Origin of the sequence: Streptomyces sp. C1-1 (assembly GCF_050214755.1) — a bacterium.
In the GTDB taxonomy this organism is placed as follows: domain Bacteria; phylum Actinomycetota; class Actinomycetes; order Streptomycetales; family Streptomycetaceae; genus Streptomyces.
In genome coordinates, this window is record NZ_CP189826.1 from 6346149 (window position 1) to 6403819 (window position 57671).

Annotated in this window: 48 protein-coding genes, 1 tRNA gene and 1 pseudogene (2 of these 50 cut by a window edge); 23 read left to right on the forward strand and 27 right to left on the reverse strand. The window is 73.0% G+C overall.

All coding sequences use genetic code 11. The features are described 5' to 3' along the window. From ACQF4J_RS28950 to ACQF4J_RS28960, 3 genes and pseudogenes are all read left to right on the forward strand, one after another. A pseudogene (locus ACQF4J_RS28950) lies at positions 1–160 on the forward strand (hypothetical protein); it begins 383 nt to the left of the window's first position. Between the two features lie 122 nt (positions 161–282). Next, positions 283–756: a tyrosinase family oxidase copper chaperone gene (locus tag ACQF4J_RS28955; RefSeq protein ID WP_351565904.1), complete on the forward strand. Its 474-nt coding sequence runs from the start codon at positions 283–285 to the stop codon at positions 754–756. After that, positions 740–1606: a tyrosinase family protein gene (locus tag ACQF4J_RS28960; RefSeq protein WP_351800419.1), complete on the forward strand. Its 867-nt coding sequence runs from the start codon at positions 740–742 to the stop codon at positions 1604–1606. Before ACQF4J_RS28955 ends, ACQF4J_RS28960 begins: the two co-directional genes overlap by 17 nt. Positions 1607–1674: 68 nt before the next feature. On the opposite strand, the gene ACQF4J_RS28965 is transcribed toward ACQF4J_RS28960, so the two are convergent. Both ACQF4J_RS28965 and ACQF4J_RS28970 read right to left on the reverse strand, forming a co-directional pair. Continuing rightward, on the reverse strand, positions 1675–1953 hold the full coding sequence (locus tag ACQF4J_RS28965) for a chaplin (protein WP_351565910.1): 279 nt from the start codon (positions 1951–1953) through the stop codon (positions 1675–1677). Between the two features lie 153 nt (positions 1954–2106). Continuing rightward, a complete protein-coding gene (locus ACQF4J_RS28970) occupies positions 2107–3066 on the reverse strand; it encodes a D-2-hydroxyacid dehydrogenase family protein (protein ID WP_351566043.1) in 960 nt (319 codons plus the stop codon). A 138-nt stretch (positions 3067–3204) separates the two neighbouring features. On the opposite strand from ACQF4J_RS28970, the gene ACQF4J_RS28975 reads away from it, so the two are divergent. Then, complete coding sequence (locus tag ACQF4J_RS28975; protein ID WP_427167136.1) at positions 3205–3462, forward strand: hypothetical protein; 258 nt, start codon at positions 3205–3207, stop codon at positions 3460–3462. A 501-nt stretch (positions 3463–3963) separates the two neighbouring features. Here ACQF4J_RS28975 and ACQF4J_RS28980 read toward each other — a convergent pair. Next, positions 3964–4036: transfer RNA gene (locus tag ACQF4J_RS28980), tRNA-Arg, on the reverse strand. A 321-nt stretch (positions 4037–4357) separates the two neighbouring features. Between ACQF4J_RS28980 and ACQF4J_RS28985 the strand changes: the two genes are divergently transcribed. The 9 genes from ACQF4J_RS28985 (at position 4358) to ACQF4J_RS29025 (ending at position 13767) form a co-directional block, all read left to right on the forward strand. Further along, entirely contained in the window at positions 4358–5965 is a 1608-nt protein-coding gene (locus ACQF4J_RS28985; RefSeq protein ID WP_427167137.1) for a dynamin family protein, read from the forward strand. Positions 5966–6130: 165 nt separating this feature from the next. Further along, the gene (locus ACQF4J_RS28990) at positions 6131–7879 is read left to right on the forward strand and encodes a GTPase (RefSeq protein ID WP_427168632.1); all 1749 of its coding nucleotides are present in this window, start codon (positions 6131–6133) and stop codon (positions 7877–7879) included. A gap of 190 nt (positions 7880–8069) precedes the next feature. Next, positions 8070–8534, forward strand: a complete 465-nt coding sequence (locus ACQF4J_RS28995) for a single-stranded DNA-binding protein (protein ID WP_351800427.1) — start codon at positions 8070–8072, stop codon at positions 8532–8534. A gap of 268 nt (positions 8535–8802) precedes the next feature. Further along, positions 8803–10221 carry a Cys-Gln thioester bond-forming surface protein gene (locus ACQF4J_RS29000; protein ID WP_351800430.1) on the forward strand — a complete coding sequence of 473 codons (1419 nt, stop codon included), beginning with the start codon at positions 8803–8805 and terminating at the stop codon, positions 10219–10221. Between the two features lie 75 nt (positions 10222–10296). Then, positions 10297–10668, forward strand: a complete 372-nt coding sequence (locus ACQF4J_RS29005; protein WP_351565926.1) for a hypothetical protein — start codon at positions 10297–10299, stop codon at positions 10666–10668. After that, positions 10665–10889 (forward strand): hypothetical protein, encoded by a 225-nt coding sequence (locus tag ACQF4J_RS29010; RefSeq protein WP_351565929.1) that lies wholly within the window; start codon positions 10665–10667, stop codon positions 10887–10889. The genes ACQF4J_RS29005 and ACQF4J_RS29010 overlap by 4 nt, the downstream gene beginning before the upstream one ends. 123 nt (positions 10890–11012) lie before the next feature. Further along, on the forward strand, positions 11013–12677 hold the full coding sequence (gene ettA, locus ACQF4J_RS29015; RefSeq protein ID WP_351565947.1) for an energy-dependent translational throttle protein EttA: 1665 nt from the start codon (positions 11013–11015) through the stop codon (positions 12675–12677). Between the two features lie 2 nt (positions 12678–12679). Then, entirely contained in the window at positions 12680–13093 is a 414-nt protein-coding gene (locus tag ACQF4J_RS29020) for an acyl-CoA thioesterase (RefSeq protein ID WP_200701271.1), read from the forward strand. Further along, the gene (locus ACQF4J_RS29025; RefSeq protein ID WP_427167138.1) at positions 13090–13767 is read left to right on the forward strand and encodes a hypothetical protein; all 678 of its coding nucleotides are present in this window, start codon (positions 13090–13092) and stop codon (positions 13765–13767) included. The genes ACQF4J_RS29020 and ACQF4J_RS29025 overlap by 4 nt, the downstream gene beginning before the upstream one ends. Before the next feature lie 21 nt (positions 13768–13788). Here ACQF4J_RS29025 and ACQF4J_RS29030 read toward each other — a convergent pair whose 3' ends face one another. The 4 genes from ACQF4J_RS29030 to ACQF4J_RS29045 form a co-directional block, all read right to left on the reverse strand. Then, positions 13789–14757 carry an ATP-binding cassette domain-containing protein gene (locus ACQF4J_RS29030; protein WP_427167139.1) on the reverse strand — a complete coding sequence of 323 codons (969 nt, stop codon included), beginning with the start codon at positions 14755–14757 and terminating at the stop codon, positions 13789–13791. Between the two features lie 382 nt (positions 14758–15139). Continuing rightward, entirely contained in the window at positions 15140–17854 is a 2715-nt protein-coding gene (locus ACQF4J_RS29035) for an FtsX-like permease family protein (RefSeq protein ID WP_427168633.1), read from the reverse strand. 1 nt (position 17855) lies between these two features. Further along, complete coding sequence (locus ACQF4J_RS29040; RefSeq protein ID WP_427167140.1) at positions 17856–21101, reverse strand: FtsX-like permease family protein; 3246 nt, start codon at positions 21099–21101, stop codon at positions 17856–17858. 113 nt (positions 21102–21214) lie between these two features. Beyond that, positions 21215–21628 (reverse strand): globin, encoded by a 414-nt coding sequence (locus tag ACQF4J_RS29045; protein WP_351565974.1) that lies wholly within the window; start codon positions 21626–21628, stop codon positions 21215–21217. Between the two features lie 68 nt (positions 21629–21696). On the opposite strand from ACQF4J_RS29045, the gene ACQF4J_RS29050 reads away from it, so the two are divergent. Next, positions 21697–22686: a methyltransferase domain-containing protein gene (locus tag ACQF4J_RS29050; RefSeq protein ID WP_351565976.1), complete on the forward strand. Its 990-nt coding sequence runs from the start codon at positions 21697–21699 to the stop codon at positions 22684–22686. Between the two features lie 4 nt (positions 22687–22690). On the opposite strand, the gene ACQF4J_RS29055 is transcribed toward ACQF4J_RS29050, so the two are convergent. From ACQF4J_RS29055 to ACQF4J_RS29120, 14 genes are all read right to left on the reverse strand, one after another. Beyond that, positions 22691–24037: an FHA domain-containing protein gene (locus ACQF4J_RS29055; RefSeq protein WP_427167141.1), complete on the reverse strand. Its 1347-nt coding sequence runs from the start codon at positions 24035–24037 to the stop codon at positions 22691–22693. 31 nt (positions 24038–24068) lie between these two features. Next, positions 24069–25415, reverse strand: coding sequence for a vWA domain-containing protein (locus ACQF4J_RS29060; protein WP_351565982.1), 1347 nt, complete (start codon positions 25413–25415; stop codon positions 24069–24071). A 97-nt stretch (positions 25416–25512) separates the two neighbouring features. Beyond that, a complete protein-coding gene (locus ACQF4J_RS29065) occupies positions 25513–26832 on the reverse strand; it encodes a PP2C family serine/threonine-protein phosphatase (protein ID WP_427167142.1) in 1320 nt (439 codons plus the stop codon). Further along, complete coding sequence (locus ACQF4J_RS29070; RefSeq protein WP_427167143.1) at positions 26833–29331, reverse strand: tetratricopeptide repeat protein; 2499 nt, start codon at positions 29329–29331, stop codon at positions 26833–26835. After that, positions 29328–30656: a hypothetical protein gene (locus tag ACQF4J_RS29075; protein ID WP_427167144.1), complete on the reverse strand. Its 1329-nt coding sequence runs from the start codon at positions 30654–30656 to the stop codon at positions 29328–29330. Before ACQF4J_RS29075 ends, ACQF4J_RS29070 begins: the two co-directional genes overlap by 4 nt. 55 nt (positions 30657–30711) lie before the next feature. After that, positions 30712–31755, reverse strand: a complete 1044-nt coding sequence (locus ACQF4J_RS29080; protein ID WP_351565994.1) for a glutamate ABC transporter substrate-binding protein — start codon at positions 31753–31755, stop codon at positions 30712–30714. A gap of 14 nt (positions 31756–31769) precedes the next feature. Further along, on the reverse strand, positions 31770–33215 hold the full coding sequence (locus ACQF4J_RS29085; protein ID WP_427167145.1) for a hypothetical protein: 1446 nt from the start codon (positions 33213–33215) through the stop codon (positions 31770–31772). 216 nt (positions 33216–33431) lie between these two features. After that, positions 33432–34403 (reverse strand): N-acetylglucosamine kinase, encoded by a 972-nt coding sequence (locus ACQF4J_RS29090; RefSeq protein WP_427167146.1) that lies wholly within the window; start codon positions 34401–34403, stop codon positions 33432–33434. Next, on the reverse strand, positions 34394–35659 hold the full coding sequence (locus ACQF4J_RS29095; RefSeq protein WP_351800445.1) for a 6-phospho-beta-glucosidase: 1266 nt from the start codon (positions 35657–35659) through the stop codon (positions 34394–34396). Before ACQF4J_RS29095 ends, ACQF4J_RS29090 begins: the two co-directional genes overlap by 10 nt. Before the next feature lie 6 nt (positions 35660–35665). Continuing rightward, positions 35666–36559 carry a carbohydrate ABC transporter permease gene (locus tag ACQF4J_RS29100; RefSeq protein WP_351566003.1) on the reverse strand — a complete coding sequence of 298 codons (894 nt, stop codon included), beginning with the start codon at positions 36557–36559 and terminating at the stop codon, positions 35666–35668. Between the two features lie 2 nt (positions 36560–36561). Further along, entirely contained in the window at positions 36562–37503 is a 942-nt protein-coding gene (locus tag ACQF4J_RS29105) for a carbohydrate ABC transporter permease (protein WP_351566006.1), read from the reverse strand. After that, positions 37503–38864: an ABC transporter substrate-binding protein gene (locus ACQF4J_RS29110; protein WP_427167147.1), complete on the reverse strand. Its 1362-nt coding sequence runs from the start codon at positions 38862–38864 to the stop codon at positions 37503–37505. Before ACQF4J_RS29110 ends, ACQF4J_RS29105 begins: the two co-directional genes overlap by 1 nt. A gap of 59 nt (positions 38865–38923) precedes the next feature. After that, positions 38924–40135 carry an ROK family transcriptional regulator gene (locus ACQF4J_RS29115; protein WP_351566011.1) on the reverse strand — a complete coding sequence of 404 codons (1212 nt, stop codon included), beginning with the start codon at positions 40133–40135 and terminating at the stop codon, positions 38924–38926. Positions 40136–40364: 229 nt separating this feature from the next. Next, on the reverse strand, positions 40365–41468 hold the full coding sequence (locus ACQF4J_RS29120) for a mechanosensitive ion channel family protein (RefSeq protein WP_351566014.1): 1104 nt from the start codon (positions 41466–41468) through the stop codon (positions 40365–40367). A gap of 322 nt (positions 41469–41790) precedes the next feature. Between ACQF4J_RS29120 and ACQF4J_RS29125 the strand changes: the two genes are divergently transcribed. Continuing rightward, on the forward strand, positions 41791–42327 hold the full coding sequence (locus ACQF4J_RS29125) for an HNH endonuclease (RefSeq protein ID WP_142152015.1): 537 nt from the start codon (positions 41791–41793) through the stop codon (positions 42325–42327). A gap of 89 nt (positions 42328–42416) precedes the next feature. Here the strand turns inward: ACQF4J_RS29125 and ACQF4J_RS29130 are convergent, their stop codons facing one another. From ACQF4J_RS29130 to ACQF4J_RS29140, 3 genes are read right to left on the reverse strand one after another with little or no spacing between them, the layout of a single operon-like run. Further along, a complete protein-coding gene (locus ACQF4J_RS29130) occupies positions 42417–43775 on the reverse strand; it encodes an FtsX-like permease family protein (protein ID WP_351800448.1) in 1359 nt (452 codons plus the stop codon). Continuing rightward, positions 43772–44467 (reverse strand): ABC transporter ATP-binding protein, encoded by a 696-nt coding sequence (locus ACQF4J_RS29135; protein ID WP_351566020.1) that lies wholly within the window; start codon positions 44465–44467, stop codon positions 43772–43774. Before ACQF4J_RS29135 ends, ACQF4J_RS29130 begins: the two co-directional genes overlap by 4 nt. After that, complete coding sequence (locus ACQF4J_RS29140) at positions 44464–44997, reverse strand: PadR family transcriptional regulator (protein ID WP_351566023.1); 534 nt, start codon at positions 44995–44997, stop codon at positions 44464–44466. Before ACQF4J_RS29140 ends, ACQF4J_RS29135 begins: the two co-directional genes overlap by 4 nt. A gap of 202 nt (positions 44998–45199) precedes the next feature. On the opposite strand from ACQF4J_RS29140, the gene ACQF4J_RS29145 reads away from it, so the two are divergent. The 3 genes from ACQF4J_RS29145 to ACQF4J_RS29155 all read left to right on the forward strand — a co-directional run bounded on the left by ACQF4J_RS29145 (position 45200) and on the right by ACQF4J_RS29155 (position 47879). After that, positions 45200–45430 (forward strand): hypothetical protein, encoded by a 231-nt coding sequence (locus tag ACQF4J_RS29145; RefSeq protein ID WP_351566026.1) that lies wholly within the window; start codon positions 45200–45202, stop codon positions 45428–45430. Next, positions 45431–47542, forward strand: a complete 2112-nt coding sequence (malQ, locus tag ACQF4J_RS29150; protein WP_351566029.1) for a 4-alpha-glucanotransferase — start codon at positions 45431–45433, stop codon at positions 47540–47542. It begins immediately after the preceding gene. 73 nt (positions 47543–47615) lie between these two features. Beyond that, positions 47616–47879, forward strand: a complete 264-nt coding sequence (locus tag ACQF4J_RS29155) for a hypothetical protein (protein WP_351800451.1) — start codon at positions 47616–47618, stop codon at positions 47877–47879. Between the two features lie 427 nt (positions 47880–48306). Here ACQF4J_RS29155 and ACQF4J_RS29160 read toward each other — a convergent pair whose 3' ends face one another. Further along, positions 48307–48816 (reverse strand): MarR family winged helix-turn-helix transcriptional regulator, encoded by a 510-nt coding sequence (locus ACQF4J_RS29160; protein ID WP_351579205.1) that lies wholly within the window; start codon positions 48814–48816, stop codon positions 48307–48309. Between the two features lie 106 nt (positions 48817–48922). Here ACQF4J_RS29160 and ACQF4J_RS29165 point away from each other — a divergent pair, with 106 nt between their 5' ends. Both ACQF4J_RS29165 and ACQF4J_RS29170 read left to right on the forward strand, forming a co-directional pair. Next, positions 48923–50254: an MFS transporter gene (locus tag ACQF4J_RS29165; RefSeq protein WP_427167148.1), complete on the forward strand. Its 1332-nt coding sequence runs from the start codon at positions 48923–48925 to the stop codon at positions 50252–50254. Beyond that, positions 50251–51210 carry an EamA family transporter gene (locus ACQF4J_RS29170; RefSeq protein ID WP_351579199.1) on the forward strand — a complete coding sequence of 320 codons (960 nt, stop codon included), beginning with the start codon at positions 50251–50253 and terminating at the stop codon, positions 51208–51210. The genes ACQF4J_RS29165 and ACQF4J_RS29170 overlap by 4 nt, the downstream gene beginning before the upstream one ends. Here the strand turns inward: ACQF4J_RS29170 and ACQF4J_RS29175 are convergent. Then, positions 51194–52105, reverse strand: coding sequence for an SDR family oxidoreductase (locus ACQF4J_RS29175; RefSeq protein ID WP_351801902.1), 912 nt, complete (start codon positions 52103–52105; stop codon positions 51194–51196). The genes ACQF4J_RS29170 and ACQF4J_RS29175 overlap by 17 nt on opposite strands. 131 nt (positions 52106–52236) lie before the next feature. On the opposite strand from ACQF4J_RS29175, the gene ACQF4J_RS29180 reads away from it, so the two are divergent. The 3 genes from ACQF4J_RS29180 (at position 52237) to ACQF4J_RS29190 (ending at position 55424) form a co-directional block, all read left to right on the forward strand. Then, a complete protein-coding gene (locus tag ACQF4J_RS29180; RefSeq protein ID WP_351801900.1) occupies positions 52237–53124 on the forward strand; it encodes a LysR family transcriptional regulator in 888 nt (295 codons plus the stop codon). An 82-nt stretch (positions 53125–53206) separates the two neighbouring features. Continuing rightward, complete coding sequence (locus tag ACQF4J_RS29185; RefSeq protein ID WP_351579185.1) at positions 53207–54583, forward strand: sigma-70 family RNA polymerase sigma factor; 1377 nt, start codon at positions 53207–53209, stop codon at positions 54581–54583. Positions 54584–54665: 82 nt separating this feature from the next. Then, positions 54666–55424, forward strand: a complete 759-nt coding sequence (locus ACQF4J_RS29190) for an SDR family NAD(P)-dependent oxidoreductase (protein ID WP_351579182.1) — start codon at positions 54666–54668, stop codon at positions 55422–55424. Positions 55425–55480: 56 nt separating this feature from the next. Here ACQF4J_RS29190 and pepN read toward each other — a convergent pair whose 3' ends face one another. Next, positions 55481–57671, reverse strand: the 3' portion of a protein-coding gene (gene pepN / locus ACQF4J_RS29195) for an aminopeptidase N (RefSeq protein WP_351579179.1). It continues 380 nt past the right edge of the window; only the last 2191 of its 2571 coding nucleotides appear in the window; its start codon lies off the right edge, out of view — the gene reads right to left on this strand; it ends in the stop codon at positions 55481–55483.

Here is a 57671-nt window from a genome sequence, read left to right on the forward strand (position 1 = left end):
CCTGACCCCGCCCAACCCGCGGAACGCCGGCCCGCCCGACCTGAAGCTCCCCGAGGCGGGCGTGCTGCCCCCGGTCCTGCAGACGGTTCCCGGCGCCGACCTGGGGCTCGGTCCCGGCCTGTGGTCGGACGGCGTATCCGCCGGGCCTGGACCGTCGTGACCGGTCCGGGTCCGTTCGAGTTCCCCCGTCCACCTCTTGGCCCCTCGACGGTGACCGCACGGGCCGTCGGCCGGTTAGCGCGTCGGAGAACCGAGCGAACCGGATCGGACGAGGAGCGAGCCATGGTGGTCAGTGCAGGCGGAGTGCCGGTAGGTGCGGAGGGGGAGCCGACGGGAGCCGGGACGCGGCGGGAGATGCTACGGGCGCTGCTGGCGCCGGCCATGGCGCTGGCGCTCGCCCCGGTCGTCGCCGCCTCGCGGCCCCCGGGCGGGAGCGGCGAGTACGCCTTCGACGAGACGTACCACAGCCGCCGCATCCAGGGCTTCAGAACCGCCTCCACCGCGGTGGCGGCGCACGGTGCCGTCGGCGAACACTGGCAGGTCACCGTCGACGGACGCCCGCTGCACCTGATGCGCCGGGCCGACGGCACCTGGCTGAGCATGGTCGACCACTACCGCTCGTACCCGACGCCGCTGGAGGCCGCCCGCGCCGCCGTCGACGAGATGGGGCCCGGGGAGCGCCTGCGGGCCATGGCGCCGGGCCCGATGGGCGGAGAACAGACGGACATGAGGGGAGACCATGGCGTACACGCGTAAGGACGTCAGCACCCTGACGAGCGCCGAGAAACGGCGGTTCGTGAACGCGATGCTGGAGGTCAAACGGCGGGGGGAGTACGACGAGTTCGTGCGAACGCACGTCGAGTACTACACCTCCGACGGGGAGAAGGGGCTGCGTACGGCCCACATGACACCCTCCTTCCTGCCCTGGCACCGCCGCTTCCTGCTGGAGCTGGAGAAGGCGCTGCGCAGGGTCGACTCCTCGGTGGCCGTGCCGTACTGGGACTGGACCCGCGACCGCACCGCGGCCTCGGCGCCCTGGACCGCCGACCTGCTCGGCGGGAACGGCCGCGGCGCGGACCATCGCGTGACGACGGGGCCGTTCGCCTACGTGGCCGGCCACTGGAGCATCAAGGTCGGCTTCACCGACGAGAAGTTCCTGACCCGGGACCTCGGGCGGGCCCGTGACCCGATCGCGCTGCCGACTCGCCGCGAACTGGAGTCGGCGCTCGCCGATCCGGTCTACGACGTCTCGCCCTGGGACTCCACCGTCACCAGAGGGTTCCGCAACAAGCTGGAGGGGTGGGGGACCGGGCGGGGCAGTGTCGCCTGGCGCAACCACAACCGCGTGCACCGCTGGGTCGGCGGCGCGATGCTGGGCGGCGCCTCCGTCAACGACCCGGTGTTCTGGCTCCACCACGCCTTCGTCGATCTGCAGTGGACCCGCTGGCAGGCCCGGCACAAGGGCGCGCGTTACCTGCCGGCCAAGCCGCCCGGCGTCGGTGACAAGCAGCACGAGCGGATCGTCGCCCGGCACGAGAAGATGCCGCCCTGGGACGTGACGCCGGACCAGATGGAGGACGTCAGCCGGATCTACCGGTACGTCTGAGCGGCCCCGGGTACGGGAAGAGCCCCGGCGCTCGAGGCGCCGGGGCTCTTCCGCGGGTGCGGAGGGCGTCAGTTGCCGTACCCGTGGTCACCACCCTTGTCATGGTGGCTGAGGTTGACGCAGGTGTTGCCGAACGCCGGGCTCAGCAGCCCGGTCACGTCGGCGGTGTTCCCGCACACGTTGACGGGATTGTGGATCGGGCGCTGGACGAGGTTGCCCGACAGCAGGCCCGGCGAACCCACGGCCGCGCCCTGGGCATCGGCATCGGCCATGGCCAGGCCGGCGCCGCTGACGACGACGGCACCGGTGCTGAGCGCGACGGCGGCCACCTTCGCGATGCGAGACATCACATTCTCCTTCTGGATAGGGGAGTGCGCCGGCAGCGCTCGCCGCCGCACTCCCCCTTCAACGCCGAGTCTCGCGCGGGGTCACGGCGTTCATCGGCGCATCACCCTTCTCGAACCCGCTCGCACGCGCTCCCACCCGCTCGCCCCCGGCTCTCAGCCCAGCCGCCGCACCGGCTGCCCGTCCAGGAAGGCCCGGATGTCCTCGACGGCCTGTCCGTAGTACGTCTCGTAGTTCGCCCGCGACACATAGCCGAGGTGGGGCGTGGCCAGCAGACGGGGCGCGGTGCGGAGCGGGTGGTCGGCGGGGAGGGGCTCGACGTCGAAGACGTCCACGCCCGCGCCGGCGATACGGCCTTCGCGCAGGGCGGCGAGCAGGGCGTCCTGGTCGACGATGGCGGCGCGGGAGGTGTTGACCAGGTAGGCGGTCGGCTTCAGCAGGGCGAGCTCGGCGGGGCCGAGCAGCCCGCGGGTGCGGCCGCCGAGGGCCAGATGGATGGAGACGAAGTCGCTGCCGGCGAGCAACTCCTCCTTGGACTGCGCGAGTTCCACGCCCACCTCGTCGGCGTACTCCTTGGTGAGGTTCTGGCTCCAGGCGCTGACGTGCATGCCGAAGGCGAGGCCCACGTGCGCGACCCGGCTGCCGATCTTCCCGAGGCCCAGCAGACCGAGCCGGCGGCCGTGCAGATCGGCGCCCACCGTCTGCTGCCAGGGGCCGCCGGAGCGCAGGGCGCTGCTCTCCTCGACGATCCCGCGGGCCAGACCCAGCAGCAGCGCCCAGGTCAGCTCGACGGGCGGGGTCGAGGAGCTCGCCGTACCGCACACGGTGACGCCGTTCGCCTCGGCGGCGGCGTAGTCGATGACGCTGTTGCGCATGCCGGAGGCGACGAGCAGCTTCAGGCGGGGGAGGCGGGTGAGAAGGGAGGCCGGGAAGGGGACGCGCTCGCGCAGGGTCACGACGATGTCGAACTCGGCGAGCGCGGCGGCCAGTTCGTCCTCGGAGGCGAAGTGCTCCGGGAAGGAGACGGTCTCCACCTGGTCGGCCACGGACGACCAGTCGGCGATCTCGGTCGCCACCTGCTGGAAGTCGTCGAGCACGGCGCAGCGCAGGCGCACGGGGAATCCCTTCGTCGACATGCCGGATACGGGTAAGGATGTCAAGTGCAAGTAGTTTTCATGATTGCGCAAACCGAGGACGGTTACACTCGTCGGCCCGTACAGCCCATCCATCGAGACATCCAACCGGGGAGAGACATGACGGGTCGGTTCCTGTCCGTACGGGCGCTGCTCGTGCCCGGTGTCCCGGCCGCATTCGCGGTCGTGCTGCTGTCCCTCGGGGTCGCCCTGTCCTTCTTCGGCGGACGTCCGTATGTCGGCGGGGGACTGATCACGGGAGGTCTGATCGCCGGGGCGGCGGCGGTCGGAGCGGCGGTCGGCGATGTCGCCTGGTGTCTGCTCACGGGGGACGCGGAACTGCCCCGCCCCCAGGAGGAGTGGGACACCACGGCGTGATGCCGCCCGCGGAGTTCGTCGAGCGGATGCGGGGGTTCGGCTGGAAGCCACCTGTGGGGGCCGTCGACGCGTCGCTGGCGCGCCTGCGACATCGGGGCGGCCGGGCGCAACCGTCCGACGGCGACGCTGGGCGGTCAGGCTGCCTCGAGACAGATGAAGCAGCTTCCGGAAGAGATCAAGAAGATCGAAGGCCGGCAGGAGCGGCTCCTCGGCCGGCTTGCCGAGGGCGAAGACGGTGATCCGGACAGCAGCAGGGCCTTCCGGCGTGGCATCCGGGACCGGTACGACCGTCTCGACCGAGAACGCGCGCGATCTCCTCGCCGAGTTCCACGAGCATCAGCAGCAAGCGGTGTCGGGCCCCCGCCCAGAACGCCGCACTGATCAAGCTGCTACCGCAACTCGGTTCCCGGCTTGTCGAGCTGCCACCGAGCCGGTGGAGCGGACGGCGCAGACGGTGATCCCGTTGGCCGCCCGTGCGGTGTTTACCAGCCATCTTTTGGGCGCCCCCGGCAGGACTCGAACCTGCGGCCAAGCGCTTAGAAGGCGCCTGCTCTATCCACTGAGCTACGGGGGCCGGGTGTGTGGCCTCTGTCGTGGGTGCCCGGGTGTGGGCCGATCCGTGACGTTGCCGGGGACAAGGATAGGGCTCCCGCATCCTTGTCCCTGTTGCTTCGCCTCCGTGGCTCGATGTGGAGGTTCGGTGAAGCGGTCCTGATAATCGCAGGCAGGTACGAATCGTGCATCGCTTTTGGGTCCTCGCGCACCGGGTGTTGTGCACTCGTTATGCCTGGACTATGCCTGCGTCCCAGTCATCCCTTCCGTCCCTTGTGTCCTGTCGGCGCGCAGACATACTCATATGCTTCAGAATTCCCCTAAAATTGGGCATTCTTCACATGTGGTGACCTTGGACGTACGGCCTCAGCTGCTCGATGCACTTTCCGCCCTGCGCGACCGTGTCGCCGCCGCACGCTTCCCGCTGCCCCTGGCGGGGGCGCCACGCGCGCGTGCCAACCGCGACGAACTCCTTGCGCAGCTCGACGACTACTTGGTGCCCCGCCTGAGAGACCCTCAAGCGCCCTTGCTGGCGGTGGTGGGCGGATCGACCGGCGCCGGCAAGTCGACCCTCGTCAACTCCCTTGTCGGGCGACGGGTGAGCGAGGCGGGCGTGCTGCGGCCCACCACGCGGACGCCGGTCCTGGTGTGCCATCCGGAGGACCATCACTGGTTCAGCGGTATGCGCGTGCTGCCCGACCTCACGCGCGTGTGGGCGCCGCACCGCGAGGGCACGGACGACCTGTTGCTGCCCGGCGAGGATCCCGCGCGCGTGCTGCGTGTGGAGACCGCCGAGACGGTGCCGCCGGGCCTCGCCCTCCTCGACGCCCCCGATGTCGACTCCCTGGTGGCCGACAACCGCGTCCTCGCCGCCGAACTCATCTGCGCGGCCGACATCTGGGTCATGGTCACCACCGCCGCCCGGTACGCCGACGCCGTCCCCTGGCATCTGCTGCGCACCGCCAAGGGGTACGACGCCACCCTGGTGACGGTGCTCGACCGGGTGCCGCACCAGGTGGTCTCCGAGGTGTCCCGGCAGTACGGGGCGCTCCTCACCAAGGCCGGCCTCGGCGACGTGCCCCGCTTCACCGTGCCCGAACTGCCCGAGTCCGCCTGGGGCGGTGGGCTGCTGCCGGCCAGCGCCGTGGCGCCGCTGCGGACCTGGCTCGTCCACGTGGCACAGGACCCGGCTGCCCGGCAGCACGTCATGGCCCGCACCGCGCGCGGAGTGCTCGACTCGCTGAAGGCCCGGATGCCCGAACTCGCCGGCGCCGCAGCCGCGCAGTACGCGGCCGCGCTCCGTCTCACCTCGGCCGTCGAGGCGGCGTACGACAGCGAACACGCGCGCGTGCGCGGGCGGCTGCAGGCCGGCGCCGTCCTCGCCGGGGACGCACTGAAACGGTGGCGGGCCTTTCCGCTCGACTGTTCGGCGGGTGAGCTGCTGGACGCGCTCGTGGAGAGCCTGGGCGCGCTGCTGGTGTGCGCCGTCACCGCCGCCGACGAGCGCGTCGACGAGGTCTGGCGGCGCGAACCCGCGGCACGCGCCCCGGAACTCGACGCACCCGACCCGTCCCTGGAGAGCGCCGAGCACCGCATCGGGATGGCGGTACGGCGGTGGCGGCGGGAGCTGGAGGAGATCGCCGAGGAGGAGGTGCGCGACCTCGACCGCGGAGTCGCCCCCGACATCGACACGGTCGCCGCGCTCGTCGCCACCACGCTGCTCGGCGGACGCCGAGCCCGCTCGGCGGGCGAGGGGCTCGCCGAGCGGATCGGCGCACACGGGGCCCTGCGCCTGCGCGACCGGGGCGGACGGCTGCTCGCCGAGCATCTCGACCGGGTGCTGTTCACCGAGCGCGAACGCCGGCTCGCGCCGCTGGACGCGCTCGACGTGCACGCCGAACCCCAGGCCGAGCTCATCGCCGCGCTGTCCGTACTGCAGAAGGAGAGGTGACCGGTGACCGCCGTCACTGACCAGGACCACACCGAGCACGCCGATCACGCGGGGGACACGGTGACCGACAAGGACCAGCACGACAACGGCCGCCACGGCGAGGGCGCTTCGGAGGAGGGCCGCGCCGACAAGCGCACCGACGCGAAGGGCGGGACCCGCGCGCGCGTGGAGAGCGACGACGCTCCCGGCCGTACCGACTCCACGGAGGCCGCCGACAGCTGGGACGACGGGCTCATCGCGCGCCGCGTCGCCGAGGGGGAGGCCGCCGAGCAGGCGGCAGCCCTGGAGACCCGCTCGCACAGCGCACAGCCCGCGACCCCGCTCGCCTACGACGGCGTACTGCGCTCCCGGCTGGAAGCGCTCAGGGAACTGATCGGCCTCTCCCGCACCCGGCTCGACAGCCGCACCCTCGCCGAGGCGGGCCGCGTCCTGGACGAGGCGTCCACACGGCGCAGACTGTCCGGACAGCACACCGTGGTCGCCATCGCGGGCGCCACCGGCAGCGGCAAGTCGCAGCTGTTCAACGCCCTCGCCGGAGTGCCCATCTCGGAGTCGGGCGTACGACGGCCCACCACCGCCGCGCCCATCGCCTGCAGTTGGAGCGACGGGGCGGCCACTCTCATCGAACGGCTCGGCATCCCGCCCCGGCTGCGGCGGCGCCCGCTGCAGAACGGCGACGCCGACACCGAGCTGCGCGGACTCGTCCTGGTCGATCTGCCCGACCACGACTCCGCCGCCGTACAGCATCGCGAGCACGTGGACCGCATCCTGGCACTCGTCGACGCGGTCATCTGGGTGGTCGACCCCGAGAAGTACGCCGACGCCGTGCTGCACGAGCGCTATCTGCGGCCCATGGCGGGACACGCGGAGGTCATGTTCGTCGTCCTCAACCAGACCGACCGGCTGCCCGGCGAGGCCACCGAGCAGGTCCTCGACGACCTGCGGCGGCTGCTCGACGAGGACGGGATCGCGCTCGGCGAGTACGGCGAACCGGGCGCCACCGTGCTCTCCCTGTCGGCGCTCACCGGGGACGGCGTCCCTGAACTGCGCGAGCTGCTCGGCCAGTTCGTGACGGAGCGCGGCGCCCCGGCGCGCCGCATCTCGGCCGACGTGGACGCCGCCGCGGTCGGGCTGCGGCCCGTGTACGCCACGCGGCGGCGGACCGGCCTGAGCGAGGAGGCCCGCGACGAGTTCGCCGCCCGGCTCGCGGACGCCGTGGGCGCCAGGGCGGCGGGCGAGGCCGCCGAACGGGCCTGGGCGCGCAACGCCAACCGCGCCTGCGGGACGCCGTGGCTGCGGCTGTGGCGGTGGTACCAGGACCGGACCGAACCGGCCACCGGGCGGCTGCCGTTGCGCGCCCAGGCCGACGAGGAGGCCACGGCGCGCCAGCGCGTGGAGCAGGCGGTGCGGACGCTGGCCGACCGGGCCTCGGCCGGGCTGCCCGCGCCGTGGGCGCAGGCGGTGCGCGAGGCGGCCGTACGGGGCTCGCAGGGGTTGCCCGAGGCGCTGGACGAACTGGCGGCGCGCGCGGGACGGCCACCGGGGCGGCCGCCCCGGCCGGGCTGGTGGCCGGCCGCCGTGCTCGCCCAGGCGGCCATGACCCTCCTCCAAGTGGTCGGCGGGCTGTGGCTGTTGGGGCAGATCATCGGGTTCATGGCGCCCAACCTCGGAGTGCCGGTGCTGCTGATGGTGACCGGCATCGTCGGCGGCCCGCTGATCGAGTGGAGTTGCCGGATGGCGGCCAGGGGACCCGCGCGGCGGTACGGCACGGAGGCCGAACGGCGGCTCAGGGAGGCGGCCGCCGGGTGCGGTCGGGCCCGGGTCCTGGACCCGGTGGCGGCCGAACTGCTGCGCTACCGGGAGGTGCGGGAGCAGTACGGGAAGGTCGCGGGGGTGGGTGCTACGGCCAGGTGAGGCTCGTGCTTGAGGGGGGGCGCTCGTCCGGGTGACGGAGTTGTCCACAGGCGGGTGACGGTCCACAGGGCTCTGCGGGCCCGGTCCGACGGAGGCAGTCTGGCGGTGCGGCGATCGCGAAAGGCGTGGTCGCGGCGGCAGACGCAGCCGTACGGGACGGGCCCGTAGGCGTGTCAGGGAGGGATACGCGATGAACGAGACGATCATCTGCGCCGTGGGCAACGTGGCGACCCGGCCGGTGTACCGGGAGCTGGCCTCGGGACCGTCGGCCCGGTTCCGGCTCGCGGTGACCGCGCGGTACCTGGACCGGGAGAACAACACCTGGACCGACGGCCACACCAACTTCTTCACGGTGTGGGCCAACCGGCAGCTCGCCACGAACGCGGCGGCCTCCCTCAACGTGGGCGACCCCGTCGTCGTACAGGGCAGGCTCAAGGTGCGCACCGATGTGCGCGAGGGACAGAACTGGACCTCGGCGGACCTCGACGCGATCGCGATCGGCCACGATCTCGCGCGCGGTACCTCGGCCTTCCGCCGAGCGGTCAGGACGGACCCGTCCGCCTCGGCACCGCAGCCGGAGCCCAACTGGGAGACCCCGCCCGGTGATTCCGGCGACGCCGCCCAACAGGAGCCTGAGCCGGCGGCCGTGACGTGATGTCAGGAGCCGTGCCGAGCTGACCGGACTGCGGCTTATCGGCGAATGCTCCCGAACAACCCGGTGGATTTGTCGATAAGCCCCGTTCGTGAACCGTCCCGGCGATAACGATTCCGAGTCGGATCGGCCGTCCGATCATCGGACTTGTCAAGGGTGGTGCGTCGGATCCCTAGGATGCCGGGCAAGGCTCCCGGGGCGCTCGGGGCCGCTGATTCTGCTGGTGGGACCGTTCCCCCCACACTGACGGGTCCTGCTCGAAGGGGAATTCGTGTTTGCTTCGTTCTCTGCGCTGTGCGCGCGCAGGCGAGGGGCCACGGCCCGGCTGGCCTCCGCACTGGTGGTGTCCGGACTCGTCGCGGCCGGCGCGCTGACCGGTGCGGGCGCGGCCGCGGCCGCGGAGACCCCACAGACCCAGGGCGGGGCGACCGCGACCATAGGCGGGCTCAAGACGTACGGCTCCGCGGTGATCCACGACAAGGTCGCCGGCGACCAGCAGGTCTCGGCGGGCCTGTTCGAGATGTCCGTCGACGGCGGTGGCACCCTGCAGACGTACTGCGTCGACCTGCACAACCCCACCCAGCGCGACGCCCGCTACCACGAGACCTCCTGGAGCGGGACCTCGCTCGGCGCCAACCGGGACGCGGGCAGGATCCGCTGGATCCTGGAGAACTCCTACCCGCAGGTCAACGATCTCGCGGCGCTCGCCGCCAAGGCGGGTGTGCGGGGCGGCCTGAGCGAGCAGGACGCGGCGGCCGGTACACAGGTGGCCATCTGGCGCTACTCGGACGGGGCCGACGTCGACGCCGTCGACCCGCAGGCCGAGAAGCTCGCGGACTACCTGCACAAGAGCGCCGTCGACGTGGCGGAGCCCAAGGCCTCGCTGACCCTCGACCCGCCCGCGGTCTCCGGGCACCCCGGCGGGCTCCTCGGCCCGGTGACCGTGCACACCGACGCCGCCGGGGTGACGGTGACCCCGCCGGCGGACGCGGCCATGACGGGCGTACGGATCGTCGGCAAGGACGGCAAGCCGCTCACCACCGCGGCCGACGGCAGCCAGGTCTTCTTCGACGTGCCCGCGGACGCGGCGGCCGGCTCCGCCGAGCTGACCGTGCAGGGCTCCACCACCGTCCCGGTCGGCCGTGCCTTCACCTCCGACAGCCGCAGCCAGACGCAGATCCTGGCCGGCTCCAGCGAGTCCACGGTCTCGGCGACCGCGAGCGCGAGCTGGGCGAAGCAGGGGGCCGTACCGGCACTCTCCGCGGCGCGGGACTGCGCCAAGGGCGGTGTCGACCTCACCGCGGCCAACCAGGGCGACGAGACGTACACGTTCTCGCTGATGGGCGCCGAGTACAGCGTTCCGGCCGGCGCGTCGCGCACGGTGACGATCCCGCTGCAGGAGGACCAGCCGTACGACTTCGCCATCAAGGGGGCGGGCGGTCTCGAACAGCGCTTCACCGGGATCCTCGACTGCAAGACACAGGGCAGCGCGAGCGGCGACGCGGTCCAGACGCTCAGCGAGCCGAGCCCGGCGACCGTGGGCGGCACCGCCGACGACACCAACCTCGCCGCGACCGGCGGCACCGGCACGACCCCGCTGATCGCGGGCGTCGCGATCGGCTTCGTGGTGATCGGCGGGGCGGCGCTGGTCGTGGTCCGCAAGAAGGAGGAGGCGCGGTCGCGGGGCTGACGCGGCGGTCGGGGACTTCGGCGAGTGGACCGGGATTCCGTGCGAAGCGGTCGCACCGGCGGGCAGGACGACCCCATGACCAAGTCATCGGCGTCATCGGCGTCACCGGAACAGTGCACCTCCTCGGGCTCCGTGCTGTCCCTGTGGTCGCAGGACTCGATCCTGTCGATCGGCTCGGTGGGCTCGGTCCTGTCCATCGGCTCGGTCGGCTCCGCCCTGTCCGTAGCCTCGGTCGGCAGCACGCTGTCCGTCGGCTCCCTCGGGTCGGCACTGTCGCTGATCTCGGCGGGATCATGGCTGAGCCTGGGTTCGGTGCTGTCCGCACAGTCCCGCTGGTCCGTCCTGTCCTGGCGCTCCACCCGAGCCTTCCGCGCGGCCGGAGCCGTGGGCACGGTGGCGGTGGCCGCGGCGGCCGTGACCGCCCTGTCGTCGGGGCGCCGGGGATGACGGCGGTACGCGGGGTGGCGGCGGTGCTGGCCACATGGCTCGCCCTGACCTTGCTCTTCGTCGCACCCGCGCCTTTGCCGGAACGGTGGCTCTACGTCATCTACTCACCGGCCAGCGTGGGCCTGTGGATGCTGACGATGCTCGTCGCCCCCTTCGTGGTCTGCACCCTCGCCTGGCCCTGGATCAGATCGGGCAGCGGCCGCCCCGCCGACAACGACTGACCCCGAACCCAAAGCCCCAGGTCAGAGCCGGCGACCACAACGCGTTTCCGCCCAGGGGTAGCCGTACGGCAAGATGGGGTGTATCTGCCCACTGCCAGATTTCAAGCTGCCGGACGGTTTCTCTTGGCTGAGTTCATTTACACCATGCGCAAGACGCGCAAGGCGCACGGCGACAAGGTGATCCTCGATGATGTCACCCTGAACTTCCTGCCGGGAGCGAAGATCGGCGTTGTCGGCCCGAACGGCGCCGGTAAGTCGACCGTTCTGAAGATCATGGCGGGGCTGGAGCAGCCGTCCAACGGCGACGCCTTCATCTCGCCCGGTTACAGCGTCGGCATCCTGATGCAGGAACCCACGCTGAACGAGGAGAAGACCGTCCTGGAGAACGTCCAGGAGGGTGTCTCCGAGATCAAGGGCAAGCTCGACCGGTTCAACGAGATCGCCGAGCTGATGGCCACCGACTACAGCGACGCGCTGCTCGACGAGATGGGCAAGCTGCAGGAGGACCTCGACCACGCCAACGCGTGGGACCTCGACGCCCAGCTGGAGCAGGCCATGGACGCCCTCGGGTGCCCGCCCGGCGACTGGCCCGTCACCACCCTCTCCGGTGGTGAGAAGCGGCGTGTGGCGCTGTGCAAGCTGCTGCTGGAAGCGCCTGACCTGCTGCTTCTCGACGAGCCCACCAACCACCTCGACGCCGAGTCCGTGAACTGGCTGGAGCAGCACCTCGCCAAGTACGCGGGCACCGTCGTGGCCATCACCCACGACCGGTACTTCCTCGACAACGTCGCCGAGTGGATCCTCGAGCTCGACCGCGGTCGCGCGTACCCGTACGAGGGCAACTACTCCACCTACCTGGAGACCAAGCAGACCCGTCTCAAGGTCGAGGGGCAGAAGGACGCCAAGCGGGCGAAGCGCCTGAAGGAAGAGCTCGAGTGGGTCCGCTCCAACGCCAAGGGGCGGCAGGCCAAGTCCAAGGCGCGTCTGGCCCGGTACGAGGAGATGGCCGCCGAGGCGGAGAAGATGCGGAAGCTGGACTTCGAGGAGATCCAGATCCCGCCGGGCCCGCGGCTCGGCAGCATCGTCGTCGAGGTCAACAACCTCAACAAGGCCTTCGGGGAGAAGGTCCTCATCGAGGATCTCTCCTTCACGCTGCCGCGTAACGGCATCGTCGGCGTCATCGGCCCGAACGGCGCCGGCAAGACCACCCTCTTCAAGATGATCCAGGGTCTGGAGACCCCGGACTCCGGCAGCATCAAGGTCGGCGAGACCGTCAAGATCTCCTACGTCGACCAGAGCCGCGAGAACATCGACCCGAAGAAGACCCTGTGGGCGGTCGTCTCCGACGAGCTCGACTACATCAACGTCGGACAGGTGGAGATGCCCAGCCGGGCGTACGTCTCCGCGTTCGGCTTCAAGGGTCCCGACCAGCAGAAGCCGGCCGGTGTCCTCTCCGGTGGTGAGCGCAACCGGCTGAACCTGGCCCTGACCCTCAAGCAGGGCGGCAACCTGCTGCTCCTCGACGAGCCGACCAACGACCTCGACGTCGAGACGCTCTCCAGCCTGGAGAACGCGCTGCTGGAGTTCCCCGGCTGCGCCGTGGTCGTCTCCCACGACCGGTGGTTCCTCGACCGGGTCGCCACGCACATCCTCGCCTACGAGGGTGACTCCAAGTGGTTCTGGTTCGAGGGCAACTTCGAGTCGTACGAGAAGAACAAGATCGAGCGGCTGGGCGCGGACGCCGCGCGTCCGCACCGTGCCACCTACAAGAAGCTGACCCGGGGCTGATCTTGCGCCATCTCTACCGCTGTCCCCTGCGCTGGTCGGACATGGACGCCTACGGCCATGTCAACAACGCGGTCTTCGTCCGCTACCTGGAGGAGGCCCGTATCGACTTCCTCTTCCGTCCGGAGAAGGACTTCAAGCAGGGGTCCGTGGTGGCCCGCCACGAGATCGACTACAAGCGGCAGCTCGTCCACCGGCACCACCCGGTGGACATCGAGCTGTGGGTCAGTCAGATACGGGCGGCGTCCTTCACCATCACCTACGAGGTGAAGGACGACGACGTGGTCTACGTGCGTGCCTCGACGGTCGTCGTGCCGTTCGACTTCGAGGCCCAGCGGCCGCGCCGGATCACCGCCGAGGAACGGGAGTTCCTGGAGGAGTACCGGGACGACTCCGAGGAGGAGGCCGTCGCGGCATGACGGTGCTCCATCTCGCCGACGAGGGGGAGGCGGCGGACCTCGCGGCCTTCCTCTCCCGGCTGATCCACTACGACCGTTCGGCGGCCGTGCGGCTGCAGGGTGTCGGTACCGCTCTCGCCGTCTTCGGGCGACCACCGTCCTTCGAGGTGCTGGCGATCCGCGCGGTGCGGCTCGCCAAGCCGTACGAGAACGGTCTCGACGTCACGCTCGACGTGACCGTCTCCGCCGGTGAACTCCTGGAGACGGTGGACGAGTCGGCCGCCACGGCCGCCGTTCCGGGCGCCGTGACCGGGCCGCCGTGGGCCGGCGTGCTGCCGCCGCGCGGCGGCTGGCGGCCGGAGTCCGGGCTGCCCGCGCCCGACGAGCTGCGCGCCATGGTCGGCGCGGCGGTGGCCGAGTTCCGGTCCCGTACGCAGGAGTTGACGCCCGAGGGGCGTACCAGGGCCGAACTGGACGCGATCGGGCGGGAGATCTGGTCCCGCACGGTCGGGGAGACGCCCCTGCCGGTACGGGCCGTGCACGCCGCCCAGTCCGTGGGCTTCCTGCGGCCCGGGACGCCCGCGGACCTGTTCTCCTCGGGGGCGTGGCTGCGGTTGCGTACACCCTTCGGGTCCATCGCCGTACGACGGGCGGGAGCCGGGACGGCGGCCCTGGGCGTCAGCGTCCGCCGCTGATCATCGCGCCATCACCGCTGATCACGTGCGGTTCTCGCTGTCGTCCGGTCGTACGGCGATGTGGTCGGGCTCCAGTTCCAGCGCGACGCGGTCGCGCATGCCCAGCGCCTCGGTGTACTCGGCGGGAAGCTGCAGACGGCCGGCGCGGTCGAGCATGGCGTACTCGCGGGCGACGACCGTCTCGTGACCGGTGGTCTCGTCGACCTCACTGCGGCGCAGGACCTCCGTGGAGGTGCGGCCGTCGCGGATGGCGACCGTGCGGCGGACCTCGCCGGCGACCGCCTGGTCGTGGGTGACGATCACGATGGTGGTGCCGAGGCGTTCGTTCGCGGTGCGGAAGGCGGCGAAGACGTGTTCCGCGGTGCGCGAGTCGAGTTCGCCGGTGGGTTCGTCGGCGAGCAGGACGGCGGGGTCGTTCGCCAGGGCGACGGCGATGGCCACGCGTTGCTGCTGGCCGCCGGACATCTGGTGCGGGCGGCGGTCGCGGCAGTCCGGGATCTCCAGCAACTCCAGTAGCTCCAGGGCGCGTTCGGCGTGTGCGCGGCGAGATGCGCGGGAGCGGGTGCCTGCCAGCTGCATGGGCAGGGCGATGTTCTGGGCGGCGGTGAGGTAGGGCAGGAGGTTGCGGGAGGTCTGCTGCCAGATGAAGCCGACGGTGGTGCGGCGGTAGGCGAGACGGTCCTTCGCGGTCATCGTCAGCAGGTCCTGGCCCGCGACGCGGGCCGCGCCGGCGGTGGGGGTGTCGAGGCCGGCGAGGATGTTCATGAGGGTGGACTTGCCGCTGCCCGACGCGCCTACCAGCGCCATGAGTTCGCCCTCGCGGACCAGTAGGTCGAGGCCCTGGAGCGCCTGGACCTCGATGCCGTCCGTGGTGAAGATGCGGACCAGGCGGTCGCAGGTGATGAGGGCGTCGTGGCCGTAGGCCGGGCGGGTGCGGGTGGACTTGGCGCGGGTGGTCAGGTCGGCGAGTGTGGGGTTGGTCGTGGTCATCGCGGTCTCCTGGGCATCGCGTCGGTGACGGGGGACCCGGCGTGGCGGTCGCCGTCACGGGGTTTCGCTCGCCCGCGCCGGCGGGGTGCCGCTGCGCCCACCCGTGCCGCCCCAGCGGCACGACTGCTCGCAGTGGGGTTGGGGTGGGGTGCGGCCGCCCGTGCCGCCCCAGCGGCACGACTGCTCGCAGTGGGGTTGGGGTGGGGTGCGGCCGCCCGGGCCGTGCCGGCGGTACGACTGCTCGCAGTGGGGTTGGGGTGGGGTGCGGCCGCCCGGGCCGTGCCGGCGGTACGACTGCTCGCAGTGGGGTTGGGGTGGGGTGCGGCCGCCCGGGCCGTCCCGGCGGTACGACTGTCCGCAGCGCGGGCGGTTGTCAGTGAGGTCATCGGGTGTCTCCCGCTCTCAGTTCGGACACCGAGCCCCGCCTTCCGGTCCACCAGGCCTGGGCGCTGGCGACTCCCACCGTTACCGCCACGACCGCCAGTGCCGGCAGTGCCAGTGAGGTCGTGTCCGTGCGGAGGGCTGCCGGGCCGCCGGGGACGTCGTGGGCGGCCAGCGCGATGGTCGTGAGGTCGACGGCGGGGGAGAGGAGCCGGACGGTGGCCCAGCCCGTCAGGGCGCCGCCCGCCGCCGCGAGGGCCGCCTGCGGCAGGGACTCCAGGACCAGCAGGCGGCGCCCCTGGGAGCGGGTCAGGCCCATCGTGCGCAGCCGCGCCAGCAGGGCCGCGCGTTCGGGAGAGGCACGGAGCAGGGACAGGAGCAGGGCGAGTACGGCGTAACCGGCGCCCGCGGCGACGGCGGCCGTGTAGACGTGTTCCGCGCCGGACTGGAGGGGCGAGTCGACGTACCGGGCTCTTTCCGTCGCGCGGAGCCGGACGCTCGCCGTGCCGCCGGAGGCGTGTCGCAGGGCGGGGCCGTCGAGGTGGGCGCCGGTCAGGAGCAGGGCGTTCGGGCGGGCGGCCGTGCGGCTCAGGGCGGCGCGGTCGACGACCAGGAAGTCGTCGCCGGTGACGGCGGGTGTGCGGGAGCGGACGCTGGTGACGCGGACGGTGATCGTGCTGCCGTCCTCCAGCCGGACGGGGAAGGGACGGGAGCCGTAGCGCTTGGCTACCGCGGGGGAGGCGAGGGCGGGGACGGCACCGGCATCCTTAGGGGCCGTCAAGTCGGCCTGACCGAACGGGCCGAGGCCGGTCCGGTCCGCCAACTCCGCGTAGTCCCGCGGGTCCACGCCCGCCAGCGGCACCGACTGTGTGCCGTTGCCCGGCTGGGCCTGGTAGGCGATGCTCACCGCGGCCAGCCCGCGCACGCCCGGCATGCGGCGGACCCGCTCGGGCAGTCCCGTCGGCAGCGGGGCCGACGTCTCGACGCGGGCGTCGGCCCCGACCGCGAGGAGGGCCGCCTGATCGCGCGTCTCGCGCACGCCCGCCAGGACGGAGCCGCCGAAGGCCGCCGTGGTGAGTGCCGTGAGGAGGGCGAGCAGCGGCAGGACGGCCGACGCGGAGGTGCGGGCCGCCCGGGCCAGGGACAGGTGGGCCACCGTGCCGCGCAGCCGGGCGGCCGGGCGGGCCAGGGCGCGCAGCGGGAGCGGGTGCAGGCGGACCAGCAGCAGGGCCGCCACGACTCCGGTCAACACCGGCGCGAGGGAGGTCAGTTGGTTGTCCTGAGCGCCCTGCCGGCGCAGCGTCTCCACCGCGCCGAGGGCCACGGCGACCAGCGTCAGTTCCGCGACCGTACGGCGCCGGGACGGCCGTACCGACGCCACGTCCGCGCGGCCGCCGTGCACGCGGACGACCCGGTGCGCGACCGCCGCCCGCACGGCGGGAGTCGCGCAGGCGGCCAAGGTGACGGTCGCCGCGGCCGCGATCGCGTACGAGGTGCGGGCGCCCGGGAGGGCGAGCAGCGCGACGCCGCAGCCCAGGGCACCGGCGGGCAGCGCCACCACGGCCGTCTCGGCGACGAGCCGTCCCATGAGGCCGCGCAGGGAGGCGCCGCGGGCGCGCAACAGGGCGAGTTCGGTGCGGCGGCGGTCGACGGCGAGGCCGCCCGCCATCAGCAGGACGACGGCCGCGACCGTGCCGGCGCCGAAGGCGGCCACGGCGACCAGCGGGCGGACGCCGCCGCGCAGCGCCGTGTACGTGCCGAGCACGTCGTCGAGGTCGGTGCTCACCGTGGTGGTCGGGCCGGTCAGCGCGATGATCCGGCGCAGCCCGGGCCCGCCCTCCAGGGACGCGATCACGGACCTGAGGCGGTCGGTGTCGTACGAGTGCAGGGAGCCGGCGGTCGGGGCGTACTGCCAGTAGCTCCACGGGACCGCGGACGTGCCCAGCAGTGCCGGGGCCGCGTCGGGGGAGAGCAGCAGCGCGCCGAGCCAGTAGTAGTCCTTGTTGGGGTCGTTGCTCGGCACCACGGCCAGCGCTGGGGTGCGCAGCAGCGGCTGGGTGCTCCAGTAGGCGCCCTCGGGATCGCGAGGGGTGACGATGCCGGTGACCCGCACGGCGAGGGAGGCGCGGCCCACGGCGGGTACGTGGACGCGCGAGCCGACGCGGATGTGCAGGCTCCTGGCGGTCGCGGCCGTGACGGCGGCCTCCACCTCGGGCGTCCGCGCGGTCACCGGTCCGTCGGCGCGCGGCAGCCGTCCGGTGACCTTCGTGACGTGCGCGCCGAGGCCGTGCTGGGCGGCGAGGGAGATCCGCGCGGGCAGCCCGCTGGGCCGCGGCAGCCAGCGGTCCGAGGCCTCCATGGGCGTGGCGGTGCGTACGCCGTACGTCGACTGGCCGGGGTCGGGGACGAGCGGGCTGTCGACGACGGCCCGGATCTTCTCGTAGCGGGCGGCGAGCGGGCCGGGCCGCAGCGCCGCCTCCCGCTGCTCCTGCGACAGCAGCGGCGAGGGCGGCTGCGTCCACACGCCGACCGTGGTGCTCTGGGGCCGCGCCCGGTCGACGGCCCGCCGCAGACCGGCGTCCTCGTACCGGTCGACCGCCCGCGGCAGCGCCGCCGCCAGACACGCCGTCAGCACGACGAGCAGCGCCAGCGCCACCGCGGCACCGGGCGCGGCACGCAGCCGGGTTCGGACCCAGGGCGCCTGGACCGGACGCATCTCACTCACCCCCCTGCTCCCGCAACGACACCACCGGATCGCCCCGCCGCACCGCCAGCGCCGCCGTCACCGCCAGCGGGGCCGCGGCCACCGCCGCCAGGAGCAACGCCACCTGCGGCAGCGGCAGTTCTACGAGGACCGCCGGTACTGGGCGGGTGGCCTGTTCGGTCAGGACGATCAGGGGGATCACCGCGCGGGTCAGGACGGTCCCCAGCGCCGTGCCGACCACCAGCGCCAGTGTCACCAGCACGCCCTGCTCCACGGCGATCATGCGGGCCAGCCGTCGGCGCGGGGCGCCCAGGGCGCGCAGGACGGCGAGTTCGGCGCCCCGCTCCCGCAGGGAGCCCGCCGCGCTCACCGCGAAGCCGACCGCGGCCAGCGCCGCCGCCACCCCGGCCGCCGCCGCGAACGCCGCTTCCGGTCCCGCGCCGAACGGATCGTCCCGCAGTTGCGCCGCCGTCTCCTCCCGGACGACGACCTGGGCCGGATCCAGGTCGGGCAGCGCGCGCAGCGCCGCGGCGACCCGGGCCGTATCGTCGGGGCCGGTCGTGAGCCACCACTCCGTCGGCGTGACCCCGGTCCCGTACCGCGTCTCCAGCACCCGGTTCAGCGACCGCAGATCCATCAGCAGCGCGCCCCCGTCGGCCCCGCCCGCCGTCGGCAGTTCCCGCACCGCACGCGCGATCCGCACCGGCACGCTCTCCCCGGCGACGGTCACGTCCACCCGCTGTCCGGCGCGCGCGCCGACGGAGGCGAGGAAACGGTCGGTGGCCACGGCCGTGACCTCGCGCAGCGCGGGCTGTGCCACCTGCATCCGCAGGGTCAGCGCCGAGGCGTCCCAGTGCACCTCGTCCGGCAGGTACCCGGTGCCGTACTCCACAGTCGGCGGTCCGGACGTACCCACCCGCGGCCTGGTCGGGTCCGTGCTTCCGTCCGGCGACGACACGTCCCTGTCGCTGGACGAGGCCGCCTTCCAGCTGCCGGGCAGCTCGATCCTCCGCACGGCGTCGTCCGTACCGGTCGCCGTCAACCCGTCGAGCGTCAGCCGCTGTCGCTCCGCCTTGCCGACCGGTACCGGCAGCACCAGCTGCACGCCCGTGAGCTTCAACGGCCCGTCGGAGACCGGGATGTCGAGGGTGTGCGGGCGGCCGTCGGAGGGGAGGTCGCCGGCCGGGATCTGGTACGGGGTGCCGTACGCGTCCTCCAGGGTCACCGTGACGTCCGCCGTCGTGCCCGTGCTCGGCGCGCTGCGCAGGGTCGCCGTCAGCCGCAGCCGGGCGGTGTGCGCGGGCACCCTCGCGCCGGCCGACGGCGTCTTCGGGCCCAGCGACGCGAGCAGCGGGCCCACCGGTTCGGAGGCCAGGTCCCGGCGCAGCAGCAGCGTGTCCGCCGCGTGCGCGGTGTCCAGGGCCAGCAGTTTCGCCGTACGGTCGCCGGACAGCGGCAGCTCGGTGCGGACGGCGGGGGCGGTGTGCCGTACGTGCGCGACGGCCGCGTAGGTCTCGGTGCGCCCGAGCCCGCCGTCGCCCGCGCCCAGGACGCGCACCGGCGCGCCCGCGGCGAAGTCGGCCCGGTCGTCCTGCGAGCGGCTCCAGGAGGCGCCCTGCCCGATGGCCAGCATGCCGAGCGCGACGGCGAGGACGAGCAGCAGCACCGGTCCGGCCCCGCGCATGGGACGCCGGCTGAGCTGCCAGCCCGCCAGGGCGGCGGTCAGTCCGCGCCCGCCGGCCGCCCGGCGCTCGGCGAGCCGCGCCACCAGGGGCAGCAGGCGCAGGGTCAGCACCGTGCCGGCGAGTAGGGCCAGCGCGGGCGCCGCGACGAGCAGGGGGTCGATGCCGAGCGTGCCCGACCGGTCGCCGCTGACGGCACCGGAGGTCTGGCGGCCCAGCTGCCAGTACGCCACCGCGGCCACCGCCAGCAGAGCCAGGTCCGCGCCCGCCCGCACCGAGCCGGGCAGCGCTCGTGCCCGCCCGGGCCGCAGCCCCTCGACGGTCAGCGCCGGCAGTGTCACCGCCAGCGCGCAGCCCAGCGCCACGCCCGCCGCCACCAGCCACACCCCCGGCCGGCCGGCGGCCGGCACGTCCGGATGCAGCCCGATCCGGGCCAGCGCGCCCTGCCCGGCCATCAGCCGGGTCAGCGGCCCGGACAGCAGCGGCGCGCACACCACCGCGGGGACGGCGAGGAACAGCGCCTCCAGCGCGGCGAACGCGGCGATCCGGGCCCGGGAGGCGCCGCGGGCGCGCAGCACCCGTGTCTCGCCGGTGCGTTCGGCGCTCAGCAGCCGGGCCACCAGCAGCAGCGCGCAGCCGGCGAGGAGGCCCAGTTGCAGGGCCACGATGAGCAGGGTGGAACGGGAGACGAGCAGGGAGCGCTCGACGCGGTCGAGGACGTCCGGCAGTTGGGTGGTCACGGCCGTGGAACCGCCGAGCGCGGGCTGCCCGCGCAGCGCGGCACCGCCCGCGCGGGCAGCGGCGCGCAGCTCACCGATCCGGTCGGTGCTCAGCGTGGAGAAGTCGGCGGCCACCAGCCAGGAGGACTGTCCGGCGCTGACCTTGTCGCCGGCCAGGACGCCGGGCGCGGCGAGCAGCGGCCCGTACGTCGTGAAGTCGACGGTCGTGACACCGCGGCCGCCCAGGTCGTCCAGCCGCCAGTAGGGCGCGTCGGCCGCCACCGGCCGGTACACGCCGGTCAGCGTGACGCGCACCTTGGGGCCGCCGAGCCGGTCGGTGAGGGTGAGCCGGGCGCCGGGCTTCAGGCCCAGGCGCCGGGCCGCGTTCTGCGGCAGGGCCACCTCGACGCCGGCGGCCTCCCGGGGCATCCGGCCCCCGACGATCCGCACCTGCGTGGGATCCAGCGCCGCGACGTACGTGAGGTCCGGCTCGCCGGACCGCGCGGCCGGTGGCTGCAGCGAGCGGGGCAGCGCGTACGGACCGGACCGCACCAGCGTCCGCACGGTCACCGGCAGCCCGTCGAAGGCGCCGCGCGCGGCCCGCCGTACGGCGGTGTCGGCGGCGGCCCGCCGGTCCGCGGGCACCTCGGACTTGACGACCAGGGCGCTGTCGGCGGCGCTGCGCGGGTCCCGCAGGGAGTGGCGCAGCGCCGCGTCGCCGATCGCGCCCGCGTAGGCGGTGAGGGTGGCGAGGACCGCGGTGGTCAGCAGGACGGTGAGGAGGGCGGCGGCCAGCAGCAGGCGGTGGGCGCGGGCACGCAGCACGACGAACCGTGCGACCGCACCGAACCCCGTCACCCCGACCCCCCGTGGCCGTCCGGACGTCGTCCGGACCTTCCGGCGATGCTGTCAGAGGGGCGGGGTCCCGGGTAAGCGCTTGTAGATCGAACTTGACCGGATCGTGACCGGTTTCAGTCCGGGGTGTTGATCATCGAGGCGGCCGCGTAGGTCAGATACCGCCACAGCTCCTGCTCGTGCTCCTCGGACAGACCGAGGTCGTCGAGGGCGGTACGCATGTGCCGCAGCCAGGCGTCGTGCGCCTCGCGGTTCACCACGAAGGGCACGTGCCGCATCCGCAGGCGCGGGTGGCCGCGGTTGTCGCTGTACGTCGTCGGGCCGCCCCAGTACTGGATCAGGAACAGCGTGAGGCGCTCCTCGGCCGGCCCGAGGTCCTCCTCGGGATACATGGGCCGCAGGACGGGGTCGTCCGCCACGCCCTCGTAGAAACGGTGGACGAGGCGGCGGAAGGTCTCCTCCCCGCCGACCTGCTCGTAGAAGGTCTGCGTCTCAAGCGTGCCGCGCCGGATCTCTTTCACGTGCTCCATGCTCTCAGACCCGGGGAACCAGGACTTGAGGCTTAGGTCCCCGGGTATCCCGGGTGCACAGTGGACGTATGGGCACGCACACCCTGGACGACGAACTGGCGGACCTCGCCGCCACCTTGCGGGCGGCGCTGGTGCGGGAGATCGAGCTCAGCGGCGCCTGGGAGAGCGACCCGGTCTGGCGGGAGGCGTTCGAGGCGGTTCCGCGCCATCTGTTCGTGCCGTACTACTACGTCGGCGTCAGGGGCGGCTACGAGCGGCGGTGGGGCGAGAGCCCGGACCGGGGCGAGCGGGAGAAGTGGATGCGCGGCGCGTACGCCGACGCCCCGCTGGCCACGCGGCTGCGGGACGGCGACCTGGTCTCCTCCAGCAGCCAGCCCTCGCTCATGGCGAAGATGCTGGCCGAACTGCGGGTGCGGGACGGCGACCGGGTCCTGGAGGTCGGCACCGGCACCGGCTACAACGCGGCCCTGCTCGCCCACCGGCTCGGCGACGACGACCTGGTCACCACGGTCGACCTCTACCCGGAGATCACGGACGCGGCCCGGCAGCACCTGGCCGCGGCCGGGCACCGGCCCGTCGTCGTCACCGGCGACGGCGCCCGCGGAGTCCCCCGGCGAGCACCCTTCGACCGGATCGTGGCGACCTGCACCCTGTCCTCGGTCCCGCTCGCCTGGCTCGCCCAGTGCTCGCCGGGCGCCCGCGTCCTGACCCCGCTCGCCACCGGCCTGATCGCCCTGACCGTCGAGGACGCGGGCCACGCCGAGGGCCGCTTCCTGCACACGCCGGCCTACTTCGTGCCGCTGCGCGGCGAGAGCCGCCCCGAGCCGGAACCGGCCCACCTCGGCGGCATCCCGAGCCATGCCCGCGGCGACGACCTCTTCCGCTTCCTGTTCGCCCTCACACGCGGCAGCCTCGACCCGCAGGAGGCATACGTCCTGTGGGAGCGCGAGGGCAGGCCGCGGCGCGAGCGGTACGGCGTCACGGTCCACGGCGACGGCGAGTGGGCCTGGCTGGACGATCCGGAGGGGCCGTACGTCTGGCCCCTGCCGGTCCGTTAGCCGCTCAGCCCCTGCGTACGGTGATCGTCGTCCAGGCGCCCACGTGCACCCGGTCGCCGTCCTGCAGCGGTACCGGCACGAAGGGCTGGATGGGCTCCTCGGAGCCGTTGACGGTCGTGCCGTTCGTCGAGTTCTGGTCGACGACCGCCCAGCTGCCGTCCGGCTGCTGGACCAGCACCGCGTGCTGGTGCGAGACGCCCGGGTCCTCCGGCGGCACCGACAGGTCGATGTCCGGGGTGTCGCCGGTGGAGTGGCGGCGGCGGCCGATGGTGATCTGGTTGCCGGAGAGCGTGCGCTGCTGCTCGGGCGAGTACGCGGGCAGGTTGAGACCCGCGGCCTCCGGACCCGAGCGCTGCATCATCGCCATGAAGTACTCGCGGTCCGGCCCGATGGTCGCCGTCCAGGTCGCCGGACCGGCCTGCGGGGGCGCCTGCTGGAAGCCCTGGCCGGGCGGCGGGGCCTGGGTGGTGCCGGGCTGCGGGTAGCCGTAGCCGCCGGGGCCGGGGCCGCCCGGGGCGCCGGGGCCGGACGACGGCGGGGAGATCACCCAGTCGTCGTCGTTGCCGCCGAAGGACGGACCGCCCTGCGGCGGGCGCTGCGTCTCCCGCGGGAACGCCGGCGGGGCGGGCGGGCCGGACGGGCCCGGACCGGGCTGCTGGAACGCCTGCGGGATGCCGCCGCCGGGACCGCCCGCGGTCGGCGGCGGGCCGGGCGGGACGGGGCGGGAGGTGTCGGGGCCGAAGTTCGAGGGACCACCCGGGCCGTTGCCGTAGCCGGGGGGACCGCCGGGGCGCGGGTCGTTGCCGTAGCCGGAGGGGCCGCCCGGGCGCGGGTCGTTGCCGAAGCCCGGCGGGGGGCCGGGCCGGGGGTCGTTGCCGAAGCCGGTGGGGCCGGAGGGCTCGCTGCCGAACGGCGGGATCGGCTCGGCGGGGCGGTTCACCTGCGACGGGCGCGAGCCCTGGTACTCGTACGAGTCACCGCCGCCGTACGACGGGCCGGGCGGCTGCTGGTAGCGCACGTTCGGGCCGGGGGCCGGCGGGCGCGGGGCGGCCGGGGTGTACGAGGTCGCCGTATTGGTGAGGAAGTTCCACCGGCACTCCTCGCAGAACGGCGCGCCGCCCTCGCGGGGCGTGCGGCACTGCGGGCAGAGCTCGGGCTCCGGGTCCGGTACGGCGGACAGGTGCGGGGGGCGGCCGCCGGGCTGTGTGCCCTGCGGCGGCGGGAAGCCGTAGCCACCGCCCGCGGGGGGCGGCGGGGGCGGGGGCGGAGGTACGGCACCGGCCATGCGGTGACCGCAGACCTCGCACCAGTCGTCGGAACCCGACTGGTGTCCGTTCGGGCAGGTCGGCATGTCGGCGCGTCCCTCCTTCGTTCGTCTCAGGTCACTTCTTCACACGAACAGTCTTTGTCGACCGCGTCTCGAGAGTCATCTCGTCGGCCTCCGCGACCTTCGCCTTCAGTCGCACAGTACCTGTCGCGGCGTCGACGACGTCCACCACCTTCGCAAGCAGTTTCGCAGTATCGGCGTTCCCCGAGACGCTCGCGAGCTGAACGGCCCGGCCCAGCTTGGCCGTTGCTCCGTCGAAATCTCCCGCTTTGCGCAGGTCGAGCCCCTGCTGGATGGCCTGGGCCAGCTCGGCCTGCCCCGTGTAGTGGGCGACCTGCGCGTTGATCGACGTGGAGGCCGTCATGTCGTCGGTCCACACGGCCCGGACCAGGCCCTGGGGGCCCAGGTTCTCCGCGGTGCCGTCGGGCTGCGGGACGACCAGGGAGACGCGGGCGGCGAGCATCTCCCGGCCGACACCGGCCGGGGGTACCTCCACGCACACGTGGTAGTCACGGGACTCGTCTCCCCAGGAGCCGGTGGGGTAGTCCCCGGCGCGCGGTCCGGCCTCGCTGCGGCGGTCGGTCAGCTCCTCCACGGTGGGCGCGACCTGCTTGACGAACTTGATGGTCGTGCCCACCGGCGTCCACAGCCTGAGGGCGACGTCGCCGACCTCCTTGCCCATCGCCGTCTCCATCATCCGCGTGAAGTCGGCGGCGAGGCCGGCCGGGTCGGCGACGATGTCGGCGGTGCCGAGCAGGGCGGAGGCGATGCCTGTGACTTCTTTCACTTCCCAGTCGGTGCCCACGCCGCGTGCGTCACAGGTGAACCGTCCGGCGCAGGAGTCCAGGGCGGCCTTCAGGTCCTCGGGTGACTCGTGCTCGTTGCGGCCGTCGGTGAGCAGGATGCCGTGCCGGATGGCGACGTCGGCGGAGGACAGCAGGCGGTCGGCCAGCCGCAGCCAGGTGCCGATGGCCGTGCCGCCGCCCGCGCTGAGCTTGCGCAGTGCCTGCCTGGCCTGCTCCCGGGTGGTGGCGTCGGCCACCGCGAGGCGTCCGCCTCCGGGGTAGACCTCCTTGGCGATGTGCGTGCCGCCGATCACCGCGAAGTGCACCCCGTCGCGCAGGGTGTCGATCGCGGCCGCCGTCGCGTCGCGGGCGTTGCGCATCTTGGTCGGCGGGTAGTCCATCGAGCCGGAGCAGTCGACCATGACGGCCACGGCCGCGGACGGGCCCTGGCCGGGCGAGTACAGCTGAGGCGCCTTGACGGCGCTGCCGACGGTGCCGCCGCCGGTGGCGGTCACCGTGACGATCGCGTTGACCTCGCGGCCGCCCTCCGGCAGGTACTCGTTCTGGTAGACGTCCATCGAGAACTGCGGCACGTTCGACTTCGAGAAATTGGCCATGCCTGATCGAATCCCCCTCGCGCACCTCACAGCCGTGAGGCGATGACTGGAAGCGGACCGGTCCCCTCCGGTCCGCCGGGCCTCCCCGTATGCGGCCTCAGGCCGATCCTGCCCCCTGGGACACGGCCGGGAACGGCACGACGGCCACTGTTACGTTGTCGTGGCCCCCGCCGTCCAGGGCGTGACCCACCAGCACCCGGGCGCTGTGCAGGGGGTGCCGGTCGGCGTCCGCGGGGACGGCCTCGGCCATCTCCTGGGCCGCCTCCGCGTAGTTCCACAGCCCGTCCGTGCACACCACCACCACACCCGGCCGGTCCGGCTTGAAGGAAGCGGTGTGCGGGTCGAGTTCGTAGGCGTCCGCGCCGAGCCAGCCGGTGATCGCGTGGGCGCGCTCGTCGGCGTAGGCCTCGGCCTCGTTCATCAGGCCCGCGGCGACCATCTGCGCTGCCCAGGAGTCGTCCTCGGTGAGCCGGGCCGGGGGTGAGGAGCGGTCCACCGGGACCCAGTAGGCGCGGCTGTCGCCGACCCAGCCGACGATCAGCAGGCCCGAGGTGACGACGGCGCCGACGATCGTGCAGGCGGGCGCGTTCTGGTGCGGGGCGTGCTCGCGGGCCGTGGCGGGCTCGGCGGCCAGGGCGTTGACCGCGTGCGACGCGGCGACGATCGCCTCGTGCATGGCCTGCTGCGGGTGCGTGCCCCGGGGCAGGGCGGCGAGCACCGACTCGCTCGCGGTCCGGGCGGCGGCGAAGGAGGCGTCGTCGGGGCGGGTCGCGGAGGAGACGCCGTCGCAGACGATCGCCACCGAGGCCGGGGAGCCGTCGGGCAGGGCGGTGTGGCCGATGCCGAAGGCGTCCTCGTTGCGGTGGTGGCGCAGACCGCGGTCGCTGACGGCGGCCAGTGGGCCGCACTCCTGCTCCATGTGGTCGCGCTCCCGGGGCTGGGCGTGCCCGCAGTTCTCGCAGTAGCCGTCGCTGTCCACGCGGCCCGCCCGGCAGGCCACGCACAGCTTGGGCTCCCCGCCGGGCGCGGCGAGGTCGGCGATGCGCGGGTCGGGCGCCTGCAACGGGTACTCCTCGGGCTCCGGCGGCCGGTCGAAGCGCACACCGGAGGCCGGGGAGACCGGCGAACCGGTCGGCGGCGCCTGCGGCGGCAGCGGGACACCGCCCGTGTCGGTGCCGCGCGGCTCGGCCGGCGCGGCGGCGGCCGCGGGGGCACCCGCCCCGGCCGGCTCCGGCGCGGCGGGCCGGTCCGTGCCGTCGTGGCCCGCCGGGTTGTTCAGCGCGACCGTCGGGTGGTCGTCCGGCCGTGGCGGCAGTGCGGACAGGTCGTATCCGCACGCACCGCAGAAACGGTCACCCGACTCGAGCGGCCATTCGCAGCTCGGGCAGGCGGACAACTGGGGCATCTGCGACATCAACTACACCCACGTCCGGGGGCGGTAACGGTTGGCTCGTTCCACCAGGTCGATCCTCTCCTCGCCGCCCCGCGCCAGCCGGGCCAGCGTGCGGTACGAACGCTCCAGGCCGAAGCGGAGTCCCCGCTCGTCCAGATCGCTGCCGAGCAACGTCCGCCGCCCCGCGGGCGCGGAACCCCGGCCCCCGGAGAGTATCCAGTCCAGGGCGCACCCGAGGACCTCGGCCGACAACTGCTCCCGGCGCGCCGGGTCCAGACCGTACGCGTCCAGCGCCTCGACCTGCCCGGCGGCGGCCGTCAGGTCCTCCAGGAACGGTACGTCCCCGGCCACGGCCGTGCGCCCGCGCAGCCGCGCCCGTACGGCGGCCACGCGCGCGGCCGTGTAGTGGATGGACGACTCCGACACCGACTCCAGCGTGCCCACGGCACTTCGCCGGTCCCCGGCGGCGAGCTGGACGCGGGCCAGCCCGAAGGCGGCGCTCACATAGCTCGGGTCGGTCGACCACACCAGCCGGTAGTACTCGGCGGCGTTGTCCAGCTGGCCCAGCACCTCCGCGCACAGGCCCAGCGCCAGCTTCGGCGCCATCTCGCCGGGGAAGGCGTCGTAGATCGCGTCGAAGGCGAGCGCGGCGCCCTCCTGATCGCCGGTGACCAGCGCGGCCACGCCCCGGTACCACACCACCCGCCAGTCGTCGGGCCGCTCGTCCTCCAGCGTGCCCAGCGAGGTGACGGCGGCCTCGGAGTCGCCGTTCTCCAGCCAGGCCCGGATCTGCCGGAGCCGTGTCTCGACCGACTGCGCGGGCGCCGCCGCGAGCGCCCCCAGCAGCTCGGCCGGCGCGGTCGTCATCAGGCCCGCCAGGAAACCGGCGTTGGGGTCGTCAGGGTCGACGTGGGGGATCGGCAGCGCGAGGGCGGCGGCGGGGTAGTCGACCGGCTTGACGATCGACGGGGAACCGTCGCCGGACGCGGGTGCCGGACCCGGTCCCTTCGGAGGCAGCACCGCCCGCGCCCCGAGCCGGGACACCTCGCCGTCCAGCTTCGGGAACAACTCCACGTCCGTGACCCGCAGTTCGGGCCCGAACAGCGTCGACAGCGCCGGCCGCGCCCGTCCCGTCTGCAGCGACACGACCTCCCGCAGCACCCCGGTCAGCTGCTCGCCCATCTCCTGCGCGGAGGCGAAGCGGCGGGCCGGGTCGGGGTCGGTGGCGCGGACCAGCAGGCGGTAGAAGGACTCGTACTCGTGAAAGACCTCGATATTGTCCGGGTCGGGCAGGGAGTCCACGAAGACGTTCGTGTAGCCCTGGAAGTCGAAGGTCAGCACGGCCAGGGTGCGGGCCACCGTGTACAGGTCGCTCGCCACCGAGGGGCCGACCTCCGCGACCTCCGGCGCCTGGTAGCCCACCGTGCCGTAGATGGCCGACTCCTCGTCGTCCATCCTGCGCACCGCGCCCATGTCGATGAGCTTGAGCTGGTCCTCGGTCTGGATGGCGTTGTCGACCTTGAAGTCGCAGTACAGCAGGTTGCGGCTGTGCAGATGGCCGAGCGCCTCCAGCGCCTCGATGCCGTACGCGCACGCCTGCTCCACCGGCAGCGGATCCCGCTTGCCGTCCGGGGTACGGCGGCCGTTGGCGATCTCCTTCAGCGACTTGCCGCCGACGTACTCCATGACGATGTAGCCGTCCATGGAGCCGGTGCGCTGGTCGAGGTGCTCCACGAAGTTGTAGATCCGCACGATGTTGGCGTGCTCGATCTCGGCGAGGAAGCGCCGCTCGGAGATCGCCGCCGCCATCGCGTCCTGGTCGCCGGTGTCCAGCAGACCCTTGAGGACCACCCACCGGTCGGACACCGCCTTGTCCACCGCGAGGTAGACCCAGCCGAGCCCGCCGTGCGCCAGACAGCCCGCGACCTCGTACTGGCCGTGCACCACGTCGCCGGCCTTCAGCTTCGGCACGAACGAGTACGGGTGGCCGCACTTGGTGCAGAACCCCTCCGTACGACCCGGCCGCTCCTCGCGTGAACGGCCCACCGGCGCACCGCAGTCCGAACGCGAGCAGAACCGCTTGCGCTCGGGCACCTCCGGGTTCTCCAGCACCATCGCGCGCGGGTCGGGCCGCGGCACGTCCGGCACCTGCACCAGACCCGCCCCGAGCCGGCCGCGGCCACTGGTGCCGCTGCCGGAGCCGGAGCTGCGCACCGACACCGAACGGCCCGTGGACCGGCCCGACAGGGAGCGCGAGAGCCGCCCCGACACCGAGCGCCGGGACTTCGACGACTGCGACGACGTACGCGAGCTGCCGCGGCCGGTCGGGCGCGAACCGCCGCTGCCCGAGCCGTCGTTGTCGCCGGCCGCCCGCGAGCCCGTGGAGCCTCGCGCGGAAGCGGGACCCCCGGCCGCGACGACCGGCGCGAGACCACAGGTGTCGCAGTACAGCTCGCCGCCGCCGACGTCCTCGTACGATCCCTCGCAGTCCGGCCGCTGGCAGGTCTGGTGTGCCTGGCTCATGACTCCCCCCCACGGTCTTCGGGACCGCCCTGCCCCGGCACGCGCGGGGCGCCGAGCAGCTCGGCGGCCGCCCGCTGATAACGCAGCACGGCCTGTTCGGCGACGCGCAGATCGCAGGGCGCGCTCCACAGCATGCGGCGGGCCGCGTCGTACCGCTCGATCAGGAACGGGTCCTCGGCGAGCCCGTGCCGGGCGACCTTCGCCTTGTACGCGTCGAGACGGCCGCGCAGCTCCGCGCGGACCGCCAGCGGCGCGGTGACCGCGGTCAACGACTCGCGGGCGCGCAGCAGTTCGTCCTCCGCCTTCTGCTCCAGCGATTCCAGGAGCGGGGACAGGCGGTGCCACTGGGCGTGTCTGCGGTACTCGGCGGCCGCCGCCAGCTGCTCCTGCAGCGCGGTCGGCGGGCCGCTGACCACGGGCACCTCCGTCGCGGCGATCTTCGCGAGGACCTCGCCGCGCGCGGTGCGCGCCTCGGCGAGCGTGCGGTCGGCGCGGCTGAGCACGTCCCGCAGCCGGATCAGCCGCTGCTCGGCGTCCTGCCGGACGGTGAGCACGGCGTCGATCTCCCGGCGCACGTCCTCCAGGGCGCGCGCCTGGCGGTCGTACACCGTCAGGTCCGGCCGGCCGCCGCCGGGCGCCGAACTGCCCTGCGCCGGAACCCAGTACGCGAGCGGGTCGGACACCACCTGCTCGCGCAGGGACGTCAGCGTGCGCGTGATGCGCTCCAGGTCGTCGCCGGCCGGGTGCTCACCGGGGCGCACACCGACGGAGTGGGCGAGCTTGCGGGTGCGCTGCAGCTCCGCGGCGAGTAAATCGATCCGGGCGGGCAGCGCCGACCACACCGCGTCGGCGGCGACGACCATGTCCAGGCTCGTCGCGTACAGCTCGTTCATCCGGTCCACCAGCGCGGCCAGCGAGAACTGCTCGCTCAGCCGGCTCGAACCGCCCTGCAGCGTCGGGGCGTTGGCCGTGGCGGTGGTCGAACCGGCGAGCGTGACGGCCTCGCCGCGCAGCAGTTCCGTCAGCTCCACCAGGTCCTCGCGACTGGACCAGCGGCGGCGGGCACGGATCTCCCGGGCGGAGCGCAACGCGTCGGAGTAGGCGTCGAAGTACGCCCACAGCAGCGTGATCGACGCCTCCGCGGACGCCCAGCGCTCCTTGGTGACACCGGTCAGCTCGGCACCTTCGAGGAGTCTGCGGCCCGCGTGGTCCTGCAGGGCGAGGAGCGAGGTCTCGATCGCCTCGTGCTCCGCGCCGAGCCGCGCCAGCGCACGGTCCACCTCGTCCCGGTCCATCACCGGCCCGGCGGGGTCCGTGACGCCCATCGATCACCTCTCGCTGCTGTCGTCATCCGTCAGTCGTCCGTCAGTCGATCATCGGTCACCGGTAGTTGGCTTCGGGAGGGGTCGCCGACGGCGACTTCTTGCCGTCCTGGTCCATGGTGGGGTGCAGCCAGGTCTGGTACGAGTCGGCCCAGCCGCCGTCCTTGATGTAGTTCGCCAGGGTCCGGTTGACCTGGCGTACCAGATCCTCCGAGCCCCTCTTCATCGCCACGCCGTAGTACTCGTGGGTGAACAGGCCGCCCTTGAGCTCCACCGTCGGGTCCTGTGCGGCCTGGCTGGCGGCGAGCGCGCCGTCGGTGACGACCGCGGCGACCTCGCCGAGCTGCAGCTTCACCAGGCAGTCGAGCTGGTTGGGGACGACCGTGCCGATGTCGGTGGACGCGGGAATCCTGTGGCCCTTGTCCGCCCTCAGGTTCTCCAGGGCCGTGGAGGAGTCCGCCGAGCACACCTTCTTGCCGGCGAGGGTCGCGTTGTAGCCGGTGATCGTCGAGTTCTTGGGCGCGAGGACCTGCTGGCCCGTCTTGAAGTAGGGCGCCGAGAAGTCCACCTTGCCCAGGCGGTCGCAGGTGATCGTCATGGTGCGCACCACCATGTCGACCTCGCCGTCGTTGATGGCGTCTATCCGGCGGCTGGTGGGAATGGCCTTGAACGTGACCTTGTCGGGGTCGCCGAGCAGGTCGCGGGCGATCCGGTGGGCGAGGTCGATGTCGAAGCCCTCCAGCGCGCCGTCGGCGTTGTTGGGGTTGAGGTAGCCCCAGCGGTAGCTGTTGGTGTCCACGCCGACGATCAGACGCCCTCGGGTCTTGATGGCGTCGACGTTCTTCTGCGTGGCGCTGGTGCCGGACGGCGACAGGCTCTGGTCCTGCGGGAACCGGCCGTTGTCGCACTTCTCGTCCGCCTTGGCCTGCAGTCCGTGGGCGAGCCCCTGGCCCGCGCCGGCCGCGGCGGCGCCGCCCGACTGGGTCCGGGGCAGCAGCAGGACGAAGGCCAGCGCCAGGGCGCACACGACCGCCATCGCACTCACTCCGCCCCAGCCGCGCAGGCCGGTCCGCAGACGCTGTGTCAGACGCCGCGCATTCATCGTCACGCCCCCTCTCACCGGTATTCCGACAGCCTGCGACCGATGCCCAGCACCGCTCCGGCCGCGCCCAGGACCGCCAGCACCGCGGCCCCGTACGGCAGTCCGTCCAGCGCGTCCCGACCCCCGCGCGCGGCCTGCCTGAACTCGTCGTCCTCGTGGGTGAGCGCCTTCTGCAGCGCCGCGTCGACGTTGTCGAAGCACACGCTCGTGGGGTCCTTGCCGACGCCGATGACCTTGTCGCGGGCCTGCTGGTAGTCGCCCTGGTCGTTCTTCCTCTGGGCGACGGTGTGCCGGTCCTTCCACGCCTGCATGTAGCCGTCGGCGTCCTTCACCGGCTTCCTGCCCGCCGCGTCGTCGGCGAGGGAGCCGGCCTTGGTGAGGGAGCCGGCCAGCTTCGCGATCTGGGTGTCGTACCCGACGGCGTAGGCGTCCTTGGGCGTGTCGCCGACCAGGGTGGTGTCGGCGCCGCGGCGGATCAGGCTGAGGTTCTCGTCGCTGCGGGCCGTCAGGGACGCGATGCGGGCGTCGTGCAGGACGTTCAGCGAGCGGACGCCGTGGTCGTAGGAGTCGTTCAGGCCGGCGCGGGCGACGGTGTGGCCGACGACCAGCCAGAGCAGGACCACCACGGAGGCGGCCGAGGCCGTGACCAGGCCGTGGTTGAGGACCCGGTTGGTGCGCAGGTAGTTGCGCCGCTGGGACCAGGCCAGTGCGGCCAGGGCGGCGACACCGAGGCAGACCGCGGCCCACGGGAACGCCTTGGCGTCCGCGTAGTCGGAGTTCAGCCGCTGGTTCTCCCGCTGGTACAGCGCCTCGGCCTTCGGCAGCATCTGCTGCTGCATCGTCTCGTTCGCGGCGCGCAGGTAGGCGCCGCCCACCGGGTAGCCCTGCCGGTTGTTGCTGCGGGCCGTCTCCACCAGGCCCTTGTACGTCGGCAGCAGCTTGTTGAGGTCCGCGATGGTCTTCGCCGACTCCGACCCGGCCTTGGAGCTCGCGGCGGCCGTGACCAGCTTGGCGGCCGCGGTGTCGATGTCGCGCTGGTAGCGCTGCCGGATGTCGGGCTTCTCCTGCGGGCCGGCGAGATAGCCGCTGGCGGCGGCCGTGTTGGCGTCGGCGAGGGAGGCGTAGATCTCGGCCGCGTCGGAGCTGAGCGGCTGGCTGCTGTTGAGGACGTCGTCGGCGGCGCTCGCCCGGTCCGTCATCTGCCAGGCGGCGACCGCGCCGAACGCGACGACCAGGAGGGCGAGCAGCGCGCCGATGATGCGCAGCCGCCCCGGCTCCGTGGTGGCGGCCGCGCGCAGCCGGTCGACGCCCTCGGCGAAGGCGGTGCGGCGCGCGGGGGCGGGCTCCGGCGCGGGCGCGGGGCCCGGCGGCGCCGGGGACGCGGGCTGCGGTGGCACGGCGGGCAGGGTGGGCACACCGGAACCCGGTGGCGCCGCACTGCTCTTCGGCGGTGTTGTCACTGTTGACCTCCCCCATGGCCATCCGTCGCCGCCAGTATCGCCGCCGGGACCGACATGCGCACCGGCCTTCACTGGATCTTGATCGGATCGCAGTGCTCCTGCGCCGTGGGCCCGGGGGTCGCCCCCCGGAAGACACAGCACCGGCGCGCGACTCGGAGTCCCGCACCACCCCCTGCCCATGAATACGCCGCCGGAATCAGTTCGGTTCCCACCAGGTCAGCGCTCGAAGTGCGCCCGCACCCGCTCGTGCACCTCAGCTCTCGCTCCGACCCTGTCCAGCCCCAGCAGTGCCGCCCCCAGCACCGGACTCGCCGTCACCACCCGTGGCACCGCCTTCGGGGCGCGGACCGAGAGGAGGTCGCGGATGCCGTCGTTCAACTGCGGGTGCTGGGCGGCCAGTACGCCACCTCCCAGCAGGACCGGTGTCTCCTCCTCCAGCAGGCCGAGGCGGCTCAGGGCGACTGTCGCCATGGTGACGACCTCGTCCGCGAGCCGGTCGACGATCGCCCGGGCGATCGGATCGCCGTCCGCGGCGGTGGCGAAGAGGACCGGCGTCAGTTCGTGGCGGCGGGCGGGCGCCACCGTCTCCAGGTGCAGGGCCTCGATGAGGGCGAGCATGGTGGGGAGGCCGAAGTGGGCGGGGAGCGTGCGGGCGAGAGCCGTCGGCTCGCCCCGTCCGTCCTCGGCGCGCGCCGCGTGCCACAGCGCCTCCTCCGCCAGCCCCCAGCCGCCGCCCCAGTCGCCGGAGATGCGGCCGAGCGCCGGGAAGCGGGCGGTGCGGCCGTCGGGGCGCATGCCGACGCAGTTGATGCCGGCGCCGCAGACGACGGCGACCCCGCGCGGCTCGGTGACGCCGGCCCGCAGGATCGCGAAGGTGTCGTTGCGGACCTCCACCGACGTGCCCCACCCGCGCGCGTGCAGCGCGGCCGCCAACTGCTCCTCCTCCACGGGGAAGTCGGCGTTGGCGAGGCAGGCGGAGACATGGTCGACGGACGCCACCCCGGAGGCGGTGAAGGCCCGGGTCACCGCCGCGGCGACGGCGTCCACGGCCGCCTCCACGCCGACCACCGGCGGCCGGAACCCCCCGCCGCGGGCCGTGGCGAGGACGGTGCCGTCGGCCGCCACGACGGCGACGTCGGTCTTGCTGTTGCCCGCGTCGACGGCGAGGACACGTGCGGTCATGCCCACGCGAGATGCTCCCGGTTGTGTGCGATCAGTCGGTCGGTGAGGGCGTCGGCGTACGCGTACTGGCCGACGAGGGGGTGGGCGAGCAGGGCCCGGAACACCCGGTCCCGGCCGCCCCGCAGGGCCGCCTCCAGCGCCAGGTCCTCGTAGGCCGTCACGTTCGCCGTCAGCCCCGCGTACAGCGGGTCGACGTCGGGGACGGGCAGCGGGGTCGGACCCTTGGGGCCCACCGCCGCCTGCACCTCGATCACCGCGTCGTCGGGCAGGAAGGGCAGCGTGCCGCGGTTGAGGGTGTTCACCACCTGGTACGGCGAGCCGCCCCCGCCGAGCAGTCCGGCCGCGAGGTCCACGGCCGCCTCCGAGTAGTAGGCGCCGCCCCGCTTGGCCAGCAGCGCCGGCTTCTCGGCCAGGGCCGGGTCGCCGTACATCTTCAGCAACTGCCGTTCCATTTCCGCCACTTCGGCGGCGCGGGAGGGCTTGGTGCGCAGTTCCCGGACGACCTCGTCGTGCGCGTAGTAGTAGCGCAGGTAGTAGGAGGGGACCACGCCGAGGCGGTCGAGGATGTCGCGGGGCAGGCGCAGGTCGGCGGCGATGGCGTCGCCGTGCTCGGCCAGCAGCGCGGGCAGCGCGTTCTCGCCCTCGGGGCCGCCGAGCCGTACGCCGGTCTCCCAGGTGAGGTGGTTGAGGCCGACGTGCTCCAGATGGATGTCGGCGGGCGTCACGCCGAGCAGGTTCGCGAACTTGCGCTGGAAGCCGATCGCCACGTTGCACAGGCCGACCGCCTTGTGGCCCGCCTGCAGCAGGGCGCGGGTGACGATGCCGACCGGGTTGGTGAAGTCGATGATCCAGGCGTCCGGGTTGGCACGGCGGACCCGTTCGGCGATGTCGAGGACCACGGGGACCGTGCGCAGCGCCTTCGCCAGGCCGCCGGCGCCGGTGGTCTCCTGGCCCACGCAGCCGCACTCCAGCGGCCAGGTCTCGTCCTGCTCGCGCGCCGCCTGTCCGCCGACCCGCAGCTGGAGCAGGACCGCGTCCGCGCCCTCGACGCCCGCGTCCAGGTCGGAGGTGGTGACGATCCGGCCGTCATGCCCCTGCTTGGCGAAGATGCGGCGGGCGAGGCCGCCGACCAGCTCCAGCCGTTCGGCGGCCGGGTCGACCAGGACCAGTTCCTCGATGGGCAGGGTGTCGCGCAGGCGGGCGAACCCGTCGATGAGTTCGGGGGTGTAGGTCGACCCTCCGCCGACCACGGTGAGTTTCATGCTGGGTTAACCCTTCACTCCGGTGAGCGTGACGCCCTCGACGAACGCCTTCTGGGCGAAGAAGAACACGAGGATCACGGGGGCCATGACCAGCACGGTCGCGGCCATGGTCAGGTTCCAGTCGGTGTGGTGCGCGCCCTTGAACGACTCCAGGCCGTAGGACAGGGTCCAGGCGCCCGGGTTCTCCGACGCGTAGATCTGCGGGCCGAAGTAGTCGTTCCAGGCGTAGAAGAACTGGAAGAGGCCCACGGCCGCGATCCCCGGCTTGGCCATCGGGATCACGACCTTCAGCAGGGTGCGCAGATCGCCGCAGCCGTCCACCTTCGCGGCGTCGATGTACTCGTTCGGGATGGTCATCAGGAACTGGCGCAGCAGGAAGATGGAGAACGCGTCGCCGAACGCCATCGGGATGATCAGCGGCCACAGCGTGCCGGAGAGGTCCAGCTGCTTCGCCCAGAACAGGTACATCGGGATGATGATCACCTGCGGCGGCAGCATCATCATCGAGATGACCAGCATCAGCGACAGATTGCGGCCCCGGAAGCGGAACTTGGCGAGCGCGTACGCCACCGGGATCGACGACACGACCGTTAGGACCGTGCCCAGTCCCGCGTAGATCAGGGTGTTCTTCCACCAGGTCAGAAAGCCGGGGGTGTCGAAGACCTTCTTGTAGTTGCCCCATTCCCAGGTGTGCGGGATCAGGTCCCGGCTCAGGGCCTGGGTGTCGCTCATCAGGGAGGTCAGGAACACGAACACGAAGGGCAGGACGAAGAAGAGCGCGGCCGCGACGCCGAGGGAGTGGACGGCTATCCACTGCAGCAGCGACCTGCGGCGGGCGGTGCGTTCGGCGGGGGAGACCGGCGCCTTCAACGGCACGGGCCGGTCCAGTACTTGGGTCATGGTCAGTCACCTGCCAGGTTGAGACCGCCCCGGCGCCGCATCAGGAACGCGGTGAACACCATGGACAGGGCGAACAGGACGAGGGCGACGACACACGCGGAGCCGTAGTCGAAGCGCTGGAAGCCGAGGTTGTAGACGAGCTGGGGGAGGGTCAGGGTCGACTTGTCCGGGTAACCGGGCTCGAACTGGGTGCCCGCGCCCTGGATCACGCCCGAGGCGACCTTCCCCGCGATGAGCGGCTGCGTGTAGTACTGCATGGTCTGGATCACGCCGGTGACGACGGCGAACATCACGATCGGCGAGATGTTGGGAAGGGTGACGAACCGGAACCGCTGCCAGGCCGAGGCCCCGTCCAGTTCGGCCGCCTCGTACTGCTCCTGCGGCACGTCGAGCAGCGCGGCCATGAAGATGACCATCAGGTCGCCGATGCCCCACAGCGCGAGCAGGGTGAGGGCCGGCTTGGACCAGGAGGGGTCGTTGAACCAGCCGGGGGCCGGGATGCCGGCCTTCTCCAGGATCGAGTTGACCGGGCCCGTACCGGGGTTGAGCAGGAACGCGAACGCCATCGTCGCGGCCACCGGCGGGGCGAGGTAGGGCAGGTAGAAGAGGGTGCGGAACACCCCGGTGCCCGTCTTGATCTTGGTGATCAGCATGCCGACGCCGAGGCCGAAGACGACCCTCAGGCTGACCATCACCAGCACCAGCCACAGGGTGTTGCGCAGGGCCGGCCAGAAGAAGGGGTAGTGCTCGAAGACGTAGGTCCAGTTCTTCGTGCCGCTCCACGTCGGCGGTTTGAAGCCGTCGTAGTGCATGAAGGAGAAGTAGACCGTCGAGATCAGCGGGTACGCGAAGAAGACCGCGAAGCCGATCAACCAGGGCGACATGAAGGCGAGGGTGCGCAGCGCCGACTTGCGGCGTTTCGACGCCAGGGTGATCGCGGTCATTACTTCGCCTGCGCGATGTCCGTGTCGATCTGCGCGGCCGTCGTCTTCAGCGCGGCCTTGAGGTCGGTGACCTTGCCGCTCTCGTAGTCGTAGCCCAGCTGCTGGATCGTCGTGAGGTAGACGCCGCCGTTGATCGAGGCGGGGGACGTCGTGGAGGCCGGGTTCGCGGCGATGTCCAGGAACGTCTTGAAGCGCGGGTCGTACTTCAGCTTCGGCGACTTCAGGGCCGCGAGCGTCGAGGGGACGTTGTGGATGCCGTTGGAGAAGCCCACCACCGCGTCGGTGTCCGTGGTGATGTACTTGACGAACTCCCAGGCCGCGTTCTGCTTGTGGCTGGTGGCGGCGATGCCGGCGATGGTGCCGGTGATGTAGCCCTTGCCGTACTGGCTCGCCTGGTCGTCGGGGACGGGCAGCGGGGCGACGCCGACGTCGAAGTTCGGCTTGGCGTCCAGGGCCATGCCCAGACGCCACTCGCCGTCCAGCTGCATGGCGACCTGACCGGTGTGGAAGGGGTGCTTGGGGCCCCACTCGTCACCGAGCTTGGAGCGGTAGGTCTCCAGCTTCTTGAATCCGCCGAGTTCGTCCACCAGCTTCTTCTGCAGCTTGAAGCCGGCCTCGAAGGCGGGATCGGTGGCGAGGTTCGACTTGCCGGCCTTGTTGAAGTAGGTCGGCGAGAACTGCCCGAAGTAGTGCTCGGTCGTCGTCTCCCAGCCGTGGTAGTCCGGCATGAACCCGAGCTGCTTGTAGCCGTCGCCCTGGGGGATCGTCAGCTTCTTGGCGTCGGCCTCGAACTCGGACCAGGTCTTCGGCGGACCGCTGATGCCGGCCTTGGCGAACGCCGTCTTGTTGTAGTAGAGGCCGTAGGCGTCGCCCAGCAGCGGCGCCGTGCAGCGGTCGCCGTCGAACTGGGTGTACTCGTTCATCGCCTTCGGGAACGTCGTCTCGGGGTCGATGTCCGACTTCTTGAAGAACGGGTTGAGGTCGACCAGCGCCCCCGAGGAGCAGAACTTGCCGACGTTGTTGGTGGTGAAGGAGGAGATGACGTCCGGGGCCTTGTCCCCGCCCGTGCGCAGCGCCTGGTTGATCTTGTCGTCCGTCATGTTGCCGATGACGTTGACGTGGATGTTGGGGTGGGCCTTCTCGAAGCCGGCGACCAGGGACTTGACGGCCTTCACCTCGTTCGGCGCGCTCCAGGCGTGCCAGAAGTTGATGGTCGTGTCCTTGGAGGCGTCGTCGCTCGCACCGGAGCTCGACTGGCCGGTACAGGCGGTGGCGAGGAGGGCGAGGGAGGCGGAGGCGGCCAGCGCGACGACCGCCTTCCGGGACACTTCGGGTATGACTTTCCAGGACTTTTCGGGCATGGCGAGGTCTCCCAGAGGCGCAAGGGGCTAGGGCGGGGAAGGGGGGTGGGGCCGAGGGGTCAGCGCGAGGTGTCGAAGACCTCGTCGCGGGTGGTCGCGAGGGCGCTCTCCAGCGCGCCCCGCAGTACGGGGTGTTCACGGACGTCGCCGACCACGAGCCGGGGGCGGGCGGCGGCCAGCTCCTCCAGCTCGGCCTGGACGTGGGCGCGCAGCACCTCGCCGCCGGCGGTCAGCGAGGCGCCGCTGAGGACGACGAGTTCGGGGTCGAGGACGGAGACGAGGGAGGCGAGACCGGTGGCCAGGCGGGTCGCGTATGTCTGGAGCAGCAGTCGGTGCGGGGCGGTGTCCTCGGCCGCCGCCCGCTCGACGAGCGCGGCCGCGGCCTCGGCGTACGGGCCCGAGGGGATGTCGGCGATGCCGAGTTCGCGGGCGAGCCGCGGGACGGCCTGGGAGCCGGCCAGCTCCTGGTAGCCGCCGCTGTTGGCCTTGGTCACCTGCCGGACGAGCGGCACGCCGGGCACGGGCAGGAAGCCCACCTCGCCCGCGCCGCCGGTCCAGCCGCGGTGCAGGCGGCCGCCGAGGACGAGCGCGGCGCCGAGGCCCCCCTCGTTCCACAGCAGCACGAAGTCCTCGTGCCCGCGGGCCGCGCCGAGCCGCTGTTCGGCCACGGCGGCGAGGTTGACGTCGTTCTCGTACTCCACCGGCATCGGCAGCGCGGCGGCGAGTTCGTCGAGCAGGGCCGGGGTGTGCCAGCCCGGGAGGTGGGAGGCGTAGCGCAGCCGGCCGGTGTTGGGGTCGAAGGCGCCGGGGGTGCCGATGACGATCCGGTGGACGTCGTCCCGGGCCAGTCCCGCCGCCTTCACGGCGCCGTCGAGGGCGTCGGTGACCTGCCGGACGACGGGCTGGGCCGGACGGCGTCCCGGGGTGGGGAGCTCGTACGACCCGACCGTGCGGCCCGTGACGTCCGCGACGGCCGCCAGGATGCGCTCGGGGGTGACGTCGAGCCCGGCGGCGTACGCGGCGGCCGGGTTGACCTCGTACAGCTGGGCGTTGGGGCCGGGCCGGCCTTCGGTGGTGCCGGTGGCGAGCACGAGCCCGGCCGCCTCCAGGCGGGCCAGGAGCTGGGAGGCGGTCGGCTTGGACAGGCCGGTGAGCTTGCCGATCCGCGTGCGGGACAGCGGGCCGTGCTCCAGGAGGAGGTCCAGCGCGGCGCGGTCGTTCATGGCGCGCAGGACGCGCGGGGTGCCCGGCGTACCGGCGGTTCCTGCCATGGGTCGACACCTGCCTCTCGACTGCCCAGCTTCTCAGTGACCTGGGACGGAAGTCCATCGGTTGATCATCCGTCGATCCCTGGCGGGAGATCACTGTTAGGAAAGTTTCCTATTGGCTGGAAAGGAACGTAAGCCCGGGGCGAAGGGGGCGTCAAGAGAAACCGCCCCCGAGGCAACAGACTCGTTACCTCGGGGGCGGTGCGGTTCGGGTGGGGCTCGTCCGCGGCCGTTACTTCGGCGCCGACCGCTGCGCCCCTATCGGCGAAGCCGCGGCCGACTGGGCCGAGTCCGGGTTGGCCAGGGCCGACGGGGCCGCGACCGCCGCCGTCGGGTCGGCGGCCTCCGCCTCGTCCTCGGCGGCCGTCGCGCCGCCCACGATGCGGATGTTCGCCGCGTCGAAGGCCCGCTTGATGCGCCAGCGCAGTTCGCGTTCGACCGCGAGGGACTTGCCGGGCATGGTCTTGGCGGAGACGCGGACGACCATCGAGTCCAGCAGGACGCTGTCCAGGCCGAGGACCTCGATCGGGCTCCACAGGAGCTCGTTCCAGGGCTCCTCCGCGCTCATCTTCTCGGCGACCTCGTCGAGCGTGGCCTTGAGCCGGTCCAGGTCCTCGTTCCCCTTCACGGTGACGTCGACGCCGGCCGTGGCCCAGCCCTGGGAGAGGTTGCCGATGCGCTTGACCTCGCCGTTGCGGACGTACCAGATCTCACCGCTCGCGCCGCGCAGCTTGGTCACCCGCAGGCCGACCTCTATGACCTCGCCGGAGGCGACGCCCGCGTCGATCGTGTCGCCGACGCCGTACTGGTCCTCCAGGATCATGAAGACACCGGAGAGGAAGTCGGTGACCAGGTTGCGGGCGCCGAAACCGATCGCCACACCCGCGACACCGGCGGAGGCCAGCAGCGGGGCCAGGTTGATCTGGAACGCGCCCAGGACCATCAGCGCCGCGGTGCCCAGGATCACGAAGGACGCCACCGACCGCAGGACCGAGCCGATCGCCTGCGAGCGCTGGCGGCGCCGCTCGTTGTTGACCAGCAGACCGCCCAGCGAGGTGCCGTCGACGGCCTCGGCGGTGCGGGTCATCCGGTCTATCAGCTTGGTGATCGCCCGCTGCACCACCGCTCTGAGCACGCCCGCTATCACCAGGATGAGCAGGACCCTGAGGCCGATCGCGAGCCACGTCGACCAGTTCTGCTCGACCCAGCTGGCGGCGTTGGTCGCGCTCTCCTGGGCGTCCTGGAGCGTGGGGACCGTCACGGCGGTCGACCCCGAGGGAGACGGGGACGGCGACGGCGACGAACCGGCGGCCAGTAGGACGGCGGGCAAGGACACGGCGGGTACCTCCAGGTGCAGCGGTCCGCCCTCCGGCACGCAACGCGGTCAAGGTCACGAAAAGGTCACCGGACGGGCAGGCCCACCACACTATCGGGGCACGGTGTGCGAATCCCTGCCATCTTCTGAGGAGAGTCCGTGTGCACCCCGGGTTGAGCAGGTGGGATAGACCGATCCCGGTCCTGGGGATGAATGAGATGTGGTCGAAAACACTCCCAGCCCGTTACCGGGACATGGTGGCGCCACCACCAGGCATGAGGGGAGACTGACCACAGATCGTCCCGGCGCGAGCCACGCGCCGCCGACGCCCAAGGAGGCATCCGTGCCGCATGTCCTGGTCCTCAACGCGTCGTACGAGCCACTTGGCGTCGTACCGCTCCGCCGCGCGCTCGTCCTCGTCCTGGAGAACAAGGCCGTCTCCCTCGAGGAATCCGGCGCCTTCATGCACAGCGCAACCGTCACAGTCCCCGCACCTAGCGTGGTCCGGCTCAAGCGATTCGTCCGGGTTCCCTATCGGGGGCCCGTTCCTCTCACCCGCCGTGCGCTCTTCGCGCGCGACGGAGGCCGGTGCATGTACTGCGGTGGCGTCGCAACCAGCGTCGACCACGTCATCCCGCGCAGCCGCGGGGGCAAGCACGTCTGGGACAACGTGGTGGCCTCGTGCCGCCGCTGCAACCATGTCAAGGCCGACCGGCATCTGTTCGAGATCGGGTGGCGGCTGCGCCACAAACCCGCCCCGCCCAGCGGTCTGGCCTGGCGCATCATCGGGACCGGTCACAGGGACCCGCGCTGGCTGCCGTACCTCCAGCCGTTCGGCGCGGACGACGCCCTGGCCCGGATCGACGGCATCTCCGCCTGAGATCCGGGCCTTCGCACACCCTGCTCACAGGGACTGCGGCAGTGTGTGGCGTTCGGCCCGGGAGCCCCCCGCGCTCCCGGGCCGCACCGTCACGCGTAGCGCAGCTCGGCGGGGCGGACGGAGCGGTGCAGCAGCGGCAGTGAGCAGGCCGCCGCCAGCAGGCAGGCCGCGTAGACGGCGACGGGGATCAGCAGGGGCAGGTACGGCATCGGCGCCACGACGGTGTCGGAGGCGAGCGAGGCGTACCAGGCGCCGATCCCGAAGCCGCCGACGCCGGCCACCGCGACCGCGGGCGCCAGCGGCAGCGCGGTCTCCAGCAGCAGCGCCCGGGCCAGTACCGACCGCGGTACGCCGGCCGCGGCCTGCGCGGCCAGGCCGCGGCGCCGGGTGGCCAGGGACTCGGCGGTGCCGACGGCGAGCGCCGTCAGGACGAGCGCGAGGCCGACGAGGAGCGCGGCGGCCGTCAGGTCCAGGCCCGTCGTGTAGTAGGACAGGGGAGCCGCCAGGGAGCCCTTGCCGCTCCTGTGGTGCAGCTCCGTGAGCAGCACCTGCCGGACCCCCGCGAAGCCGGAGCCGAGGATCGTCACGAGCAGCACCCCCGCATGCGTCCGGGCGGCCGCCCAGGGGTCCTCGCGCAGCCGTTCCGCCGCGATCAGGACCGCCGGTCGCCGGGTGCGGGCGGCCAGGCCCTCGCCCAGCTGCCGGGACGAGGAGCCGGTCAGCCACACCGCGGTGCAGCTGAGCAGCAGCGCCAGGACGAACACCGCCACCGGACCGAAGTCGAACAGCGAGGAGTCGCTGAACACCGGCGCCACCAGGATGAACAGGGTCGTGGCGGCGAGCAGGCAGGTCACCGTCCGGAACAGCCGCCCCGGAGCCCGCGTGGGCCGCGTCCGCCGCACCCGGCCCAGCGGCGACGCCACCACCCGGCGCAGGGCCAGGGCGCTCACGGCCGCTCCCAGGACCGGTACGGCCACGGCGACCACGGCGATGCCGGTCCAGGCCGCGGGGGTCGGGTGCCGCCACAGGCGCGACAGCAGCGGTACGGCTACGGCGGCGGCCGGCAGCGAACCGGCCAGGCAGGCGAGCCCCGACTCCAGCGCCGCGATCCGCCGCGTCTGCCAGGGCGTGGCCCCCGCGAGGCGCAGCGCCGCCAGCCGCCGGTCGCGGTGCACCGCGCCGATGCGCGCGCACTGGCCGAGGAACCCGAGCACCGGGATGAGCAGCAGGCCCAGCGCGACGCTCACGTTCCCGCGGTCGCTCGCGGAGTCCAGCAGCCCCGACCCCACCGACACGGAGTAGTACCCCTCCACCGAGGTGAGCACGACGATGGTGAACCCGATACCCGTGGCCAGGGCCGCCCCGAGCGCCGTCAGCAATACCCGCCACCACTCCCGTCGGTCCGAGCCGCGGGTGAGGAGCCAGGCCAGTCGCAGGTCCGTGCTCACGCCGTCACCCCCGCCACCGCCACGGCGCCGTCGGTCAGCCGGATCTCGCGGTCCGCATACGCCGCCACCTGGTCGTCGTGCGTGACCAGCAGGACGGCCGTGCCCGCCTCGCGGGCGGTGTGGGCCAGGGCCGTCATGACCTGTTCGGTCGCCAGGGAGTCCAGCGCTCCCGTCGGCTCGTCCGCGAAGACGACGCGCGGGCCGGTGACCAGGGCGCGCGCAAGGGCCGTGCGCTGGGCCTGGCCGCCGCTCATCTCGCCCGGGCGCAGCTCCCCCTGGCCGCGTACGCCGAACCGTTCCAGCCATTCGCCGGCCCGCGCCCGGGCGTCCCCGCGGGAGGTGCCCGCCAGCATCAGCGGCAGCGCCACGTTGTCCAGCGCCGTCAGCTCCGGGATCAGCTGCCCGAACTGGAACACCACCCCGAAGTCGGTCCGCCGCAGTTCGCTCAGCCGCTTCTCCGGCAGCTGGTCCAGGCGCTGTCCGGCATACGTCACCGAGCCCGCGTCCGGCCGGACGATCCCGGCGAGGCAGTGCAGCAGCGTGGACTTCCCGCTGCCGCTGGTCCCGGTCACGGCGAGGATCTCGCCGGCGCCCAGCTCCACCGAGGCGCCGCCCAGGGCCCGGGTCCTGCCGTGCGTCTTGGTCAGGTCGCGGGCCGCCAGAAGCGGCACCGCGCTGTCCTCCTTGCTCATGCTGCGTCTACCTCCGCGGTCAAAGTGGTGAGCCGGGCCGCCGTCGTGGTCATCCAGCGGAGGTCGGCGTCGAGGTGGTTGAGGGCGTAGTCCGCCGAGAGCACGCTCGCCAGATCGGCGCCCTTGGCGGTCTTCACCGCCGTGAGCTCCCGCATCCGCTCCATGTGCGCGGCGCGCTGGGCCCGCAGATAGGCCTCCGCGTCGCCGCCCGACAGGATCGACACGACGACCTTCGCGAAGATCTCGTTCGTCACGAAGGGGGCGGGCGGAGCGATCTCCCCGGCCCAGCGCGCCAGTTCACGCGACCCGTCGTCGGTCGAGCGGTACGTCGTCCGCTCCGGGCCGCCGTCCGCGCCGGTGCCCTCCACCTCCGCGAGTCCGTCGCGGACCAGGCGCTGCAGGGTCGTGTAGACCTGCCCGTAGGCCAGCGGGCGGGCCTGCGGGAAACGTTCGTCGTGGCGTCGCTTCAGGTCGTAGCCATGGCTCGGCCCCGAGGCGAGCAGCCCCAGCAGGATGTGGCGGGTGCTCATGCCGATCATTATGCACTCGATACATGTACTGAGTGAATAGTGATCGTGGTCATCCCAGGCGATCGGTGGGCGGTCTCCGGTGCCGAAGTGGCGCAGAATGTGACAAGAGGCACCTAGTTCCTTCCCGTACGTCTGCCACCGCGTCCACTGGGTAGGGCTGCGGTAGTCCGCAAGGCCGTCGTACCCGACAAGGAGGCCCCTCGTGGCCGCTCCGGCACACCCCCTCTCCAAACCCGTGGCGCACCTGCCCTCCCCGGCCCACGAACCGCACTTCTGCGTGTTCAGCGCCGAGGGCGCCCGCGCCGAGATCCCGCTCACCAGTGAGCCGCCGCTGCCCGACGCCGAGCCCCTCACCAGCGAACCCCCGCTCGCCGACGCACCGCCCCTGACCAGCGAGTCGGCGGCTTTCGAACTGGAAGCCGCGAGGCCCTAGATGACGACGCAGGGGCCGGCCGCACCGCCCTCCCACGAGCTGTCCCGCCTCGCCGAGCTGCACGGCGTCGCCACCTCCTACAGCCCGTCCCCCGACCGCACGGTCGCCGCCTCTGCCACCGCCGTCACCCTCGCCCTCGCCGCGCTCGGCGTCGACGCGAGCACCGAGGAGGCGACCCGCGCCGCACTCACCGCCCGCGAACGCGAACTGGCCGCACGACTGCTGCCGCCGACCGTGGTGCGCTGGGCGGACGCCGAGTCCCCCGCGCTCGCCGCCCTCCCGGCCGGCACCCGGCTGCACATCGAGACCGAACAGGGCGAGACGCGTTCCTCCGCCGACCGGCTCCCGCCCGGCGTCCACCGCCTGACGGCCACCGCGCCCGACGGCCGCACCGCCGACGCCCACCTGGTCGTCGCCCCGCCCCGGCTGCCCACGCCCACGTCACGCTCGTACGGCCTGCTCGTCCAGCTCTACTCCCTGCTCTCCCGGCGCTCCTGGGGCATGGGCGACCTCGGTGACCTCGGCGAGCTCACCGCCTGGGCCGGCCGCGCGCTCGGTGCCGGCTTCGTCCAGGTCAACCCCCTGCACGCGGCCGTGCCCGGCGCCCCCACCGACCCCTCCCCGTACCGCCCCTCCTCCCGCCGCTTCCCCGACCCCGTGCACCTGCGCGTCGAGGACGTCCCCGAGTTCGCCTACGTCCAGGACCCCGAGCGGGTGCGGGGACTGCTGGAGCGGGCCGGACGGCTGCGCGCATCGGTCCTGGACAAGGACGCGTTGATCGACCGGGACGCCGTCTGGGAACTCAAGCGCGAGGCACTGGAACTCGTTCACGCGGTGCCGCTCGGACCGGGACGGCGCGCCGCATACGCCGACTTCCTCGCCCGGGAGGGCGAGGCCCTGGAGGACCACGCCACCTGGAACGCCCTGGCCGAGGTGCACGGGCCGGACTGGAGCGGCTGGCCCGAGGGCCTGCGCGATCCGCGCTCGCCCGAGACCGCCCGCGCCCGCGCAGAGCTGATGGACCGGGTCGACTTCCACTGCCGTCTCGCCTGGCTCACCGACACCCAGCTCACCGCAGCCCAGCGCACGGCCCGCGAGGCCGGGATGCCGGTCGGGATCGTGCACGACCTCGCGGTCGGGGTGCACCCCGGTGGCGCCGACGCCTGGGCGCAGCAGGAGTACTTCGCCGCCGGGATGTCGGTCGGCGCACCCCCCGACGCCTTCAACGCGCGCGGCCAGGACTGGGGCCTGCCGCCCTGGCGCCCGGACCGCCTGGCCGAGTCCGGCTACCAGCCTTACCGGCGCCTGCTCCAGGCCCTCTTCCGCGTCGCCGGCGCCCTGCGCATCGACCACGTCATGGGCCTGTTCCGCCTCTGGTGGGTGCCCCAGGGGCATCCGCCCACCGAGGGCACCTACGTCCGCTACGACGCCGAGGCGATGCTCGCCGTCCTGGTGCTGGAGGCCTCCCGCGCGGGCTCGGTCGTCATCGGGGAGGACCTGGGGACGGTCGAGCCCGGCGTGCGCGACCGGCTGCGCGAACGGGGCGTGCTCGGCACCTCCGTGCTGTGGTTCGAGCGCGACTGGGAGGGCGACGGCCGCCCCCTGCCGCCCGAGGCCTGGCGCGCCGACTGCCTGGCCACCGCCACCACCCACGACCTGCCGCCGACCGCCTCCCGCCTCACCGGGGACCACGTCGAGCTACGCGACCGGCTGGGGCTGTTGACCCGGCCGGTGGAGGAGGAACGGGCCGAGGCCGCGGCCGACGCGGGGGAGTGGCTGGCGTTCCTCGCCCGGCTCGGCCTGCTCGACGGCACGGGAGGCACCCACGGCGCCTCCGAGGAGGAGGCCCGCATCCAGGCCGTGCACCGGTTCCTGCTGCGCACGCCCGCCCGGATGGTGGGGGTCTGGCTGCCGGACTGCGTCGGCGACCGCCGGCCGCAGAACCTGCCCGGCACCTGGGACCAGTACCCGAACTGGCGGCTGCCGATCGCGGACGCCGAGGGCAGGCCGGTGACACTGGAGGAGCTGGCGGGCAGCGGGCGCCTGCACGCCCTGCTGGAGGTGGTGCGGGACGCGGGTTCCGGCGGGCGGGGCCGACGGGGACCCGGATGACCGGGCGGGCCGCGATGTCCCCGTACGGCACCCCGGACGCGCGGCCCCGAACGGCGTTGGATACTTTTGGCCCGTGGACAAGAAGAACGCCCTGCGCGCCGGCGCCCTGGCCTCCGGCACGACGCTGATGATGCTGCTCATGTCGTCCCCCGCGCTCGCGCTCACCCGCGACGACGGCGACGACCCCGGCAACGGCCTGAGCGTCATCGAGACGCTGGGCCTCTACGTGGCCCTCCCGATCGCCCTGTTCGCGATCATCGCGGGCCTGGTCATGGTGCTGGACCGGTCCCACGACCGGCAGGCCAGGACCAGCTCCGACATCGACGTCAAGGCCTGACCCGACGGCCTGTCCCGAAGGCTTTCCCGACGCCTTTCCCCGAGGGCGCCGACCTCGCCGTACGCACGCGTGATCATCCTGCGTACGGCGAGGTCGGCGCCCTCGTGCGTTTCAGGGGCTCGGCGCGGTCGGATACCGCTGGAGCGTCGACGCCGGCCACGCCTCGATCTCCGTGCGGTGCAGCGCCACGCCCGGCGGGATCCGCAGGATGCAGCGGGTCAGCGCCAGCCCGAGCAGCCGCGTCGCTCGCCCAGGTCGTGAACGGCCACGCGGGCCCGGCGCCGCTCGACACCCACCAGGCCTGCGCAGTGCGCTCACCACTTTCCTCAACACCGTCACCCCGGCCCGCCGCGAGGTGCGGCGGACTCGACGGACACGGCGGGCATCGAGGACGCGCTCGTCCGTCACGTCGGCTGAGGGCCGGGGTCTAGCGCTCCGCCCCCTGCGTCCCCGCCAGCAACTCCCGCAACAGATCGGCCAGTTGGCCGGCCTGTTCGTCGTCCATCGTGGACAGCGCCTCCGTCTGGACGGCCAGTCCCGCGCCGACCGCCTGGTCGATGACCTCCAACCCCTTCTCCGTGAGCGTCACTTGGAGGGCCCGGCGGTCGTGCGGGTCGGGGGAGCGGCGCAGGAGGCCGGCGCGTTCGAGCTTGTCGAGACGGCCGGTCATGCCGCCCGTGGTGAGCATCAGGGTCGCCGAGAGCTGACGCGGTGAAAGGGTGTAGGGCTCCCCGGAGCGGCGCAGGGTGGCCAGGACGTCGAACTCGCCTCGTGAGATGCCGTAGGGGGCGTACGCCTTCTCCATGCGGTCGCCCATGGTGCGCGAGAGCCGGTAGATGCGTCCGAAGACCTCCATCGCCCTGGTGTCGAGGTCGGGCCGCGCCCGCGCCCACTGGTCGATGATCGCGTCGACCGCGTCCTTGCGCTCTGCACTCATACCCCGAGTATCCGCAGGGTTCCGGTCGGCCGCAAGAAAGTAGCTTGACGGCAAGTTGCTTAGCGCTAAGCTAATTAGGGTCAAGCTAACTGTGGAGGGGTCGACCGTGGAGAAACCCGAGCGCATTCCCGGCCAGTGGGCCCTGCCCGTCGCCGCCGCCGTCAACGGCGTCGGCACCGGCATGTACGTGCCGTTCACGCTGGTCTTCTTCCATCACGTCACCGGCCTGTCCTTCACCACCGTCGGCCTGGTGCTCACCGTGACGGGGCTCGCCGGGATCGCCGCGCTGCCGCTGGCCGGCGCGGCCGTCGACCGGTTCGGCGCGCGGCGCGTCCAGCTCGCGCTGTACGGGGTGCGGGCCGTCGGCTTCGCCCTGTACCCCTTCGCCGGCTCCCTCGCCGCCTTCGCCGCGGTCGCCCTGGTCACCGCCGCGGCCGACCGCGCCTTCCCCGCCGTACAGTCGTCGCTGCTCGGCGAGGTGGCGCGGCGCGCCGGGCGGGACCGGCTGCAGGCCGCCAACCGGGCGATGCAGAACGGCGGCAACGGCGCCGGTGCCCTGCTCGCCACACTCGTCATCGCGCTCGCGGGCAGCGCCGGCTACACCTACGCGGCCTGGGGCAACGCCCTGTCCTTCGCCCTCGCCGCGCTGCTGCTTGCACCTCTGCGCCCGTTGCCCGCGGCCGGTGGCGCGGCGGCCCGCGGAGCCGGGGCCGGCTACCGGCTGGTGCTGGCCGACCGGCCCTTCCTGGTGGTCACCGGCGCCAACTTCCTGAACGCGCTGAGCTATTCGGCGCTGTCGGTGCTCTTCCCGCTGTTCATCGTGGAGTGGCTGCACGGGCCCGCGGTGCTCACCGGCGCCGCGTTCACGATCAACACCGTGCTGTGCGCGGTGGCCGGGGTGTTCGTCGGCGGGCGGGTGCGCCGGGCCGGGGCGCGGCGCACCCGGGCGGCGGCGCTCGGCGGCGCCCTGTTCGCGGCCGCGTTCCTCGCGCAGATCGCGCTGGGCACCCTGCGCCCGGGCTCGGCTGCGGTGCTGGGCGGGGCCCTGGTCGCCGTGGTCCTCGTCTACACCCTCGGCGAGCTGATCCACAGCCCCGCCGCCGAGGTCCTCGCCGTGGCGGCGGCCCCCGAGGCGGTGCGCGGCCGGTACCTGGCGGCGTACCAGATGTCCTGGTCACTGGCGAAGGCCGTGGCGCCCTCGCTGTTCACGGCACTGCTCGCGGTGGACGGCCGGGCGCCCTGGGCGGTCCTCGTCCTCACCTCGGCCGTGGCGGCGGCCCTCCTGATCCGCACGGAACGACACCTGCCGGCCGACGCGGTACGCCCCACCACGACCACGGTCGTCCGAGCGGCCACCCCGGCGACTCCGGCCACGCCGGGTGCCGCAGCCGGCCACGCACCGCTCATCCCCCGCCCCGCCGAAGGAACCCGGTCATGAAACGCTCCGGCACCGCCCTGGTCACCGCCCTCGCGCCCGTCTCCTGGGGCACCACCTATGCCGTCACCACCCAGTTCCTGCCGGCCGACCGGCCGCTGTTCACCGCGTTGGCGCGCGCCCTTCCCGCGGGGCTGGTCCTGCTGGCCGTCGGCCGGGTGCTGCCGCGCGGAGCCTGGTGGTGGCGGTCGGGCGTGCTCGGCGCGCTGAACATCGGCGCGTTCTTCCCGCTGCTGTTCCTGTCCGCGTACCGCCTGCCCGGCGGCATGGCGGCCGTCGTCGGCTCGGTCGGGCCGCTGTTCGTGGTCGGGCTGTCGGCGCTGCTGCTGGGACAGCGGCCGACGCGGCGGGCCCTGCTCGCCGGGGCCGTGGCGGCGTTCGGCGTCAGTCTCGTCGTCCTGCGGGCGGCCGGGGCGCTCGATCCCGTCGGCGTCCTGGCCGCCCTCGCCTCGACCGCGTCGATGTCCACCGGCACGGTGCTGACCAAGAAGTGGGGGCGCCCCGAGGGCGTGGGCCCGCTCGCCCTCACCGGCTGGCAGCTCACGGCCGGAGGGCTGCTCATCGCCCCGCTCGCCCTCCTCGTCGAGGGCGCCCCGCCCGCGCTGGACGCCCGTGCGATCGGCGGTTACCTCTACCTCGCCCTGGCCAACACGGCCGTCGCCTACTGGCTCTGGTTCCGCGGCATCGGCCGCCTGACCGCCACGCAGGTCACCTTCCTCGGCCCCCTCTCCCCGCTCACCGCCGCGATCGTCGGCTGGGCGGCCCTCGGCCAGGCCCTCACGCCCGTCCAACTGGCGGGAATGGCCCTGGCGTTCGGGGCGACGGTGGCCGGACAGTCGGGGACCCGTGCGCCTGCGTCCCGTGTCGCGGGCGGAACCGCCCCGAAGGACGCACCCCGCCCAGCGCCTACGCCCTCACCTGCGGCTTCGCCCGCGCCCTCACCTACACCGACGCGCTGAAGTAGTGCCCCTCCTCCAGGTCCTCCAGCAGGCCCGGGCCCGTCGGCTCCCAGGACAGCCACTTCCGGGTCAGCGCGTTCGACGTCGGTACGTCGAGGGGGACGATGTGGCCGAGCCAGCCGAAGTGGGACTCCGCCTCCTCGGGTGCGAGGGACCGCACCGGCAGGTCCAGGTGGCGGCCGATGGCGGCGGCGATGTCGCGGAACGGGATGCCCTCCTCGCCCACGGCGTGCAGGCGGCTGCCCGCCGACGCCGACTCCAGGGCGAGCCGGACCAGGCGGCCGGCGTCCGAGCGGTGCACGGCGGGCCAGTGGTTGGCGCCGTCGCCGACGTAGCCGGCGAAGCCCTTCTCCCGGGCGAGCGCGACCAGCATCGCGATGAAGCCGTGGTCGCCCCGGCCGTGCACGGTCGGCGGGAACCGCACGGCGGCGGACCGCACCCCGCGGTCCGCCAGCGCCACGGCCACGTCCTCGTTGTGTCCCCGGACCGCCCCGAACGACTCCGGCGCGGCCGTGTCCTCCTCGGTGTTGACCCGCCCCGCCGGCAGCAGCGCCGTGCCCGAGGCCATCACGAAGGGCCGGTCCGAGCCCTCCAGCGCCGCCCCGATCGTCTCGATCGCCCGCAGGTCGGCCGCGCACGCGGCGGCGAAGTCGAAGGTGCCGGAGAAGTCGTGGATGAAGGCGAGATGGGCGACGCCGTCGGCCGCGGCCGCACCCTCGGCGAGCGTGGCCGGATCGGCGAGGTCCCCGCGGTGCACGCCGGCCCCGACCGCCCTCAGCGCCTCGGCCGACGCGTCGGAGCGGGCGAGACCGGTGACCTCGTGACCGGCGTCGAGGAGTTCGCGGACCACGGCGGAACCGATGAAACCGGTGGCGCCTGTGACGAATACGCGCATGACTGAGCGCCCTTCGAAGGGATGGAGTGGATGTGACTCCATCCTCCGGAAGGGCCGAGGCCCGCGTCCAAGGCCTGTTTCGCATGGCGCAATACGGTTGGGGCATCACCCCAGGTGAGTAGGCTGGACGCATGGCCGACCTCGACCTCCGTCTGGTCCGTTACTTCACCGCCGTCGCCGAGCACCGCCACTTCGGACGGGCCGCCGCGGCCCTGCACATCACCCAGCCCTCCCTGAGCCGCCAGATCGTCGGTCTGGAGCAGCAGGTCGGCGCCCGGCTGCTGGACCGCACGCCGCGCGGCACCCGGCTCACCGAGGCCGGCGAGGCGTTCCTGCCCCGCGCGAAGGCGCTGCTGCGCTCCGCCGAGCAGGCCGCCGCCGAGGCCCGCGCAACCGCCCGGCCCGGCCGGTTCACCGTCGGTTTCACCAGCGGTCTCATCGTCACCGCGGCCGTGCGCGAGATGCGGCGCCGGCATCCGGAGGCCGACGTCCGCAGCCGGCACCTGGGCTGGGACGAGGGGCGCGCGGCGCTGCTCGGACACCGGGTGGACGCCGTGGTGACCCGGCTGCCCCTGGCCACCGACCAGTTGGACATGACCGTCCTCTACGACGAGCCCAGGGCCGTGGTGGTCCCCGTCGATCACCGGCTGGCCGGCAAGGAGTCCGTGACCGTCGACGACATCGCGGACGAGCCGATGCCCCGGATCATCGGCGCCGACCCCGCCTGGGCGGCCTTCTGGCGGCTGGAACCCCGGCCGGACGGCCGCCCGGTGCCCGACGGTCCCGAGATCGCGGACCTGGAGGACAAGTTCGAGGTCGTCGCCGCCGGGGAGGCCCTGGTCGTCACGGCGTACCCGACCGGCGTCCGGCTGCGCCCCGACCTCACCGCCGTCCCGCTGCACGGCGTCGAGCCCAGCCAGGTCGCCCTCGCCACCCGGGCCGGCGACCGCGGCCGTCTGGTGACCGCGTTCCGCAAGGTCGCCCGCACCCACCTCACCGGGCCGGCCGAACCGGTGTGACCGAGGCTCCCCCGCGGGCCCGCACCGCGATAGCGTCACTCCGTCCCCGTGTGACGCAACGCGCCCAGCCCCGGAGGTGCCCGTGGTCGCCGACGTCTGTGCCAGCTGCGGCAAGCCGTTGCCCGCCCGGGCGGGCCGCACCGGCCGCAGCTCCGTGTACTGCTCGGCCGCGTGCCGGCAGAAGGCCTACCGGGAGCGGCAGGGGAACGCGGCCGGCGCCGGGGCCGGTGTGCAGGGGCTGATCGACGACATCGGGCGCCGGGTGACGGAGCTGGTGCCGCGGCCGGCGTCCGTCCTCTACTCCGGGGTGACCGAGCTGTCGGCGTCCGTCGCCCGGCTCAGGCGCGTCGCCCGGGTCGCCCGGGACACCGCGAACGATTCCGTCACACCGACGGCCGTGACGGAAGACGGCACGGGAAACGTCACGCGGGCGGCCGCCGAGGAAAGCGTCACGCGAGCATCCGTGACGAAACCCTCCTCCGCCCTCGATGAGGCCGACTTCGCCGCCCTCGCCGAGTCCCACCGCCGCGAGATCCAGGTCCACTGCTACCGCATGACCGGCTCCTACGACGACGCCGAGGACCTCGTGCAGGAGACGTTCCTGCGGGCCTGGCGGGCCCGGGACGCGTTCGAGGGGCGGGCCGGCGCCCGCACCTGGCTGTACCGCATCGCCACCAACACCTGCCTGGACTTCCAGCGTCGCACCGCGCGCCGCCCCCAGCGCTACGAGCCGGTCCCCGGCATGAACCACGGCACCGGCGAACCCCCCGCCCGCCTCACCTGGCTCCAGCCCTACCCCGACGACGAACTGCCCTCCGCCGAGGAACAGCCCGAGGCCGCCGCGGTCTCCCGGGAGACCCTTGAGCTGGTCTTCCTCGCCGCGATCCAGCACCTGCCGCCCCGCCAGCGCGCCGTGCTGATCCTGCGGGACGTGCTCGGCCTGTCCGCCGCCGAGACCGCCGAGGCCCTCGGCCTGACCGTCGCCTCCGCCAACAGCGCCCTGCAGCGCGCCCGCCCCACCCTCCGCGACCACCTGCCCGGCCGGCGTGCCGACTGGCGCACCGCGGAACCCACGGAGTCCCAGCGCACCGTTCTGCACGAGTACATGACCGCGGCCCGGACGCTCGACTTCACCGCGATGACCGACCTGCTCAGCAAGGACGTCACGCTGACGATGCCGCCCAACCCCTTCTGGTTCACCGGCCGGGACGCCCTCGTCGAGTTCCTGCGGCCCACCCTCGACCCCGCGTCCCCCATGTTCTTCGGCCACTGGCGGCACCTGCCCGCCCGCGCCAACGGTCAGCTCGCGGCGGGCGGCTACGTCCGCAGGCCCGGCACGAACGTCTACCGCGCCCAGGTCCTCGACGTGCTGCGCTTCGACGCCGACGACCGGATCGTGGAGATCACCTCCTTCGAGCCGCACCTGTTCCCGGCCTTCGGCCTGCCGCTGCGGCTGTGATCCCATCCGACCGATGAGCGATCGCGGTCCCGTGCGTCTGTATGTCCGACCGACACGGAACGCCTTTCCTCAGGAGATCACCATGCTGCTCACCGACAAGACCGCGATCGTCTACGGCGCCGGCGGCTCGATCGGCGGTGCGGTCGCCCGCGCCTTCGCCGCCGAGGGCGCCCGCCTCCACCTGGTGGGACGCACCCGCCAGACGCTGGAGGCGGCGGCCGCCGACATCAAGGACGCCGAGGTCGCCGTGGTGGACGCGCTCGACGAGGCGGCCGTGGAGGAGCACCTCGCGCGCGTCGGTGACGTCGACATCTCCTTCAACCTGGTCACGCGCGGCGACGTGCAGGGCGCCCCGCTCACCGAGATGCCCGTGGACGACTTCCTGCGGCCCGTGACCGACGGACTGCGCGCCAACTTCCTCACCGCCCGAGCGGCCGGCCGCCGGATGGCCGAGCGCGGCTCCGGGGTGATCCTCACCCTCAACAGCGGCTCCGCGCACGGCAGCCCGATGATGGGCGGGACCGGCCCCGCCGACGCCGCGATCGACACGCTCGTGCGGAACCTGGCGATCGAGCTGGGGCCGCGCGGGGTGCGGGCGGTGGGGATGTGGGCGGCCGGGGTGCCGGAGACGTTCTCCGTCGAGAAGCTGTCCGCGGTCAACCCGGCCATCGACGCCGCCGCCGTCCAGGGCATCGTCGACAACCTCGCCCGGATGCGCATGACCCGTCGCAACCCGACCCTCGCCGAGGTCGCCGCCACCGCCGTCTTCCTCGCCTCCGACCACGCGGCCGGCCTCACCGGCACCTTCGTCAACGTCACCGGCGGAATGGTCGCCCGCTGACGGCAGGCACGGGAAAGGGCGCCCGGCGGATCGCCGGGCGCCCGTCGTACCGGGAACTAGACGGCCGCGTCCGCCGCCTGCGCCTTCAGCGCGCGCTCCACGCCCGAGCGGGACTCCGAGACCAGGCGGCGCAGCGCCGCGTTCGGTTCCGCGTCGGCCAGCCAGGCGTCCGTGCGGTCCAGGATCTCCCGCGAGACCTGGAACGCCGGGTACAGACCCACCGCGATCTGCTGGGCCATCTCGTGCGAACGGGACCCCCAGATGTCCTTGACCACCTCGAAGTACTTCTCCGTGTAGGGCGCCAGCAGCTCGCGCTGGTCGGCCTGCACGAAACCGCCGATGACCGCCTCCTGCACGGCGTTGGGCAGCTTGTCGGACTCCACTACCGACGCCCAGGCCTCCGCCTTCGCCTCGGCCGTCGGGCGGGCGGCGCGGGCGCTGGCCGCGTGACGCTCGCCCGCCGCCGTCCTGTCCCGCTCGTACTCGGCGGCGATCTCCGCCTCGTCGAACCGGCCGACCGCCGCGAGCCGCTGCACGAACGCCCAGCGCAGATCGGTGTCGACGGTCAGCCCCTCGACCGTCTGCGAACCGTCGAGCAGCGCCTCCAGCAGGTCCAGCTGCTCCGGCGTACGCGCCGTGGCCGCGAACGCGCGCGCCCAGGCCAGCTGATGGTCACCGCCCGGCTCGGCGGAGCGCAGGTGCGCGAGCGTCGCGTCGGTCCAGCGGGTGAGCAGGGCCTCGCGGGCACTCGGGGCGGCGTACATCTCGATCGCCAGCTTCACCTGGCGGTGCAGCGACTGCACGACACCGATGTCGGACTCCTTGCCGATGCCCGACAGGACGAGGGACAGGTAGTCGCGGGTGGCGAGCTCGGCGTCCCGGGTCATGTCCCAGGCCGACGCCCAGCACAGGGCGCGCGGCAGCGAGGACTCGAAGTCGCCGAGGTGCTCGGTGACGAACGCCAGCGAGCGCTCGTCGAGACGGACCTTGGCGTACGACAGGTCGTCGTCGTTGAGCAGCACAACGGCCGGGCGGCGCTTGCCGACCAGCTGCGGTACGGCGGTCAGCTCGCCGTCGACGTCCAGCTCGACGCGCTGCTCGCGGACCAGCTTGCCGCTCGCGTCGTCGAGCTCGTACAGGCCGATGGCGATGCGGTGGGGCCGCAGCGTCGGCTCGCCCTTCGCGCCCGCCGGGAGCGCCGGGGCCTCCTGGCGGATGGCGAAGGAGGTGACGACGCCCTCGGCGTCGGTCTCGATCTCCGGGCGCAGGACGTTGATGCCGGCCGTCTGCAGCCACTTCTGCGACCAGTTCCCCAGGTCGCGGCCGGAGGTCTCCTCCAGCGCGCCGAGCAGGTCGGAAAGGCGCGTGTTGCCGTAGGCGTGCCGCTTGAAGTACGCCTGCACGCCGCTGAAGAACTCGTCCATGCCGACGTAGGCGACGAGCTGCTTCAGGACGGAGGCGCCCTTGGCGTAGGTGATGCCGTCGAAGTTGACCAGGACGTCGTCCAGGTCGCGGATCTCGGCCATGATCGGGTGGGTGGAGGGCAGCTGGTCCTGCCGGTAGGCCCACGTCTTCATGGAGTTGGCGAACGTCGTCCACGAGTGCGGCCAGCGCGAGGCGGGGTGGTGCGCCTGGCAGGCGATGGAGGTGTAGGTGGCGAACGACTCGTTCAGCCACAGGTCGTTCCACCACTCCATGGTGACCAGGTCGCCGAACCACATGTGGGCCAGCTCGTGCAGGATCGTCTCCCCGCGCACCTCGTAGGCGGCGTCGGTCACCTTGGACCGGAAGACGTACTGGTCGCGGATGGTCACCGCGCCCGCGTTCTCCATCGCGCCCGCGTTGAACTCCGGCACGAACAACTGGTCGTACTTCTTGAACGGGTAGGCGTAGTCGAACTTCTCCTGGAACCACTCGAAGCCCTGCCGCGTGACCTCGAAGATCGCGTCGGAGTCCAGGTACTCGGCGAGCGAGGGCCGGCAGTAGATGCCCAGCGGCACGGACTGGCCGTCGTTCTCGTACACGCTGTGCACGGAGTGGTACGGGCCGACGATCAGCGCCGTGATGTACGTCGAGATCCGCGGCGTCGGCTCGAACACCCAGACGTCGTCCTTGGGCTCGGGCGTCGGTGAGTTGGAGATGACGGTCCAGCCGGCCGGTGCCTTCACCGTGAACTGGAAGGTGGCCTTGAGGTCCGGCTGCTCGAAGGAGGCGAAGACCCGGCGGGCGTCGGGCACCTCGAACTGG

Coding starts and splice junctions, on each gene's coding strand:
- ACQF4J_RS29030 (WP_427167139.1), bottom strand. CDS start 14,757: ATGACCACGACCAACCCCACACTCGCCGACCTGACCACCCGCGCCAAG.
- ACQF4J_RS29110 (WP_427167147.1), bottom strand. CDS start 38,864: ATGCCCGAAAAGTCCTGGAAAGTCATACCCGAAGTGTCCCGGAAGGCG.
- ACQF4J_RS29140 (WP_351566023.1), bottom strand. CDS start 44,997: ATGAGCACCCGCCACATCCTGCTGGGGCTGCTCGCCTCGGGGCCGAGC.
- ACQF4J_RS29045 (WP_351565974.1), bottom strand. CDS start 21,628: ATGGAGCACGTGAAAGAGATCCGGCGCGGCACGCTTGAGACGCAGACC.
- ACQF4J_RS29005 (WP_351565926.1), top strand. CDS start 10,297: ATGACCAAGTCATCGGCGTCATCGGCGTCACCGGAACAGTGCACCTCC.
- ACQF4J_RS29160 (WP_351579205.1), bottom strand. CDS start 48,816: ATGAGTGCAGAGCGCAAGGACGCGGTCGACGCGATCATCGACCAGTGG.
- ACQF4J_RS29190 (WP_351579182.1), top strand. CDS start 54,666: ATGCTGCTCACCGACAAGACCGCGATCGTCTACGGCGCCGGCGGCTCG.
- ACQF4J_RS29060 (WP_351565982.1), bottom strand. CDS start 25,415: ATGGCCAATTTCTCGAAGTCGAACGTGCCGCAGTTCTCGATGGACGTC.
- ACQF4J_RS28975 (WP_427167136.1), top strand. CDS start 3,205: ATGACGGGTCGGTTCCTGTCCGTACGGGCGCTGCTCGTGCCCGGTGTC.
- ACQF4J_RS29135 (WP_351566020.1), bottom strand. CDS start 44,467: ATGAGCAAGGAGGACAGCGCGGTGCCGCTTCTGGCGGCCCGCGACCTG.
- malQ (WP_351566029.1), top strand. CDS start 45,431: ATGACGACGCAGGGGCCGGCCGCACCGCCCTCCCACGAGCTGTCCCGC.
- ACQF4J_RS29070 (WP_427167143.1), bottom strand. CDS start 29,331: ATGAGCCAGGCACACCAGACCTGCCAGCGGCCGGACTGCGAGGGATCG.
- ACQF4J_RS29175 (WP_351801902.1), bottom strand. CDS start 52,105: ATGCGCGTATTCGTCACAGGCGCCACCGGTTTCATCGGTTCCGCCGTG.
- ACQF4J_RS29055 (WP_427167141.1), bottom strand. CDS start 24,037: ATGCCGACCTGCCCGAACGGACACCAGTCGGGTTCCGACGACTGGTGC.
- ACQF4J_RS29080 (WP_351565994.1), bottom strand. CDS start 31,755: ATGAATGCGCGGCGTCTGACACAGCGTCTGCGGACCGGCCTGCGCGGC.
- ACQF4J_RS29100 (WP_351566003.1), bottom strand. CDS start 36,559: ATGACCCAAGTACTGGACCGGCCCGTGCCGTTGAAGGCGCCGGTCTCC.
- ACQF4J_RS29025 (WP_427167138.1), top strand. CDS start 13,090: ATGACGGTGCTCCATCTCGCCGACGAGGGGGAGGCGGCGGACCTCGCG.
- ACQF4J_RS28955 (WP_351565904.1), top strand. CDS start 283: ATGGTGGTCAGTGCAGGCGGAGTGCCGGTAGGTGCGGAGGGGGAGCCG.
- ACQF4J_RS28995 (WP_351800427.1), top strand. CDS start 8,070: ATGAACGAGACGATCATCTGCGCCGTGGGCAACGTGGCGACCCGGCCG.
- ACQF4J_RS29050 (WP_351565976.1), top strand. CDS start 21,697: ATGGGCACGCACACCCTGGACGACGAACTGGCGGACCTCGCCGCCACC.
- ACQF4J_RS29170 (WP_351579199.1), top strand. CDS start 50,251: ATGAAACGCTCCGGCACCGCCCTGGTCACCGCCCTCGCGCCCGTCTCC.
- ACQF4J_RS28965 (WP_351565910.1), bottom strand. CDS start 1,953: ATGTCTCGCATCGCGAAGGTGGCCGCCGTCGCGCTCAGCACCGGTGCC.
- ACQF4J_RS29115 (WP_351566011.1), bottom strand. CDS start 40,135: ATGGCAGGAACCGCCGGTACGCCGGGCACCCCGCGCGTCCTGCGCGCC.
- ACQF4J_RS29095 (WP_351800445.1), bottom strand. CDS start 35,659: ATGAAACTCACCGTGGTCGGCGGAGGGTCGACCTACACCCCCGAACTC.
- ACQF4J_RS29010 (WP_351565929.1), top strand. CDS start 10,665: ATGACGGCGGTACGCGGGGTGGCGGCGGTGCTGGCCACATGGCTCGCC.
- ACQF4J_RS29035 (WP_427168633.1), bottom strand. CDS start 17,854: ATGCGTCCGGTCCAGGCGCCCTGGGTCCGAACCCGGCTGCGTGCCGCG.
- ACQF4J_RS29180 (WP_351801900.1), top strand. CDS start 52,237: ATGGCCGACCTCGACCTCCGTCTGGTCCGTTACTTCACCGCCGTCGCC.
- ACQF4J_RS29075 (WP_427167144.1), bottom strand. CDS start 30,656: ATGGGCGTCACGGACCCCGCCGGGCCGGTGATGGACCGGGACGAGGTG.
- ACQF4J_RS29105 (WP_351566006.1), bottom strand. CDS start 37,503: ATGACCGCGATCACCCTGGCGTCGAAACGCCGCAAGTCGGCGCTGCGC.
- ACQF4J_RS28960 (WP_351800419.1), top strand. CDS start 740: ATGGCGTACACGCGTAAGGACGTCAGCACCCTGACGAGCGCCGAGAAA.